At 69.8% G+C, this 55807-nt stretch carries 60 protein-coding genes and 2 pseudogenes (1 of these 62 only partly in view); 35 read left to right on the top strand and 27 right to left on the bottom strand.

Features of this window, described 5'->3' with window-relative positions; all coding sequences use genetic code 11:
- On the bottom strand, nt 1–15 hold the start of the coding sequence (locus tag M878_RS71485) for an alpha/beta hydrolase family protein (protein ID WP_031225452.1). The gene continues 837 nt to the left of window position 1, outside the view; only the first 15 of its 852 coding nucleotides appear in the window; it begins with the start codon at nt 13–15; its stop codon lies off the left edge, out of view.
- A 182-nt stretch (nt 16–197) separates the two neighbouring features.
- Here M878_RS71485 and M878_RS71480 point away from each other — a divergent pair, with 182 nt between their 5' ends.
- The 6 genes from M878_RS71480 to M878_RS71455 all read left to right on the top strand — a co-directional run bounded on the left by M878_RS71480 (nt 198) and on the right by M878_RS71455 (nt 6060).
- On the top strand, nt 198–1007 hold the full coding sequence (locus M878_RS71480) for a response regulator transcription factor (RefSeq protein WP_023549182.1): 810 nt from the start codon (nt 198–200) through the stop codon (nt 1005–1007).
- A gap of 97 nt (nt 1008–1104) precedes the next feature.
- Complete coding sequence (locus M878_RS71475; RefSeq protein WP_078630339.1) at nt 1105–2127, top strand: LacI family DNA-binding transcriptional regulator; 1023 nt, start codon at nt 1105–1107, stop codon at nt 2125–2127.
- A gap of 267 nt (nt 2128–2394) precedes the next feature.
- Nucleotides 2395–3387, top strand: a complete 993-nt coding sequence (locus M878_RS71470; RefSeq protein ID WP_023549178.1) for a S1C family serine protease — start codon at nt 2395–2397, stop codon at nt 3385–3387.
- A 47-nt stretch (nt 3388–3434) separates the two neighbouring features.
- The gene (locus tag M878_RS71465; protein ID WP_023549177.1) at nt 3435–3716 is read left to right on the top strand and encodes a hypothetical protein; all 282 of its coding nucleotides are present in this window, start codon (nt 3435–3437) and stop codon (nt 3714–3716) included.
- Between the two features lie 140 nt (nt 3717–3856).
- Nucleotides 3857–4591, top strand: a complete 735-nt coding sequence (locus tag M878_RS71460) for a response regulator transcription factor (RefSeq protein ID WP_023549175.1) — start codon at nt 3857–3859, stop codon at nt 4589–4591.
- Between the two features lie 50 nt (nt 4592–4641).
- Nucleotides 4642–6060, top strand: coding sequence for a sensor histidine kinase (locus M878_RS71455; RefSeq protein ID WP_078630646.1), 1419 nt, complete (start codon nt 4642–4644; stop codon nt 6058–6060).
- A 17-nt stretch (nt 6061–6077) separates the two neighbouring features.
- Here the strand turns inward: M878_RS71455 and M878_RS71450 are convergent, their stop codons facing one another.
- A complete protein-coding gene (locus tag M878_RS71450; protein WP_023549171.1) occupies nt 6078–6557 on the bottom strand; it encodes a MarR family winged helix-turn-helix transcriptional regulator in 480 nt (159 codons plus the stop codon).
- A gap of 121 nt (nt 6558–6678) precedes the next feature.
- Here M878_RS71450 and M878_RS71445 point away from each other — a divergent pair, with 121 nt between their 5' ends.
- Nucleotides 6679–7545: an NmrA/HSCARG family protein gene (locus M878_RS71445; RefSeq protein WP_023549169.1), complete on the top strand. Its 867-nt coding sequence runs from the start codon at nt 6679–6681 to the stop codon at nt 7543–7545.
- A gap of 15 nt (nt 7546–7560) precedes the next feature.
- Here the strand turns inward: M878_RS71445 and M878_RS71440 are convergent, their stop codons facing one another.
- Genes M878_RS71440 through M878_RS71430 form a run of 3 tightly spaced genes read right to left on the bottom strand, consistent with a single transcriptional unit; the run spans nt 7561 to nt 8767 of the window.
- The gene (locus M878_RS71440) at nt 7561–7746 is read right to left on the bottom strand and encodes a DUF397 domain-containing protein (protein ID WP_023549167.1); all 186 of its coding nucleotides are present in this window, start codon (nt 7744–7746) and stop codon (nt 7561–7563) included.
- On the bottom strand, nt 7743–7946 hold the full coding sequence (locus M878_RS71435) for a DUF397 domain-containing protein (protein WP_023549164.1): 204 nt from the start codon (nt 7944–7946) through the stop codon (nt 7743–7745). The genes M878_RS71440 and M878_RS71435 overlap by 4 nt, the downstream gene beginning before the upstream one ends.
- Nucleotides 7943–8767 carry a helix-turn-helix domain-containing protein gene (locus M878_RS71430; protein WP_023549163.1) on the bottom strand — a complete coding sequence of 275 codons (825 nt, stop codon included), beginning with the start codon at nt 8765–8767 and terminating at the stop codon, nt 7943–7945. Before M878_RS71430 ends, M878_RS71435 begins: the two co-directional genes overlap by 4 nt.
- A 132-nt stretch (nt 8768–8899) precedes the next feature.
- On the opposite strand from M878_RS71430, the gene M878_RS71425 reads away from it, so the two are divergent.
- From M878_RS71425 to M878_RS71400, 6 genes are all read left to right on the top strand, one after another.
- A complete protein-coding gene (locus M878_RS71425) occupies nt 8900–9124 on the top strand; it encodes a hypothetical protein (RefSeq protein WP_023549160.1) in 225 nt (74 codons plus the stop codon).
- Entirely contained in the window at nt 9121–9408 is a 288-nt protein-coding gene (locus M878_RS71420; protein ID WP_023549158.1) for a hypothetical protein, read from the top strand. The genes M878_RS71425 and M878_RS71420 overlap by 4 nt, the downstream gene beginning before the upstream one ends.
- Before the next feature lie 92 nt (nt 9409–9500).
- Nucleotides 9501–9827 (top strand): DUF6247 family protein, encoded by a 327-nt coding sequence (locus tag M878_RS71415; RefSeq protein ID WP_023549156.1) that lies wholly within the window; start codon nt 9501–9503, stop codon nt 9825–9827.
- Nucleotides 9824–10063 (top strand): hypothetical protein, encoded by a 240-nt coding sequence (locus M878_RS71410; protein WP_031225450.1) that lies wholly within the window; start codon nt 9824–9826, stop codon nt 10061–10063. The genes M878_RS71415 and M878_RS71410 overlap by 4 nt, the downstream gene beginning before the upstream one ends.
- Before the next feature lie 64 nt (nt 10064–10127).
- On the top strand, nt 10128–11402 hold the full coding sequence (locus M878_RS71405; RefSeq protein WP_023549153.1) for an ATP-binding protein: 1275 nt from the start codon (nt 10128–10130) through the stop codon (nt 11400–11402).
- Complete coding sequence (locus M878_RS71400) at nt 11399–12529, top strand: tetratricopeptide repeat protein (protein WP_023549151.1); 1131 nt, start codon at nt 11399–11401, stop codon at nt 12527–12529. The genes M878_RS71405 and M878_RS71400 overlap by 4 nt, the downstream gene beginning before the upstream one ends.
- 62 nt (nt 12530–12591) lie before the next feature.
- Here the strand turns inward: M878_RS71400 and M878_RS71395 are convergent.
- Nucleotides 12592–14416: pseudogene (locus M878_RS71395) on the bottom strand (ABC transporter ATP-binding protein).
- 207 nt (nt 14417–14623) lie between these two features.
- Nucleotides 14624–14746: a hypothetical protein gene (locus tag M878_RS000000101065; protein WP_023549143.1), complete on the bottom strand. Its 123-nt coding sequence runs from the start codon at nt 14744–14746 to the stop codon at nt 14624–14626.
- Nucleotides 14747–14948: 202 nt separating this feature from the next.
- Here M878_RS000000101065 and mshD point away from each other — a divergent pair, with 202 nt between their 5' ends.
- The 4 genes from mshD (at nt 14949) to M878_RS71370 (ending at nt 20400) form a co-directional block, all read left to right on the top strand.
- A complete protein-coding gene (gene mshD, locus M878_RS71390; protein ID WP_023549142.1) occupies nt 14949–15875 on the top strand; it encodes a mycothiol synthase in 927 nt (308 codons plus the stop codon).
- Between the two features lie 597 nt (nt 15876–16472).
- On the top strand, nt 16473–18827 hold the full coding sequence (locus tag M878_RS71380; protein ID WP_106962741.1) for an RNA degradosome polyphosphate kinase: 2355 nt from the start codon (nt 16473–16475) through the stop codon (nt 18825–18827).
- The gene (locus M878_RS71375) at nt 18808–19962 is read left to right on the top strand and encodes a CHAD domain-containing protein (RefSeq protein WP_023549136.1); all 1155 of its coding nucleotides are present in this window, start codon (nt 18808–18810) and stop codon (nt 19960–19962) included. Before M878_RS71380 ends, M878_RS71375 begins: the two co-directional genes overlap by 20 nt.
- Before the next feature lie 21 nt (nt 19963–19983).
- Nucleotides 19984–20400, top strand: coding sequence for an NUDIX hydrolase (locus M878_RS71370; RefSeq protein ID WP_023549134.1), 417 nt, complete (start codon nt 19984–19986; stop codon nt 20398–20400).
- 124 nt (nt 20401–20524) lie between these two features.
- Here M878_RS71370 and M878_RS71365 read toward each other — a convergent pair whose 3' ends face one another.
- Nucleotides 20525–22288, bottom strand: a complete 1764-nt coding sequence (locus M878_RS71365) for an outer membrane protein assembly factor BamB family protein (protein WP_023549132.1) — start codon at nt 22286–22288, stop codon at nt 20525–20527.
- A 706-nt stretch (nt 22289–22994) separates the two neighbouring features.
- Here M878_RS71365 and M878_RS71360 point away from each other — a divergent pair.
- Both M878_RS71360 and M878_RS98420 read left to right on the top strand, forming a co-directional pair.
- Complete coding sequence (locus M878_RS71360) at nt 22995–23915, top strand: SCO4651 family lipoprotein (protein ID WP_023549130.1); 921 nt, start codon at nt 22995–22997, stop codon at nt 23913–23915.
- A gap of 101 nt (nt 23916–24016) precedes the next feature.
- Entirely contained in the window at nt 24017–24172 is a 156-nt protein-coding gene (locus M878_RS98420) for a hypothetical protein (RefSeq protein ID WP_023549128.1), read from the top strand.
- 21 nt (nt 24173–24193) lie between these two features.
- On the opposite strand, the gene M878_RS71355 is transcribed toward M878_RS98420, so the two are convergent.
- Complete coding sequence (locus M878_RS71355; RefSeq protein WP_023549126.1) at nt 24194–24538, bottom strand: metal-sensitive transcriptional regulator; 345 nt, start codon at nt 24536–24538, stop codon at nt 24194–24196.
- A gap of 206 nt (nt 24539–24744) precedes the next feature.
- On the opposite strand from M878_RS71355, the gene M878_RS71350 reads away from it, so the two are divergent.
- Nucleotides 24745–25365, top strand: coding sequence for a DUF47 domain-containing protein (locus M878_RS71350; RefSeq protein WP_031225448.1), 621 nt, complete (start codon nt 24745–24747; stop codon nt 25363–25365).
- Nucleotides 25366–25372: 7 nt separating this feature from the next.
- Complete coding sequence (locus tag M878_RS71345) at nt 25373–26371, top strand: inorganic phosphate transporter (RefSeq protein WP_023549122.1); 999 nt, start codon at nt 25373–25375, stop codon at nt 26369–26371.
- Nucleotides 26372–26471: 100 nt separating this feature from the next.
- Here the strand turns inward: M878_RS71345 and M878_RS71340 are convergent, their stop codons facing one another.
- From M878_RS71340 to M878_RS71320, 8 genes are all read right to left on the bottom strand, one after another.
- Nucleotides 26472–26900: a hypothetical protein gene (locus tag M878_RS71340; RefSeq protein ID WP_031225447.1), complete on the bottom strand. Its 429-nt coding sequence runs from the start codon at nt 26898–26900 to the stop codon at nt 26472–26474.
- A gap of 76 nt (nt 26901–26976) precedes the next feature.
- Nucleotides 26977–27303 (bottom strand): glycine-rich domain-containing protein, encoded by a 327-nt coding sequence (locus M878_RS98415; RefSeq protein ID WP_023549118.1) that lies wholly within the window; start codon nt 27301–27303, stop codon nt 26977–26979.
- Between the two features lie 132 nt (nt 27304–27435).
- Complete coding sequence (locus M878_RS94595) at nt 27436–27648, bottom strand: hypothetical protein (RefSeq protein WP_078630338.1); 213 nt, start codon at nt 27646–27648, stop codon at nt 27436–27438.
- Between the two features lie 62 nt (nt 27649–27710).
- On the bottom strand, nt 27711–28562 hold the full coding sequence (locus tag M878_RS48450) for a helix-turn-helix domain-containing protein (protein WP_031225445.1): 852 nt from the start codon (nt 28560–28562) through the stop codon (nt 27711–27713).
- Between the two features lie 6 nt (nt 28563–28568).
- Complete coding sequence (locus M878_RS71330) at nt 28569–29084, bottom strand: DUF6879 family protein (RefSeq protein ID WP_031225444.1); 516 nt, start codon at nt 29082–29084, stop codon at nt 28569–28571.
- Entirely contained in the window at nt 29071–29298 is a 228-nt protein-coding gene (locus tag M878_RS71325) for a hypothetical protein (RefSeq protein WP_023549113.1), read from the bottom strand. The genes M878_RS71330 and M878_RS71325 overlap by 14 nt, the downstream gene beginning before the upstream one ends.
- 88 nt (nt 29299–29386) lie before the next feature.
- Nucleotides 29387–29563, bottom strand: a complete 177-nt coding sequence (locus M878_RS92960) for a DUF397 domain-containing protein (RefSeq protein ID WP_023549111.1) — start codon at nt 29561–29563, stop codon at nt 29387–29389.
- A gap of 10 nt (nt 29564–29573) precedes the next feature.
- Nucleotides 29574–30428, bottom strand: coding sequence for a helix-turn-helix domain-containing protein (locus tag M878_RS71320; RefSeq protein ID WP_023549109.1), 855 nt, complete (start codon nt 30426–30428; stop codon nt 29574–29576).
- A gap of 224 nt (nt 30429–30652) precedes the next feature.
- Here M878_RS71320 and M878_RS71315 point away from each other — a divergent pair, with 224 nt between their 5' ends.
- From M878_RS71315 to M878_RS71305, 3 genes are all read left to right on the top strand, one after another.
- Nucleotides 30653–31123, top strand: coding sequence for an ATP-binding protein (locus M878_RS71315; RefSeq protein WP_023549107.1), 471 nt, complete (start codon nt 30653–30655; stop codon nt 31121–31123).
- Nucleotides 31124–31221: 98 nt separating this feature from the next.
- On the top strand, nt 31222–31479 hold the full coding sequence (locus M878_RS71310) for a hypothetical protein (RefSeq protein WP_031225443.1): 258 nt from the start codon (nt 31222–31224) through the stop codon (nt 31477–31479).
- Nucleotides 31476–31856: a PIN domain-containing protein gene (locus tag M878_RS71305; protein ID WP_023549103.1), complete on the top strand. Its 381-nt coding sequence runs from the start codon at nt 31476–31478 to the stop codon at nt 31854–31856. The genes M878_RS71310 and M878_RS71305 overlap by 4 nt, the downstream gene beginning before the upstream one ends.
- Nucleotides 31857–32006: 150 nt before the next feature.
- Here M878_RS71305 and pstB read toward each other — a convergent pair whose 3' ends face one another.
- From pstB to pstS, 4 genes are all read right to left on the bottom strand, one after another.
- Nucleotides 32007–32783 (bottom strand): phosphate ABC transporter ATP-binding protein PstB, encoded by a 777-nt coding sequence (pstB, locus tag M878_RS71300; protein WP_023549101.1) that lies wholly within the window; start codon nt 32781–32783, stop codon nt 32007–32009.
- A 76-nt stretch (nt 32784–32859) separates the two neighbouring features.
- On the bottom strand, nt 32860–33921 hold the full coding sequence (gene pstA, locus M878_RS71295) for a phosphate ABC transporter permease PstA (protein WP_023549099.1): 1062 nt from the start codon (nt 33919–33921) through the stop codon (nt 32860–32862).
- Nucleotides 33918–34925 (bottom strand): phosphate ABC transporter permease subunit PstC, encoded by a 1008-nt coding sequence (pstC, locus tag M878_RS71290; protein ID WP_023549097.1) that lies wholly within the window; start codon nt 34923–34925, stop codon nt 33918–33920. The genes pstA and pstC overlap by 4 nt, the downstream gene beginning before the upstream one ends.
- A 125-nt stretch (nt 34926–35050) precedes the next feature.
- Entirely contained in the window at nt 35051–36187 is a 1137-nt protein-coding gene (gene pstS, locus M878_RS71285) for a phosphate ABC transporter substrate-binding protein PstS (protein ID WP_023549095.1), read from the bottom strand.
- Nucleotides 36188–36576: 389 nt separating this feature from the next.
- Here pstS and M878_RS71280 point away from each other — a divergent pair, with 389 nt between their 5' ends.
- On the top strand, nt 36577–38133 hold the full coding sequence (locus M878_RS71280; protein ID WP_031225442.1) for an FAD-binding oxidoreductase: 1557 nt from the start codon (nt 36577–36579) through the stop codon (nt 38131–38133).
- Between the two features lie 114 nt (nt 38134–38247).
- Here M878_RS71280 and M878_RS71275 read toward each other — a convergent pair whose 3' ends face one another.
- From M878_RS71275 to M878_RS71255, 5 genes are all read right to left on the bottom strand, one after another.
- Entirely contained in the window at nt 38248–38952 is a 705-nt protein-coding gene (locus tag M878_RS71275; protein WP_023549091.1) for a phosphatase PAP2 family protein, read from the bottom strand.
- A gap of 173 nt (nt 38953–39125) precedes the next feature.
- Nucleotides 39126–40070 carry a bifunctional lytic transglycosylase/C40 family peptidase gene (locus M878_RS71270; protein WP_078630644.1) on the bottom strand — a complete coding sequence of 315 codons (945 nt, stop codon included), beginning with the start codon at nt 40068–40070 and terminating at the stop codon, nt 39126–39128.
- A 113-nt stretch (nt 40071–40183) separates the two neighbouring features.
- Nucleotides 40184–41914: a serine/threonine-protein kinase gene (locus M878_RS71265; protein WP_031225441.1), complete on the bottom strand. Its 1731-nt coding sequence runs from the start codon at nt 41912–41914 to the stop codon at nt 40184–40186.
- A 129-nt stretch (nt 41915–42043) separates the two neighbouring features.
- A complete protein-coding gene (locus tag M878_RS71260) occupies nt 42044–42814 on the bottom strand; it encodes a trypsin-like serine peptidase (protein ID WP_023549085.1) in 771 nt (256 codons plus the stop codon).
- Nucleotides 42815–43117: 303 nt separating this feature from the next.
- Nucleotides 43118–44017, bottom strand: coding sequence for an oxidoreductase (locus tag M878_RS71255; protein WP_031225440.1), 900 nt, complete (start codon nt 44015–44017; stop codon nt 43118–43120).
- Nucleotides 44018–44070: 53 nt separating this feature from the next.
- Between M878_RS71255 and M878_RS71250 the strand changes: the two genes are divergently transcribed.
- The 9 genes and pseudogenes from M878_RS71250 (at nt 44071) to M878_RS71215 (ending at nt 54577) form a co-directional block, all read left to right on the top strand.
- On the top strand, nt 44071–44694 hold the full coding sequence (locus M878_RS71250) for a TetR/AcrR family transcriptional regulator (protein WP_023549081.1): 624 nt from the start codon (nt 44071–44073) through the stop codon (nt 44692–44694).
- Nucleotides 44695–45019: 325 nt separating this feature from the next.
- On the top strand, nt 45020–46387 hold the full coding sequence (locus M878_RS71245) for a S53 family peptidase (protein ID WP_023549079.1): 1368 nt from the start codon (nt 45020–45022) through the stop codon (nt 46385–46387).
- A 203-nt stretch (nt 46388–46590) separates the two neighbouring features.
- Nucleotides 46591–47012 (top strand): annotated as a pseudogene (locus M878_RS000000100065) (peptidase S8); the annotation flags it as partial.
- Nucleotides 47013–47378: 366 nt separating this feature from the next.
- The gene (locus M878_RS71240; protein WP_009189392.1) at nt 47379–47687 is read left to right on the top strand and encodes a hypothetical protein; all 309 of its coding nucleotides are present in this window, start codon (nt 47379–47381) and stop codon (nt 47685–47687) included.
- 121 nt (nt 47688–47808) lie between these two features.
- On the top strand, nt 47809–48645 hold the full coding sequence (locus tag M878_RS71235; RefSeq protein WP_023549077.1) for a DUF8175 domain-containg protein: 837 nt from the start codon (nt 47809–47811) through the stop codon (nt 48643–48645).
- A complete protein-coding gene (locus M878_RS71230; RefSeq protein ID WP_023549075.1) occupies nt 48635–49966 on the top strand; it encodes a hypothetical protein in 1332 nt (443 codons plus the stop codon). The genes M878_RS71235 and M878_RS71230 overlap by 11 nt, the downstream gene beginning before the upstream one ends.
- Nucleotides 49963–51522: an SCO6880 family protein gene (locus tag M878_RS71225; RefSeq protein ID WP_023549073.1), complete on the top strand. Its 1560-nt coding sequence runs from the start codon at nt 49963–49965 to the stop codon at nt 51520–51522. Before M878_RS71230 ends, M878_RS71225 begins: the two co-directional genes overlap by 4 nt.
- A gap of 14 nt (nt 51523–51536) precedes the next feature.
- Nucleotides 51537–52949, top strand: coding sequence for an ATP-binding protein (locus tag M878_RS71220; RefSeq protein WP_023549071.1), 1413 nt, complete (start codon nt 51537–51539; stop codon nt 52947–52949).
- Nucleotides 52950–52993: 44 nt separating this feature from the next.
- Nucleotides 52994–54577 carry a type IV secretory system conjugative DNA transfer family protein gene (locus tag M878_RS71215; RefSeq protein ID WP_023549069.1) on the top strand — a complete coding sequence of 528 codons (1584 nt, stop codon included), beginning with the start codon at nt 52994–52996 and terminating at the stop codon, nt 54575–54577.
- Here M878_RS71215 and M878_RS71210 read toward each other — a convergent pair.
- Nucleotides 54574–55188: a GNAT family N-acetyltransferase gene (locus M878_RS71210; protein WP_023549067.1), complete on the bottom strand. Its 615-nt coding sequence runs from the start codon at nt 55186–55188 to the stop codon at nt 54574–54576. The genes M878_RS71215 and M878_RS71210 overlap by 4 nt on opposite strands.
- Before the next feature lie 52 nt (nt 55189–55240).
- On the opposite strand from M878_RS71210, the gene M878_RS71205 reads away from it, so the two are divergent.
- A complete protein-coding gene (locus tag M878_RS71205) occupies nt 55241–55792 on the top strand; it encodes a cysteine hydrolase family protein (protein ID WP_023549065.1) in 552 nt (183 codons plus the stop codon).
- The last annotated feature ends 15 nt before the right edge of the window (nt 55793–55807 follow it).

Raw genomic sequence — 55807 nt, 5'->3', positions numbered from 1 at the left:
CGGACGGTTCCTCATGTGGGCTATTCTGCTGGGCATGAGGACTCGGGCAGCGCAGCCCCCGGGTCCTTTTGTGCTTTCGGAAGCGTTGTATACGAAGCGGGAAACCTCAGGTGACCGTGGGTGTGTACGGGGCCTTCGGGATCGCAGAGCAGTGCCCGTCCGCACAGCCTCGCAGGGACCGAGGAGGAACCAGACGTATGAGTTCTCTGCTGCTCCTGACCAACGCCCTCCAGCCGTCGACGGAGGTGCTCCCCGCCCTCGGCCTGCTTCTGCACAACGTGCGGGTCGCCCCGGCGGAGGGCCCCGCCCTGGTCGACACCCCGGGCGCCGACGTCATCCTCGTCGACGGCCGCCGCGACCTGCCGCAGGTGCGCAGCCTGTGTCAGCTGCTGCGCTCCACCGGCCCCGGCTGTCCGCTGATCCTCGTCGTCACCGAGGGCGGCCTCGCCGCCGTCACCGCCGACTGGGGCATCGACGACGTGCTCCTCGACACCGCCGGCCCCGCGGAGGTGGAGGCGCGGCTGCGGCTGGCCATGGGCCGGCAGCAGATCGTCAACGACGACTCCCCGATGGAGATCCGCAACGGCGACCTGTCCGTGGACGAGGCGACGTACAGCGCGAAACTCAAGGGGCGGGTCCTCGACCTGACCTTCAAGGAGTTCGAGCTGCTGAAGTACCTCGCCCAGCACCCGGGCCGGGTCTTCACCCGCGCCCAGCTGCTGCAGGAGGTGTGGGGCTACGACTACTTCGGCGGCACCCGGACGGTCGACGTGCACGTACGGCGGCTGCGCGCCAAGCTCGGCCCTGAGCACGAGTCGCTGATCGGCACCGTACGGAACGTCGGTTATCGATTCGTTACGCCCGAGAAGGCCGACCGGTCCGACCGGTCCGGCGACAAGACCGGCCGGTCCGGCGAGGAGGCCAGGGCCAGGGCGGACCGGGCAAAGGCGGAAGATGCGGACGCCTCCGCCGTGCCGAGCGGCGAGGAGATCCACGCAGACGTCTAGCGCATGCATGGAACGGGCTCGGGCGGGGCATTGCTTCCGCACATCCAAGCACTGATACGCCCTGCCCAGAGCGGGTCCATCCGCGTAGACTCCGCGCGTGGCCAAGGTGACTCGGGATGATGTGGCGCGGCTGGCGGGAACTTCGACCGCCGTTGTCAGCTATGTCATCAACAACGGACCCCGGCCGGTCGCCCCGGCCACGCGCGAGCGTGTCCTCGCCGCGATCAAGGAGCTGGGGTACCGCCCCGACCGGGTCGCCCAGGCGATGGCCTCGCGCCGCACCGACCTCATAGGCCTGATCATCCCCGACGCCCGCCAGCCCTTCTTCGGCGAGATGGCGCACGCGGTCGAGCAGGCCGCCTCCGAGCGCGGGAAGATGGTCCTGGTCGGCAACACCGATTACATCGGTGAACGCGAGGTCCACTATCTGCGCGCCTTCCTGGGCATGCGCGTCTCCGGGCTCATCCTCGTCTCGCACGCCCTGAACGATCTGGCCGCCGCCGAGATCGACGCCTGGGACGCCCGGGTGGTCCTGCTGCACGAGCGGCCCGAGGCCATCGACGATGTCGCCGTCGTCACGGACGACCTGGGCGGCGCCCAGCTCGCCGTACGCCATCTGCTGGAGCACGGCTACGAGTACGTCGCCTGTATGGGCGGTACGGCGGAGACACCGGCCGTCGGCGACCCGGTCTCCGACCACGTCGAGGGCTGGAAGCGGGCCATGGCCGAGGCGGGGCTGTCCACCGAGGGCCGGCTGTTCGAGGCGCCGTACAACCGCTACGACGCCTATCGCGTCGCCCTCGACGTCCTCTCCGGGCCGCACCGCCCGCCGGCGGTCTTCTGCTCCACCGACGACCAGGCGATCGGCCTGCTGCGGGCCGCGCGCGAGCTGCGCATCGACGTGCCCGGCGAGCTGGGGGTGGCCGGCTTCGACGACATCAAGGAGGCGGCGCTCGCCGACCCGCCGCTGACCACGGTCGCCTCGGACCGCTCGGCGATGGCCCGGGCGGCGGTCGACCTGGTCCTGGACGACGGGCTGCGGGTCGCGGGGTCGCGCCGGGAGCGGCTGAAGACGTTCCCGTCCCGGCTGGTGGTGCGGACGTCCTGCGGCTGCCAGTAGCTCCGCTGGTCCGGCCGTAGCTCCGCTGGTCCGGCCGTGGCTCCGCTGGTCCGGCCGTGGCTCCGCTGGTCCGGCCCGTCGTGCGGCTTACGGCCGTCGGTGGCCGGTCGCGCGGTTCCCCGCGCCCCTGGGGTGTTTTCGTGAGACTCGTCTGAGAGGCTTCCCTGAGCAGCCCCGGTCCGTCTTTATATCGGGCAAACGAGGTTCTGCCGGGCTTCTCAGCCAGCACTCAGGAAGCTCTCATGGTCACCGGGGAGGCTACTTGTCATGACCGAGAGCCAGGGTGCGTACACCCAGCAGCAGCACAGCTACTCCGCTCCCGCGAACCCCGAGTGGCCGCCCCCGCCGCCGTACCAGCCGGCCACGGATCCCGCTCCCCATAAGCGCGAGCGCAACCGGGGTCCGGTCGCCCTCCTCGCGGCCGTCGCGATCGTCGCGGCGGCGGTCGGCGGCGGCACGGCGTACGCCTTCCAGGAGCTGACCGGCAAGGACACGGTCGCCGCCGCCGGCCCGAGCACCCATGTGGTGCCCTCCAGCAAGAAGGGCGACGTCGCCGCGATCGCGGCCGCGGTCAGCCCGAGCGTGGTCGAGATCCAGGCCACCCTCAGCAACGGCTCGTCCACCGGCTCCGGCGTGATCATCACCTCGGGCGGCGAGATCGTCACCAACAACCACGTCATCTCCGGCGCGCAGTCCATCAAGGTGCGCACCAGCGACGGCAAGAGCTACACCGCCCAGGTCGTCGGCACCGACAGTTCCAAGGACCTCGCGCTGATCAAGCTGCAGGGCGCCTCCGGTCTGAAGCCCGCGTCCCTCGGCAACTCGTCGAGCGTCCAGGTCGGCGACTCGGTCGTCGCGATCGGCTCCCCCGAGGGCCTGACCGGCACCGTCACCAGCGGTATCGTCTCCGCCCTCAACCGGGACGTGACGGTCTCCACCGATGAGAACCAGGGCCAGAACCAGGGCGGCGACGGCAACTGGCCGTTCCAGTTCGGCGGCCGTCACTTCAACGGCGACACGGGTTCGTCGACGACGACGTACAAGGCGATCCAGACCGACGCGTCCCTCAACCCCGGCAACTCCGGCGGCGCGCTGATCGACGCGGGCGGCAACGTCATCGGCATCAACTCCGCGATGTACTCGTCGAGTCAGCAGTCCTCGTCGTCCTCGGACGCGGGCAGCATCGGCCTCGGCTTCGCGATCCCCGTCAACACCGTCAAGTCCGACCTGGCCAAGCTCCGGGCGGGCAACAACAGCTAACGCTCCACCCTCAGCCACCGGGGGGCACGTCCAGCAGGGAGTACGTCATGATCACCAAGGTTTCGCACCAGATCGCCGTCCGCGGCCCCGCCGACATCATCCTGGCCCTCTCGGTCTCCCAGACCCTGCACGCGCCCATCCCGGCACCCCGCGAGCCCGAGCCGTCCTCCCGCGCACCCCGGCCGGCACCCCGCGCGCCCAAGCCGGCGCCCCGCGCACCCGAGCTGGTCGTGACACAGTTCCCCGAGCTGATGGGCCTGCGCACCGGCCCCGTCCGCACGCACCGCCGCAAGGTGCCCCTGAACCGCCTGACCGCGGTCCGGGCCTGACACCGGCGGTGTGCCGGGCCCGAGCCCGACGATGTGCCTCCCGGCCCGCCGATCGTGGCAGGCTGAGAGGCACCCGCCCATCCCACACCACCCGCGCCCCCGCCCATCCCACCCACCCGCACCCCGAGGAATCGCGAGCGATGAGTCCCGCCGAAGGCGACCGTGACCCCCAGCGCATCCTGATCGTCGACGACGAGCCGGCGGTACGCGAGGCGCTCCAGCGCAGCCTCGCGTTCGACGGGTACGACACGGAGGTGGCCGTCGACGGCGCGGACGCTCTGGAGAAGGCCACCGCCTACAAGCCCGACCTGGTCGTCCTGGACATCCAGATGCCCCGCATGGATGGCCTGACGGCGGCCCGCCGCATCCGCGGGGCCGGCGACCACACCCCGATCCTCATGCTCACGGCCCGCGACACGGTCGGCGACCGGGTCACCGGCCTCGACGCGGGCGCCGACGACTACCTGGTCAAGCCCTTCGAGCTGGACGAACTGTTCGCCCGGATCCGCGCACTCCTGCGCCGCAGCTCGTACGCGGCCGCGGTGTCGGCCCAGGCTCAGGAGGACGAGGCACTGACCTTCGCCGACCTGCGCATGGACCTCGCGACCCGCGAGGTCACCCGGGGCGACCGCCAGGTCGAACTGACCCGCACGGAGTTCACCCTGCTGGAGATGTTCATGGCGCACCCGCGCCAGGTCCTCACCCGCGAGCAGATCCTCAAGGCGGTCTGGGGCTTCGACTTCGAGCCGAGCTCGAACTCCCTGGACGTCTACGTCATGTACCTGCGCCGCAAGACCGAGGCCGGCGGCGAGCCGCGGCTCGTGCACACGGTGCGGGGCGTGGGGTACGTCCTGCGACAGGGCGGCGCCGAGTGAGCAGGCTGCTGCGGCGCTACCGCGCGCTGCCGATCCGGGCCCGGCTGGCGATGCTGGTCGCGGCGGCGGTGGCGTTCGCGGTGGCGGCGGTCTCGGTGACCTGCTGGTTCATCGTGCAGGGGAAGCTGTACGACCTGGTCGACAAGGATCTGCAGAATTCCTCGCAGCGTCCCGTGCACGCCGGGCAGGTGATCGACCTGCTGGCCGCATGCCCGCAGAAGCCGACGGAGGCCTCCGGCGGCTGGCCGGCCCGCAACACCATCTACTCGCAGTTGATCAAGGCGGACGGCACGGCCTGTGTCTCGACGGGCTCCCCGGGCGTGGTGCGGACCACCTCGGCCGACCGGGCGATCGTCGGGCGCGACACCAGCCAGGGCGGCATTCTGCGCAACGGCACGGACACCGACGGCAACCCGGTGCGAGTGCTCACCATGCCGCTCGTGGTCGCCACGGACAACGGGCTCCAGTCGTATCCGGGTGCCGCCTGGATGACCGCCGTCCCGCTCGCGAACACCGAGAAGACACTCAACGAGCTCGCGCTCGTCCTTCTCCTCGTCTCCGGGATCGGCGTCATAGGAGCCGGTGCCGCAGGGCTCGCCGTCGCCCGTGCGGGCCTGCGCCCCGTCGACAGACTGACCGAGGCCGTGGAGCACGTGGCCCGGACCGAGGACCTGGCCGTCCGGATCCCGGTGGAGGACGACAGCGACGACGAGATCGCCCGCCTCTCCCGTTCCTTCAACTCGATGACCACCGCCCTGGCCAGCTCCCGCGATCTCCAGCAGCAGCTGATCGCCGACGCCGGCCATGAGCTGCGGACGCCCCTGACGTCGTTGCGGACGAACATCGAACTCCTCACCCGCAGCGAGGAGACGGGCCGGCCGCTCCCGCCGGAGGACCGCAAGGCCCTGCTCGCCTCGGTGAAGGCCCAGATGACCGAACTGGCCTCGCTGATCGGCGACTTGCAGGAGCTGTCCCGCTCGGAGGGGCAGCAGGGCGAGCGCGTCCAGGTGGTGTCGTTCCAGGACACGGTCGAGGCGGCTCTGCGCCGCGCCCGCCTTCGCGGCCCGGAGCTGACGATCACGGCGGACCTGGAGCCCTGGTACGTCCGGGCGGAGCCGACCGCGCTGGAGCGGGCGGTCGTCAACGTCCTCGACAACGCGGTGAAGTTCAGCCCGGGCAGTGGCACGGTCGAGGTGCGACTCACCGAGGGCATCCTGACCGTCCGCGACCACGGCCCCGGCGTCCCCGAGGACGAACTCCCGCACGTCTTCGACCGCTTCTGGCGCTCCCCCAGCGCCCGCGCCCTGCCGGGCTCCGGTCTCGGCCTGTCCATCGTGGCCCGTACGATCCAGCAGGCGGGCGGCGAGATCACCCTGTCCCGCGCGGACGGCGGCGGCACGGTGGCGACGGTACGACTGCCGGGCGCACCGGCACTGCCGCCGGAGACGTTCGAGACACAGGCCGGCTGAGCGGGGGGCCGCGCGGCTCAGTCCGGCTTCGGCAGGGTGCGAAGACGCTGGATCTGGGTGCGGCTCAGGTCGTTCGCGCGGCGCATATGGCGGGTGATCGCCTTCAGTTCGTCCTCGCTGTGCTCGTCGAGCAGCGTCTGCCAGGTGCGGCCCAGCTCGTCCCAGACCGCGGTGACGCGCGCGAGGCGCTCCGGCACCGGGGTGACCAGCACCCGGCGGCGGTCCCGCACGTCCGGCGTACGGGCCACATAGCCGCCGCGTTCGAGCCGGTCCACCAGCCGGGTGGCCGAGCCCGTGGTGAGACCGGTCATGTCGGCGATCTGCCGGACGGTGAGCGGCTCGGGCTCGACGGTCAGCAGGCTCAGGGCCTGAACGTCGGTGGGGTGCAGGCCGAGGTGATCGGCGACAGCCTGGTTGAACAGCACGAACGCCGCGTGGTAGCGGCGCGATTCCGTCGCCAGCTCCTCGTACAGCCGGGCCCGGTGCGGGTCGGTCATGGACTCGCCTCCAAAAATCACTGCGCGACGCAGTGAAACTCGCGCTACCGTCTCTCCTGCGTGCCGCAGTTAATGCGTCACGCAGTCATCATTCATCCTATGCACCCACCGGGGGACACCCATGCTCACCGTCGCCGTCACCGGCGCCACCGGCGCCCAGGGCGGAGCCACCGCCCGTACTCTCCGGGCCGCCGGCCACCGCGTCCGCGCCCTGACGCGCCGCCCCGACTCGGCTGCCGCCGACGCCCTGCGCGCCCTCGGCGCCGAGATCCGCCACGCCGACTTCGACGACCGCGCCTCCCTCGACGCGGCCCTGACCGGAGCGGACGCACTCTTCGCGGTCACGACCCCCTTCGGCACCGACACGGCAACCGAGGTCCGGCAGGGCACAACCCTCATCGACGCTGCCGCGGCCGCCCGCCTCGGGCACGTCGTCCTCACCTCCGCCGCCCACGCCGACCGCGGCACCGGCATCCCGCACTACGACAGCAAGTACGAGATCGAGCGGCACCTGCGCGCATCCGACGTGCCCTGGACGGTGATCGCCCCGGCCGCCTTCATGGACAACTACACCGCCGGCTGGACCCTGGCCGGACTGCGCGAGGGCGCCTTCGGCTGGCCCATGCCCGCGGACCGGCCCTTCGCCCTGATCCCCGCCTCCGACATCGGCGCCTTCGCCGCGCTGGTCTTCGGCCACCGGAAGGAATTCGCGGGCCGCCGTATCGACATCGCCTCCGACACCCGCACCGCGGCCGAGATCGCGGCCGCCCTCACCACCGCCACGGGCGGCCCGATCACCCACCACGAGGTCGCCCTCGACCACGTCCGCACCCACTCCGAGGACTTGGCGGCGATGTTCGCGTACTTCACCACGACGGGCCTCGACGTCGACGTCCCCGCACTGCGCCGCGCCTATCCGGAGGTCAGCTGGACGACCTTCGCCAACTGGGCAGCCGACCAGAACTGGCCCGCGCTGCTGGGGAATTGAGAGGCGACTGGACGCCTACAGCGTCCTCACGAACGCCGACCAGGAGGCGGCCGAGAAGACCAACGGGCGGGACGCGGGGGTCTTGCTGTCCCGGACCGGGACGACGCCGGGGTAGCCGTCGGCGACCTCGACGCAGTCGTTCGCTCCCCCTTCGCTGTAGCTCGACTTGCGCCAGGCGGCGGTGCCCGGGTCGAAGATCACGCCGTCTCCTTCACGCCGCGCACGAAGGCGTCCCAGGACGTCGCCGAGAAGATCAGCGGGTGGGCGGAGGGGACCTTGCTGTCGCGGACAGGGACGACACCGGGGTAGCCGTCGGCGACCTCGACGCAGTTGTTGTCTCCCCCGTCGCTGTAGCTCGACTTGCGCCAGGTGGCGGTGCTGAGGTCGGGGGTCTGCTTCATGATCGGTACTCCTCCAGTACGTCCTTGATGAACGCGAGCGAGTCGGACGGGGACAACGCCATGTCCCGGAGCCGATCGTAGGACAACCGGTGCCGCAGAACCTCGTCCGGTTCATCGATCAACTCGCCATGGCTGTTGCCCTCGACGTAAGCAACACCGCTGCCGTCCTTCTGCCACAGCAGCGTCAGCGACGCCTCCATGTGGTGATGGACTCCGGCGGAGAAGGGCAACACCTGAAGCGTCATGTTCGGCCACTTCGCCACCTCCTCGATATGGCGCAACTGGTCCTCCCAGGTCTGCGGGAGAGCGGCGGGGCGCCGGAACGCATACTCGTCGATGACGATACGGACGCCGGGCGGCGGCTTCTGCCGCAGCAGGTACTGCCGTCCGAGGCGGGCCGCAACCTGCTCCTCGATCCAGTCGTCGCCCTCCAGTGTTGTCTGGGGCCCAGACAACGCCTCCCTCGCGAAGTCCTCGGTCTGCAGAAGTCCGGGCACACCCGGCGCGTACTTCCACATGATCCGCGCCGTCGCCTCCAGCCCCATGAACTCCTTGTACCGATCCCTGAACGCGTCCAGCCGGGCCATCTTCCAGTGACCAACCAGCAGGTCACCGGTGCCGTAATACCCGTCCAGGTCCTCCATGACCGTCACCTTGGACAGCCGCTCACCGGACTCCAAGCGGCTCAAGTAGCTCTTGTCGTACCCGGTTTCCTCAGCCAACTGCCCCAGCGACTTCCCGGCCTTCTCGCGCAGCACCCTCAGCGTCTGTCCCAGCACAGCCCGCCCGGAAACCGGCTTCGCGTCAACGTCCTCGCCCACGTCACCCCTCCCCGTTGCCTGGCGCCCCAGGCAACACCGGACCTCTTCCGCAGCGTACGCCGCAGCTGTGACGATCAGGGCACGAACGGTAATCACCGCTCGTCAACCCCCTGCCGCTCAAGGAGCTTCGACGTGCGCGCACGTACCGCCGGAGTCATCGAATCGCTGCTGCTCCTGCTCATCAGGGCCCTGCTGCCCGCCCGGGGCCGCCGCCGCGCGGGCCTGATCCAACTGCCCGACATGCACCCGCCGTTGACCACACGCCCCGACCCCCCGCACGACGCCGAAGCACACATCTTCTGGTACGACACCCCCCTCGTACGCCCGTACCTCCAGGAAGTGGAGGTGTTCGCGTGAGTGGCGGACTCCGCCTCCTGCCGTGGAGCACCCCGGAGGGCAAACCCTGCTACCTCAGCACCGGCAGCGACCACAGCAGGCTCTCCCTCCTCGCGGACGACGTGGAGGCAACCCAGCTCGACTCGGGGGAACAAGTACTCGCAGGTGCCAAGGCCGTGCTTGCGGACCATGCCGCGGGGGAAGACGCGGTGCGCTTCGCGCTGACCAGGGCCTCGGAATCGCTGACGGAAGTACTTCGCATCGCCTACAGCAGAGGCGCGCGCATCCACCCCCACGACTGTTGATGCGCCGCTTCCACCCGCCCTCGCACTCCCCCAAGGTCTACCGTGGACTCCCAGGCACCCCAACCGCCCCGGCCGGAGAAACGAGCGCGATCATGACCCACGAGGTGGATCCGAACTCCTGCGAGAGAACCCCGGACGCGATCCGTGCGGCTCTGCAGCGGCGCCCCGACTGGCTGCGGGCCTTCGAGCAGGACTGGCTGAGCGCCGCGGCGGATTTCGACCAGCCTGCCCTCGACGCGGTTATCGAGAAGTGGTTCCCCTTCGCCTGTGCCTGCGCCACCCCCGGGTACCTCGACGAGGTGGAGCAGACCCTCAAGCGCATGACGGAAGGCGAAACAGAGGGCATGGTCTTCCACGACGCGGACGGCAACGTCTACGACGCCGACAACCATCACATCGACACGAGCAGGTGCAGGTGAGCGCGTACTCGATCAGGTACGTGGAGCGAGCGGCTCAGCGCAAGGCCGCACTGGCAGGGCCCCAACGGGCATCACTGGAGACCTTGGAGAAGCAGCTCAGTCTCAACCCGTTCGGCCCTCCTGCGATCAGCAACCGTGACAACAGCTGGTCGGCCGCGTTCACCGGCGGCTTCATCACGTACGTCGTATCGAACCGGCACGTCGTGATCAACGTCATCGATCTGGTGGCGCTCTGACCCTGGCTTCCGTCACCGGGCCCAAGCGGAAGTGACCGCATAGCGGCTCCGTAGGCTGGAGTCCATGCCGGAAGACTCTCCTCTGATCCAGAGCCTGCGTACGGCCGTTGCCGCCGCGCCCGCCGATGTGCCGCTCCGACTGCATCTGGCCGAACTCCTCCTGGGCGAGGGGCAGCCCGACGCCGCGGTCGCCGAGGCTGCCGTCGCGTTGCAGCACGCGCCGGGGGACGCACAGGCGCGGCAGCTCATGGCCCGCGCCATGGGCCTGCCCCAGCAGCCGGCCCCCGCCGCACCGGAGGTCCCCGCGGCCTCGCAGCCCGCCCCGGCAGGGCAGCGCCCCGGTTTCGACTGGAAGGCCGCCGAAGAGCAGGTCGGTGATGTCGTACCGCCGCGGTTCGTCGAGGCGGAGGAGCCGATGCGGGCGGACGGGGAAGGCGACCCCGGGGACGCCGAAGCCTGGGACGTGGAGCGGCCCGGGGGGCTGCGGCTCGCCGACGTCGGCGGGATGCAGGAGGTGAAGGACCGGCTGGAGGCCGCCTTCCTCGCGCCCCTGCGCAATCCCGAACTGCAGAAGCTGTACGGGAAGAGCCTGCGGGGCGGGCTGTTGCTGTACGGGCCTCCGGGCTGCGGGAAGACCTTCATCGCGCGGGCCGTCGCCGGGGAACTCGGGGCGTCCTTCCTGTCCGTGTCGGTCAGCGACGTGCTCGACATGTGGACCGGCAACTCCGAGCGCAACATGCACGAGGTCTTCCAGACCGCCCGTCGGCAGGCGCCCTGTGTCCTCTTCCTCGACGAGCTGGACGCCCTCGGCGCCAAGCGCAGCCGCACCCTGCACGGCGGCATGCGCAACACCGTCAATCAGCTGCTGACCGAGCTGGACGGGGTCGACGGGGGCGCCAACGACGGGGTGTTCGTGCTCGCCGCCACCAATGTGCCCTGGGACGTCGACAACGCGCTGCGGCGACCGGGGCGGCTGGACCGGACCCTGCTCGTGCTGCCGCCGGACGCACCCGCCCGTGAGGCGATCCTCCGCTACCACCTGCGGGACCGGCCCATCGAGAACATCGACCTCACCAAGCTCGCCAAGGCCACCGACGGGCTCTCCGGCGCCGATCTGGCCCATGTGTGCGAGGCCGCCGCCGAGCGGGCACTGCTCGACTCCGCCCGGACCGGGACCGTACGGATGATCGGGATGAAGGACCTGCTGGCCGCCGCCAAGGAGGTCGTACCGTCCACCGAGCCGTGGTTCGCCGCCGCCCGGAACGTGGCGATGTTCGCCAACGAGGGCGGCATGTACGACGACCTCGTCGCCTATCTGAAGAGGCGGCGCAAGCTGTGAGCGGCGCCGTGCACCCTGCCGTGGAGCGGGCCGAGATGCTGATCGAGCTGGAGCGCGTCGGCGAGGCCAGGACGGTGCTTGAGAAGCGGCTCGCCGAAGACCCGGACGACATCCGCGCGCTGGTGAAGTACGCCCGGTGTCATCTGGTGGGCGAGAAGGACCCGGCCAAGGCGCTGGAGACGGCCGAGCGGGCGCTCGCGCTCGACCCCGGGGACATCGGCGCGCTCATCATGCGCGCACACGCCCTGCGCTGGGTCGACGGTTTCCGCTTCCCGGAGGCCGAGGGCGTCCTGCGTGAGGTGATCCGCCTCGCTCCCGAGTACTGGTACGGGTACGCACTGCTCGCCGACTGGCTGTGGCGCATCAGGTTCATCAGTGCCGGGCGCGCGGGCGGCGGTCGGGTCCCGGACGGCACCATGGACGCCGCCCTGCGGGAGGCCGGCGAGGTGGCCCGGGAAGCCGTCCGCCTCGGCCCCGAGGAGGTGTACGCGTACGAGGTGGCGTGGCTGATCGCCGACCGGGCGGGCAACCGTACCGTCGCCGACCAGCTCGACCAGGTCATCCTCCGCCTCGACCCGAACCACGCGGGGGCTCTGGCCCGGCGGACCACGAAGGCCGCCGCCGCACCCGGCGTCAAGGCCGCCGAGGCCGCCACCCTCTACGCCGACGCCCTCGCCGCCACCCCGCACTCCAGACCCCTGCAGCAGGGCCTGGACCACGCCTCCTACCGGCTGCTGCGCGGGGTGCGCTGGATCGCCCTGCTCAGTCTGGGGCTCGCCGGTGTGCTGCTCGATCTGTGGACCAAGGACGGGCAGGTCCCGCGTGAGCTGCCGGTCTCCCTCGGCCAGCGGCTGTGGTACTTCGTGCCCGTCGGCGCCCTCTGGGCCGTCGGCGCGCTGCTGCGCTACCGCCGGCTGCGGACCGGCGTCCGCTACAACCTCCGTTCCCTGATCCACCGCCGCCGCTGGCCCCGGATCGTCCTCGGCCAGGCCGCCTGGGCCGTGCTGTGTGCGCTGGTCATCAGCCAGGTGCCGTGGACCGAGCGGACGGTGCCGCGGATCGTCTTCTGGGTGGGGCTGGTGCCGACGCTGGCGACGATCTGGTTCGACCGGAAGAAGACCACCTGAAGACCCAGAAGACGCTGAAAACCCTGCAGCCCGCCAAAACCCTGTAGCCCGCCGGAGCCTCCTCACCACCTGAGGATCAGCGTGTCCTCGCCCTTCGGCGGCGTTGCCGACGCCGCCTCCGGCAGCGGCAACGGCAGCGCCAGTCGCGCGTACGCGCCGCCCCGCGCCAGGAGTTCCTCGTGCGTGCCCGTCTCCACGAGGCGGCCGTGGTCGATGACCAGGACGCGGTCGGCGTCGGGGGCGAGGGACAGATCGTGGGTGATCATGATGGTCGTACGGCCGGACATCAGGCGGCGCAGGGGCTGGACCACCTGGCGGGCGGCGATCGCGTCCAGGCCCGCCGTCGGCTCGTCCAGGACGAGGACCGGGGCCGCGCGCAGCATCGCGCGGGCGATGGCGATGCTCCCCCAGTGCCTTAAGGGCCTGGGGGGACTCCCAGAGCTGGCCGCCGGAGAGGGCGGCGGTGCCGGGGGCGATGGGGGTGTCGTAGCCCTCGGGGAGCGTGCTGATGAACTCGTGCGCCGCCGCGTCCCGCGCCGCCTGCTCGATCTCCGTGTCCGTCGCCCCGGGGCGGCCGCAGGCGATGTTCTCGCGGATCGTGCCGTTGAGGATCAGGGTCTGCTGCGGCAGCAGGGCGATCTGCTCGCGCAGGAAGTGCAGGGGCAGGTCCCTGAGCGGCACGCCGTCCAGGGTGATCACGCCGGCCGAGGGGTCGTAGAAGCGGGAGAGGAGCTTGGCGAGGGTGGACTTGCCTGCGCCGCTCGCGCCCGTGACGATCACCAACTCACCCGGCTGGGCGGTGAGTTCGACGTCCCGGAGCGAGGCGCGCGCGGAGCCCGGGTAGCGGAAGGAGACCTGGTGGAAGCCGACCCGGCCGTGTACGGGCCACGCGGGGACAGGGGTGGCGGGGTCGGTGACGGCGGGCTCGGCGTCCAGGATCTCGCCGATGCGGTGGGCGCCGGCGGTGGCCGCGGTGACGGTCAGGCCGAGCTGGCCGAGGGCGCGGATCGGCGGGTAGAGGTAGCCGAGGAAGGCGGCGAACGCGAGGAGCCGGCCGAAGGTCATCCGGCCGGCGGAGATCTCCCACACGCCCAGGCCGATCACCGCGAGCACGCACAGCGTCTCCACGACCTCGACGAACTGCGCGTACATCTCGCTCAGCCGCGCCCCGCGCACACTGGCCCGCATCCAGGCACGCGCCTCGCGCTCCAGCCGCCGCTCCTCGTCGGCGCGCCGGTTGTAGGCCTGGGTGAGGACGATGTTGCCGAGCGACTCCTCCACCACCGAGGTGATCGCGCCGTCGGCGACCCGCTCGGCGCGCGAGGCCTGCTCGATACGGCCGGAGAAGCGGCGCGCGGCGAGCAGGAACAGCGGCGCGAGGACGAAGGTGGCCAGCGCCAGGTCCCAGCGCAGCCAGAAGGCGGCGGTGGCGTAGAAGACGGCGGAGAAGGCTGCCGATACGGCTCCTACGACGCCCGAGACCACCAGCTGCTCGATGGACTCGACGTCTCCGGTGAGCCGTTCGACCAGGTCGCCCTGGCGGTGGCGCTGGAAGAAGTGCGGGGGCAGGTCCTGGACATGGCGGAAGACGGCCGCGCGCAGGCGCAGCACGAATCTCTCCGCGGTCCAGGTGGCCAGGGAGTTGCCGAGACAGCCGACGAACGCGGCGAGCGCGGCCACGCCGAGCCAGGCACCGGCCGGCCCCCAGAAGGCGGACAGCCGGCCGGTCTTCAGGGCGTGGTCGGTCAGCTGGGCGAACAGCAGGATCGCGGCGGTCTCGGCGAGCGCGGCCACGGCCACGCAGGCGATGACCGCCCAGAGCCACTTGCGGTCCCCGCGGGTCAGCGGCCAGAACCGGCGGAAGGCCTCGCGGGCTTCCCTCAGCATCGGCAATTCCTTTCCACAGCTGTGGACACGACCTCGGACACGGCGGAGGCGGGGCCACCGGTGCGACCACGCAGTAACCGGTGACCCCGCCTCACGACGGCCTTGCTCAGCAGTGCTTCTTGCCGATGGGGGCGAGCTTGCGGAAAGACATGGAATTCCCCTCCCTGATTCCTGTGATTTCTGGGAATTGCCTGTGATTTCCGGGAATTACTTGTGACCCACCGGGCGCTTGCGCTCGTGCTTCTTCGGCTCGTGCTTGCGGTGCTTCGGGGCCGGGGCGGGCTTGCGGACCTTCTTCACCGGGACGATCTTGTGGAAGCTCATGGTCATGCCCTCTCTGTTCGCTTCTCTCTTCGGTGCCGTCCGCGCTTTTCGCTTTCGACACGGAAAACACTACGGCGCCCGAGAGCCGAAAGAAGAGAATTGCGATGAGACCTCAATTAAAGAGCCCTGTGAGGAATTCACAGGGACATTGCGGAACCGAACCGCCATTCACATAGGTTTTACGGGAGGCCTGCCGTACCCTCTACGCATGAGCAGCGACGACACCGTACGAGCCTTCCCCGCCCGCTCCATCGAGACCCACTCCGCGCTCACACCCGACCGGGCCGAGGCCGTGCTGGCCCTGCTCGCCGAGGCCGTCGGGGTCGACGGGCAGCAGCCGGTGTCCGAGCAGGGCCGGCTGCAGCTGCGCGGGGGTGCCCGCGAGGGCGTCTCGCATCTGCTGCTGACCGTCGGCGACGAACTCGTCGGCTACGCCCAGCTGGAGGACACCGACCCGGTGGAGGCGCCGGCCGCCGAACTCGTCGTCCACCCCGCGCACCGCGGGCACGGGCACGGCCGGGCGCTCGGCGCGGCGCTGCTCGCCGCCTCCGGCAAGCGGCTGCGGGTATGGGCGCACGGCGGGCATCCGGCCGCCCGGCATCTCGCCCAGGTGCTCGGCCTGACCCTGTTCCGCGAACTGCGGCAGATGCGGCGCCCGTTGGGCGATCTGAACCTGCCCGACCCGGTGCTGCCGGAGGGCGCGACCGTGCGCACCTTCGTGCCCGGCAAGGACGACACCGCGTGGCTCGCGGTCAACGCGGCCGCCTTCGCCCATCACCCGGAGCAGGGCTCACTGACCCAGCGGGACCTCGACGACCGCAAGGCCGAGCCGTGGTTCGACCCGGCCGGGTTCTTCCTCGCCGAGCGGCGCGGGGAGTTGATCGGCTTCCACTGGACCAAGGTGCACGCCGAGGAGGGCCTCGGCGAGGTCTACGTCCTCGGCGTCCGCCCCGGTGAGCAGGGCGGCGGCCTCGGCAAGTCCCTCACCACGATCGGGCTCCGCCACCTGGCCGACCAGCAACTCCCGACCGCGATGCTCTACGTCGACGCCGACAACCAGGCGGCGGTGTCGGTGTACGAACGACTGGGCTTCACCACGTACGAGACGGACCTGATGTACCGCACGGAGACGTGAGCGGAGCGGCGGATCGAACCGCCCCCACGGGCACCCGCACCCCCAGCAGCTCCGCAGCCCGGCCCGTCGTAACCCCCCGGAAGGGACCACCACGGCCCCGGCAAGGCTGTCGCACAGCTCGCCGGCCAGGCGCTCGTCGCCCGCGACCGGCGCCCAGTCGTCGGCAAGGGGCATCCACTCGAGGAAGGCGCAGTAGCGCGAGGACCCGCGCCGTACGCACATCTGGTCCTTCTCCGGGGTGAGCGGGGCACGGGCTCGGGTCGCGGTCGTGGTCGCCGGGGCCCCGCCGGTCTGTACGACCGCGGTCGGCACGGCCAGGGTCACCGCACCGGCGAACGCCGGCTGCACGGCCAGGGTCCGCCCACCGGACGTGGCGATCACCGGCCGTGTCACGGGGTTGCTGACGCTCGCCAGCTACCTGGTACTGCCCCGTGAAGCCGACTGCACTGCAGTTCCGTAAGGGCGCGGGGCTGTATCGATATGCGGCTCCTGGAATCCGTGACTTTCGCGATGTAGACCTCCGGGAGCCGCCCCGCGCTATCCCGCACGTCATGTCTCCGTAACCATTGATTCAGCCAAGCTTGCGACGCTCGGCCAATGAAGCCCGCCGTGCCAGAGCCTTCGCCGCCCCCCGAGGGGCCCGCGCTGAACGGGGCCGTGACGCTCCCGCCCGCACGTTCCGACGCGCCCGTCACCCCCGTGGCGCGGAAGAATGGACTCATGAGCCAGCAAGACGCCCAGGTACCTGTCCAGCACGCGCAGCCTCCCGTGGGCTCCATCGCCGCACGCCGCCCCCACACGGTGGCCGCCACTGTCTCCGACCTGGAACCCGACATCGACGCGGACCTCGACGGGTACGAGGACGCGCAAGGTGAGGGTACGCCCCTGCCCCAGGGCCGCTTCCTCGACCGGGAGCGCAGCTGGCTCGGCTTCAACGAACGCGTCCTGGAGCTGGCCGAGGACCCGAACACCCCGCTGCTGGAGCGTGCGAACTTCCTCGCGATCTTCGCCAGCAACCTGGACGAGTTCTTCATGGTCCGGGTCGCCGGACTGAAGCGTCGTATCGCCACCGGTGTGGCGACCCGGTCCGCCTCCGGGTTGCAGCCGCGCGAGGTGCTGGAGATGATCTGGGCCCGCTCGCGCGAGCTGATGGCCCGGCACGCCGCCTGCTACCACGAGGACGTCGCCCCCGCACTCGCGGAGGAGGGCATACAGCTGGTCCGCTGGAACGAGCTGGCCGACAAGGAGCAGGCCCGTCTGTTCACCCTGTTCCGGCACCAGATCTTCCCGGTCCTCACCCCGCTGGCCGTCGACCCCGCACACCCCTTCCCGTACATTTCCGGCCTCTCCCTGAACCTGGCCGTCGTCGTACGGAACCCGGTCAGCGGCCACAAGCACTTCGCGCGCGTGAAGGTGCCGCCGCTGCTGTCCCGCTTCCTGGAGAGCAGCCCCGGCCGGTACGTCCCCATCGAGGACGTCATCGCCGCGCACCTGGAGGAGCTGTTCCCGGGCATGGAGGTGCTGGAGCACCACACCTTCCGGCTCACCCGCAACGAGGACCTGGAAGTAGAAGAGGACGACGCCGAGAACCTGCTCCAGGCCCTGGAGAAGGAGCTCATGCGGCGCCGCTTCGGCCCGCCGGTGCGCCTGGAGGTCGAGGAGTCCATCGACCGCGAGGTCCTTGACCTGCTGGTCCGCGAGCTGAAGATCTCCGAGGCCGAGGTGTATCCGCTGCCCGGCCCGCTGGACCTCACCGGCCTGTTCCGCATCGCCGGCCTGGACCGCCCGGAGCTGAAGTACCCGAAGTTCATCGCGGGCACCCACCGCGACCTGGCCGAGGTCGAGTCGGCGTCGGCGCCGGACATCTTCGCCGCGCTGCGCCAGCGGGACGTGCTCCTGCACCACCCGTACGACTCCTTCTCGACGTCCGTGCAGGCCTTCATCGAGCAGGCGGCCGAGGACCCGGACGTCCTCGCGATCAAGCAGACCCTGTACCGGACCTCCGGCGACTCCCCGATAGTCAACGCGCTCATAGACGCCGCCGAGGCCGGCAAGCAGGTCCTCGTCCTGGTCGAGATCAAGGCCCGCTTCGACGAGCACGCCAACATCAAGTGGGCGAAGAAGCTGGAGGAGGCCGGCTGCCATGTCGTCTACGGCCTCGTCGGCCTGAAGACGCACTGCAAGCTGTCCCTGGTGGTCCGCCAGGAGGGCGAGACCCTGCGCCGCTACAGCCATGTCGGCACGGGCAACTACCACCCGAAGACCGCCCGGCTGTACGAGGACCTGGGCCTGCTCACGGCCGACCCGCAGGTCGGCGCGGACCTCTCCGACCTGTTCAACCGCCTGTCCGGCTACTCGCGCCGGGAGACCTACCGCCGCCTGCTGGTGGCCCCCAAGTCCCTGCGGGACGGCCTGGTCGCGCGGATCAACAAGGAGGTCCAGCACCACCACGCGGGCCGCCCCGCCTTTATCCGTATCAAGGTCAACTCGATGGTCGACGAGGCGGTCATCGACGCGCTCTACCGGGCGTCCCAGGCCGGCGTGCCGGTCGACATCTGGGTGCGCGGCATCTGCGCGATCCGCCCGGGTGTCGCGGGCCTGTCGGAGAACATCCGGGTCCGCTCGATCCTCGGCCGCTTCCTCGAACACTCCCGGGTGTTCGCCTTCGGCAACGGCGGCGAGCCCGAGGTGTGGATCGGCAGCGCCGACATGATGCACCGCAACCTCGACCGCCGGATCGAGGCCCTGGTCCGCGTCGTCGACCCGGCGCACCGGGCGGCCCTGAACCGGCTGCTCGACACCGGTATGTCCGACTCGACCTCCTCCTGGCACCTCGGCGCCGACGGCGAGTGGATCCGGCACGCGACCGACGCGGACGGACAGCCCTTGCGCAACGTCCAGGAGATGCTCATAGACGCCCGGAGGCGCCGGCGTGGCACAGCAACACCTTGAACCGACGGACCCCGCGGCGGAGGTGGTGACCGGGGACGCCCTGGCGGCGTACCTGCGCGCCCAGGCCACGGAGTTCCTCCGCGCCCTGCGCCTGCACCGTGAGAACGGCGGTGCCAACGGGAGTGCCGTCGCGCGCGACCGGTCGGGCGCGAGGGAGAACGGCGCGGAGGAGTCTGTCGACGCGGCGCGCGCCCTGCGCCGCTCGGCCCGCCGCATCAGCGGCAGCCTGCACACCTTCCGTCCCCTGCTGGACCCCGACTGGTCCGAGCAGATGCGCCCCGAACTGGCGTGGCTCTCCGGCACGTTGGGCCTGGAGCACGCGTACGAGGCCCGCCTGGAGCGGCTGTTGCTGGCGCTGCACCGGTTGTCGGGGGCGGCGCCGCTGCCGGCCCCCGCCCAGACGGTGGACGCGCTGGTCACGGGCAGCCGTACCGCTGGGGCGGCACGTGGGGGCGCAACGGCACTCGACAACGCCAGTGGCCCGGCCAACCCGCCGTCCGCACCGGAACGCGGCAACCTCACCGTGGGCGCGGCCAAAGCGGGCGCCCTGCTCGAACGCCAGCTGACCCTCGCCCGGACAAGGGCCCACTCCACGGCGCTCCAGGCCCTGGGATCCAGCCGCTTCCACGCCGTCGCCGACAAGGTCGCCGTGCTGGCCAGCGAGGTCCCCCTCACGGCCGCCGCGCCCACCACCGGCCTGCGCCCCCTGGCAGCCGCTGCGGAGGAACGGCTGACAGACGCCATCGCCGGTCTGCCCCTGCTCACCGCGGGCCACCCGTACAACGCGGAGGCCCTGGTCCACGGCCTGTCCCCGGACCCGTCCCCCCACCCCCAGGACGGCCCCTGGCACCAGGTCCGGCTGCTGCTGCGCCTGCACCGGTACGCCCAGGAGGTACTGCACGCGGGCAACTCCCCTGTGGACGTACGACTGCTGGCGGCGGGCCAGGCCCTGAACCGGCACCGGGACGCCTCGGAAGCGGCAGCGGCAGCGGCCCAGGCCGCCCGTACGCCCCGTATCGCACCGGCGACGGCGTACGCGCTCGGCGTGCTCCACGCCGATCAGCGGCACGAGGTGGAGGCGGCCAGGTTCGCCTTCCAGCAGGCGTGGCAGCAGCAGATCCTCGGCGCGTCCTGAGGTCCCGTGAGGAGGCGGTCAATGGTCCGCGCGTCCGGCTGTGTGCTCTGGCGCCGTTCCTCCTCGGGCGGCGTCGAGCTGGCCTTGGTCTTCAGGCCGAAGTGGTCTGACTGGTCCTGGCCCAAAGGGAAGCTGAAGAAGGGCGAGACGGCCCGCGCGGCTGCCGTGCGCGAAGTGCGGGAGGAGACCGGCCACACATGCCGACTCGGACCGGCTCTGCCGAGTGCCCACTACGTCGACAACACGGGCCGGAACAAGGAAGTCACGTACTGGGCCGCGGAGTCGACCGGTGGAGCCTTCGTACCCGGCGACGAAGTGAGCGAGTTGCTGTGGCTGTCGCCGGACAGAGCCCGCGAACGCCTGACCTACGAACGAGACCGGGACCTGATCCCTCCGACGCTCGCGGCCATCGACGCCGACGAGCGCGGGGAGGCCTGACACACCGCAGCGGACGCATGCCTGAGGCTGTCCCGCCATGACGCCCGGGGGCGCCGGCTCAGCCCCGGCCCCGGACGCTTCCGCTGAGTTGCGTCCGGGGCCGGGGCTCGAGCGTGGCGAAGGCTCAGGACCCGTGCTTGTCCGACTCCTCGCAAGGGCCGCACCCACCGGTCCCACCACCGGTCCCACCAGTCCCACCACCGGTCCCACCGGTCCCACGACCGGTCCCACCGGCCGTAGTGGCGGCGGCGGTCGTACCCGCGATGCCGAAGGCCACCAGGTGGCCGTCCCGGGTCCCTACGTAGACCCGGCCGCCGTCCGTGGCGGGGACCACGAACTTGGCCGCCGTGCCGATCGGGAAGGAGCGGCGCAGGTGCATGACGCCGCCCACCGGCACCGCGTCGTAGACCCGCAGCTCGCCGCCGACACCGCCGGCGCCGGAGCCGGACCAGACCGCCCAGACCAGCGCGGAACCGGCGGCCGTACCGTTGGAGGTGACCGCGGGGGACCCGGAGCCGTAGCCGAAGCCCTCGTTGCTGATGCCCACGCTGGTCAGGACCGGAACGCCGGAGCTGTTCACCCGGAACTTCAGCGCGCGCAGCGGCGAATGGCCGTTGCCGGTATCGGTGGACACGGTGTACACGTAGCCTCCGCCACCGCCCCAGACGGCGGGGTGGCCCCAGACGCCCTCGAACGGTCCGGCCACGCTCACCACTTTGTCCGTGCCGTTCGGGCCCTGGCCCATGCCACCCAGGTTGTTCCGGTCCAGCAGGAAGACCCGGCCGTCCTTGCCGACCTGCACCAGCAGGCGCGGGTGCGCGGGGGTGCCGAAGGCGTCGGGCAGCGCGACCGGCCCGCCCGAGCCGAGGTCGGTGTCGTTGGCGTCCAGTGTCTTGTTGTTGGCCGGGCTGAAGAAGTCACGGGCCGAGAGGCTGCCGTTGCTGTTCACGCCGAGCCGGACCACCGACTCGCCGAGGTTGCCGGGCGGCCTGCTGCCCGGGCCGGGGCTCGGCGAGCCCGCGCCGGCGCCGTTGCCGGTGGTGAAGATGATCCGGCCGGAGCCGTCCGAGACCAGCCCGCCGCCGCTCTGCCAGATACCGGCCTCCCGGGTGTCGGAGCCGGCCTCGGCGGACCACAGGGTCAGGCGGCGGGTGCCGATGTTCACCCCCACCACGTTGCCGACGTACGGGCCGACGTCGCAGTAGGAGCCGAAGGCCGCGTACACCGAGCCGTTCAGCAGCAGCAGACCCGGCCGCTGCGCGAAGGTGAAAGGGTTGAACGGGTGGCCGGGACTGTTGGTCGGCGTGCCCTGGATCCGCACCGGCCAGCCCGCGCGCTCGGCGCCGGTGGAGGCGCTCATCGCGTGGAAGTACCAGTGCGGGTGCTGTGCGTCCGCGCCGTCGTTGACCTTGCTGGTGAGGAAGACGGTGTTGGACGACGGGTCGTACACCGGGGTGCCGGTGATCCCGGTGTGCGGCGCGGGGTCGTTGCAGGGGATCGACGAGGTGGGCCAGGCCGGGCCGAGCTGGCGGGTCCAGTGCGTCACTCCGGTGACGGCGTCGATGCCGTAGACGTAGTTGTTCTCGGTGGCGACGACCACGTTCCTGCCGGTGACCAGCGGCTGGGCCAGCACCGCGCCGTTCACCGGGGTGGACCAGCGCCGTCCGAAGCTCGACGAGGACACCCGGGCCGGCGTCAGATTCGGCTCGTTCGCGTCCCACCCCGTGCGCTTGTTGTTCAGGGAGATGGTGGAGTCGATGGCCTGTGCCTGGGAGCCGAGCGCGAGCAGCAGCAGACCCGCCGCAGCGGCGGCCTTCAGGCGCAGCAGCCTCCATCTGCCCTTTCTTGTCCCGGTTCGTCGGTCCGTCGGTGACGTGCTTCGCGTCATGTGATCCGCCCTGGTGTCCGTCCGCGCGGCCGCTCAAGTCCGGCCGACGCCGATTGTCGTGACGGACAGTCATGTGTTCGGGCAACCGGTCGCGGCACGACGACGGATTCATCCTCAGGGAGCAACAGAGACGGGGCGGATACGGGAAGGGGGCGAGGATGCGCCGGCCGACGCGGGCGAGGCGCCGGCGGGATCCTTGCTCAGTGGCGTTCGAGGCCGGGCCGGCCCTTCACTCCGGACGAAGAGGAAACCCCGGACGAAGAGGAAGAGGTGGACCGGATGCTGTGGCTCGCCCCCGCCGCCCGCAGCCGCATGTGACGCGGGCGTCAACCCCCGTGAGCACGCTCAACCCCCGTCAGGGTCCCGCGAGATGCCTCTCCGCGTCCGTACGGGCCTGACTGCGGGCTCTGCGGGCCGGGCCGCGCCAGCCGCAGCTGCAGCCGGCCACGCAGAACCGGCCCTGTTCGGTTGTCGTCGTGCGATGTTCCTGCCCCGACCGGGCAGGCTCCGGCCCGTCCTGCTGTGCCGCGCTGGCTGTCACCCGGACAACGGTACCCACCCGGCACCGGCAGGGCTCACACGGCGCTCGTACGGGGCTCATACGCCTCTCCCCGGCTCCCGGCGCCGCGTGACAACACCTCCTACCCGTCGTTAACCGAACGACAGGGGGCCCGTGACGGACGTACCGGCTGGGGGTAGGCAGGCGATGGATCGGCGGCAGCACAGGAACGCGGGCAGGACGTTCGTCGCGGTCGGCATCATGCTCGGCCTGGGGGCGGGTGCCACGGGGTGTTCCGGCACCGGGGCCGCCGCCGAGGACGTCAAGGGCGGGGGCGACCCGGTCGCCATCCTGCACCGGGCCGCCGACACGCTGGGCGGCGCGGGCACCTCCAAGGCCACCACCTCCATGGAGATGGCCACGGGCGGCACCCGGGTGACCATCCGCGGCCACGGCGTCTACGACTACCGGCACCGGCTCGGCCGGCTCACGGTCGTCCTGCCCGACGACCCGGCGGGCACCGCCGAGCACCAGCCGATCACCGAACTCCTCGCTCCTGGCGCCCTGTTCATGAAGAACCGGGGCGCGGGCGTGCCGGCGAGCAAGTGGGTGCGGGTGGACACCGCCACGCTGTCCGACGGCAACCTGGTCACCGGCGGCGCGACCGATCCGTACGCGGCGGCCGAGGTACTGCGCGGGACGCGGACGGCGACGTATGTCGGCCGGACCGAGGTCGGCGGGACCGCGGTACGGCACTACCGGGGCACGGCGGATCTGAGCGGCGCGGCGCGCCATGCCTCCGCCGAGAACCGGGCGGCACTGGCCGCGGCGGCGAAAGGGTTCGCCACGGCCGAGGTTCCGTTCGACGCCTATCTCGACGACCAGGGCCGTATCCGCAAGCTCAGGCAGCGCTTCAGCTTCGTCAACGGCCGGCAGCAGACCCCCGTGGCGGTCGCCTCGACAACACTGCTGTACGACTTCGGCGCCCCCGCCGACGTACGGCTGCCGCGCCCGGCGGACATCTACGCGGGCCGTATCGCCGAGGACGGCGGCCCGAAGGACGGCGGCGCGAAGGCCGACAGCGCGAAGGCCGACAGCGCGAAGGACGGGCACCGGCCGGGGCACTAGTCCTGGGTGCCACCCCGTAAGTAGCCCGTCCGTGCCATGCGCGGCCTGTAGGGCGCTGCCTACTCTAGGAAGTGGGTGACTGTGGAAAAGAGGTGAGGCGAGTGGCTCCGGTCGGCGGTACGGCGGTGCAGGACCACGTGGCCCTCGCCGAGATCGAGCTGTGCGGAGAGCTGATCATCGCGGCCTCCGAGGCCGAGGACCGGCTCAGCCTGGAGAGCATCGACGAGGTGCTGCGGGTGGCCGAGGAACGGGAATGACGGGATTCCTGACAGACGAGGTCAGGACCGCAGCAGGCGGCCGATCGCCTTCGTCGCCTCGTCCACCTTCGTGTCGATCTCGTCGCCACCCTTGAGAGCCGCGTCGGCCACACAGTGCCGCAGATGCTCCTCCAGCAGCTGCAGCGCGAAGGACTGCAGCGCCTTGGTGGAGGCGGAGACCTGGGTGAGTATGTCGATGCAGTACGTGTCCTCGTCGACCATCCGCTGCAACCCGCGGATCTGCCCCTCGATCCGGCGCAGCCGCTTGAGGTGCTCGTCCTTCTGCTTGTGATACCCGTGCGTGGTGTGCGCGGGCTCACTCGCGGTCTCGGAGGGTGCCGTGGCGCCGGCCTCGGTCGTCGTCATCGCGAGCCTCCATCTCGGTACGAGCCGGTAATAGATACCCCTGGTGGGTATATGGTAACGAACTTTGCGGGGTAAGGAGCCCTTGGTGCGCCCCCGTGCTGATCACTCTGCCCGATGGGCGACACTGGGATGCGGCCCGATAGCCGTGGCCGGATGATGCGCCTAGCATCAGCCTGACCGAAACCGAAGCACCCCGAGGACCCCACGTGCGCTTTCGTCTGACCCCCAGGGAGACGAGCTTCTACGACATGTTCGCCGCATCCGCGGACAACATCGTCACCGGCTCGAAACTCCTGATGGAACTGCTCGGGGCGGACGCACCTGCCCGAGCCGAGATCGCAGAGCGTATGCGGGCCGCGGAACACGCAGGTGACGACGCCACGCATGCGATCTTCCACCAGCTGAACTCCTCGTTCATCACGCCGTTCGACCGCGAGGACATCTACTCCCTCGCATCTTCCCTCGACGACATCATGGACTTCATGGAGGAGGCCGTCGACCTGGTCGTCCTCTACAACATCGAGGAACTGCCGAAGGGTGTCGAGCAGCAGATCGAGGTGCTGGCCCGGGCGGCCGAGCTGACGGCGGAGGCGATGCCGCACCTGCGCACGCTGGACAACCTCACCGAGTACTGGATCGAGGTCAACCGTCTGGAGAACCAGGCGGACCAGATCCACCGCAAGCTGCTGGCCCACCTCTTCAACGGCAAGTACGACGCGATCGAGGTGCTCAAACTCAAGCAGATCGTGGACGTCCTGGAAGAGGCGGCGGACGCGTTCGAGCACGTGGCGAACACGGTGGAGACCATCGCCGTCAAGGAGTCCTGAGGCGTCGATGGACACCTTCGCCCTGATCGTGACCATCGCGGTCGCGCTCTTCTTCACGTATACGAACGGCTTCCACGACTCGGCGAACGCAATCGCCACGTCGGTGTCGACGCGGGCGCTGACCCCGCGGGCGGCTCTCGCCATGGCGGCGGTGATGAACCTCGCCGGTGCCTTCCTGGGCTCGGGCGTCGCCAAGACGGTCAGCGAGGGCTTGATCGCGACCCCCTCCGGCTCCACGGGGATGGGCATCCTCTTCGCCGCCCTGGTAGGCGCCATCGCCTGGAACTTGATCACCTGGTACTTCGGCCTCCCGTCCTCCTCCTCCCACGCCTTGTTCGGCGGCCTGGTGGGGGCGGCCCTGGCGGGCGGTACGGCGGTCCACTGGAACGGCGTGGTGGACAAGGTCATCATCCCGATGTTCCTGTCCCCGGTGGTGGGTCTGGTCGTCGGCTACCTGGTCATGCTGGCCATCATGTGGCTGTTCCGCCGCGCCAACCCGCACAAGGCGAAGCGGGGCTTCCGCATCGCGCAAACGGTTTCGGCCGCCGGAATGGCCCTCGGTCACGGTCTCCAGGACGCGCAGAAGACCATGGGCGTGGTCGTGATGGCACTGGTGATTTCCGGCCATGAGACGTTCGGCGACCCGATCCCGGTCTGGGTGAAGCTGGTCTCGGCGATCATGCTGTCCCTGGGCACCTACGCGGGCGGCTGGCGCATCATGCGCACCCTGGGCCGCAAGATCATCGAACTGGACCCCCCGCAGGGCTTCGCCGCGGAGGCCACCGGCGCCTCGATCATGTTCGGCACGGCGTTCCTCTTCAAGGCGCCGATCTCCACGACCCACGTCATCACCTCGGCCATCATGGGCGTGGGCGCGACCAAGCGCCTCAACGCCGTCCGCTGGGGCGTGGCCAAGAACATCGTCCTGGGCTGGTTCATCACGATGCCGGCAGCGGCCCTGGTCGCTGCCCTGGCCCTGGGCCTCCTCAAGCTGACGGTGTTGTAACCCCCTTTCTTTTCCCTCCGCCCACCCGTCTCGGCAGGCTGAAAGGCGAGCCCGCCCCGGCCATCCCCCATGAGGGATGGCCGGGGCGTCTCATGGGGGCTCAGTCCACGTACTGCGGGTAGTAGGTGTGTTTCGGGGCGATCTGCTCAGCGGCAAGTGCCGGCACCGTGAGATTGCCGGTGACCAGCACGTCCTGGTTGCACCAGGAGCCGCCAAGCTCCACGAGCCATCCCCCGGGCTCCATCACCCAGTCAGCGTCGGAGAGCTTCACGACAACGCCGCTGCCGCAGATGAACGCCCGGGATGCCTGCGAGACGATCCACTCGGCCTTTCTGGTTTCCGTAGCCCCGTCGTTGTGGCACCGCTCCGCCATCCTCCAGAGCAGACGCCACCCGACACCGGGGGTCAGCGGCCCCACGTAGGCGAGCTGCTGGTCATCCACGAGGGTGGTCGCGTAACCGAAGACGGGCCCGAACACGGAGAAGACGGTTACCCGCCCGCGGCCCTTGGTTCCTTCGGCAGTTGCCATGAAACTCCCTGTTTGCACCTAGAGTCCCGGACCGTGAGGGCCGGACACTAGCGGCTGGCACTGACGGTGGCCCGTATCAACAGCAGGGGCCGTCGCCGCAGCATGTCGGCGCGTTGCACTCCGCCGCGGTGCTCCAGAGACGCTCGTCGACCGCGAAGCCCTCGGCCTTGATGCGCCCGACGACATCGACCATGAGGCCCTGCGTGCGGACCTTGCTGTTCGGCCGGTGGTGCAGGAAGTAGCCGAAGTTCTCGGCGCACCAGTCGGCGTAGTCCTCGGTGTGGAGCATGAACGTGTGCCAGCCGGGGTCCACGGCCTTGCTCGGGGCCATGACGTCGCCCGCGTGGGTGCTGCCCATCACATAGCACAGGGTGATGGCCTCGTTCATGATCCGCTCGGCCATGGACCTCTCGTACCCGTACTCCTCGGCACACCGCCAGCCTCGCGAACAGCTTGGGCGACACGAGGTCCCGGCCGTGTCGCAGGGCGACGGCTTGCTTGCGGCTGTCCCTGTACGACTGCATGTCCATCGTCATCAGTGGGCCCCAGAGGCGTGATCGCGGATGTTCGTGGCGTGCTTGGCGGCCTGGGTGATGTTGCCCAGCCCCTTGGCCTCGTTGAGACGCTGCCACTCGGACCGGCAGGTGTCGCAGCCAGCGACAGGAGCGCAGTCCAGGAGCCAGGCGTTGAAGCCGATCGGAAGATCAACGGGACGCGGGGAGGGGAAGGTCTGCCGGTCTCTTGCCACGGTGCCCAGGCTGGAGCGGTGGCGGCTTGGGGGCCACGAGCTTCTACGGACTTGCGCGGCGGTTACCCGAAGGCATCGATGGCGGCGGTGATGAGCGATCTGGCCTGTGCGCCGTACACAGCGATGCCTGACAGCTCCGCGAACACCTTGGTGTATTCGGCGATCTCGCCGGGCTGCGTGACTGTCAGGTGAGCGGAGACAAGTTCCACGTTGACCTGCGCGTCGTCGTACATGGTGAACGACTCGACGGGCCATCCAGCTCCCCGGGGCGTTCCGAGGGGAATGACGCCCAGGCTGACCGAGGGCAGCGAAGCGACGGAGATGAGATGGCCAAGTGCTCCGGCCATGGTGTCGCTGTCGCCGATGACCGTGCGCAGCACCCACTCCTCGACGAGCATCGCGAATCTGTGGTCGCCGGAGTGCAGGATGCGCTGGCGATCCATGCGGACGGCTACGGCCTCGTCGATGTCGTCGGGCACGTCCCGCAGATGCGCCACGGTGCTCAGTACAGCTCGCGTATACGCCGCAGATTGGAGCAGGCCCGGGATCACCCACGGCTGGTAGCCGCGAAAGCGGCGCGTGCGCTCGAACAGAGGCGCTACTGATTGCTGGACGCGCTTCAGGCCCGCCCGCTCCATGCGCCGCCACTGAATGTACGCACCTTCTATGCCGCGCGCTGTGGCAATGAGGTCAGCTGTCTGTTCGTGGGCAGCACAGTGGGCTGTGTACGTGCGGATGTCAGCATCGGACGGCGGTGTGTGCCCGTTCTCAAGGCGCGAGCACTTGGACTCGTGCCAGCCGGCGCGCCGTGCCAGCTCCCGAGCCGTGAGGCCGGCGTCCTTGCGGATCTCGCGCAGACGCCGGCCGAGGGCTTGCCGTGCTTGCTTGACGCTGGATGAGGTCACGCTGAGGATGGTGGATCAGGTTAGCTGGTAGTCCGCGTGCGGCACTGCCAGGGACCAGACGGAGTCGAACGCGCTCGCGCAGAGTTTCACGACCGCCGGATCGTCGGTGAACTCCTCGTCGTCCGGGGCGAGTTCGCCGTCTCCGGCGAAATGGTGGAAGACCACCGAGCTGTCATCGAAGAGCCAGAAGTCGTTGCCCGGCAGGGCGAGCCCGGAAGCACGCCTGCGAGACAGCCAGCGAACTTGCTCGCCCGCCGACACGGTGGGGCCGGTCAGGTGGTGCTCGAACCTGATGTAGTCCGAGACCGGCTCCGACACGATCCGCGCCCTGCGCACCTCGACTCCCTGGGCCACCAGGTCGGCGACCAGCCGCAGCCACGGACGGCGCTCCGGGTCGCTGTCAGCCGAGTCGTTCCTGACACCCTGCTGCCAGGCTACGAACCGGGGATCTGAGCGCATGTATCCGTCGCGCATCTCCAGGTGCACGGCGGCACGGGTGCAGCGCCGAAGCCGCTCCTCAAGCGTCAGCATCGCCACCACTGTTCACCTCCAGGAAGAACTGCACCATGCGTCGGGGGATCTCTACGACGTCTTCGTGAACGGGGAGATCCAACTGCGAGCGCCTGTCCTTATCGGCCACCTTCCAGCCCTGGACCAAGTAGGTGTCCTTCTCGTCGTCCAGGTACACGGTCGGCGACTTGCCTTCCGGACTCTCGGGGTCCTTTCCCAGCTTGCGCAACACCATGCTTGGCCTCCTTCGACCGTGGTGGGCGATCACTGGGGATGAGCTTGCGGGCCAGGAGGCTTCCACCACCACGAACTTGCGCGAACTTCTACGCTTCGGTGGCGAACGGCAGGAAGTGCGCCCAAGCGTGGGGGGTGACCATGAGCTGAGGGCCGGTGCTGTTCTTCGAGTCACGGATGCGGACAGCTGAGGGTGTGGTGGCTATCTCGACACAGTTCGAGCCGTCGGGGCTGTAGGTCGACTTCCGCCAGCGGAGGATCGGCATCGTTACTCCTTCATAGGTCCTGGATGCGGGTGTGGATGAAGTCGCGCGTCTCAGCGGGCTTGAGTGCGCAGGCCTCCATGCGGTTCAGCACCGCCCGGTACTTGTTCAACTGGGCCTCGGCATCGATGAATTCGCAGGCGCCGTGGTGCGAGTCCAACTGGACGGTGTCGAGCTGCGGGACAGGGCCCTCGACGTAGTCGACGGGCTGGCCAGTGGTCGGGAACTGATCCGCGCCGAAAGCGATCACGCGCACGGTGATGTGCGGCAGTTCACTCATTTCGCGCAGGTGCTTGAGCTGGCCACGCGCTACGGCGGAGCCGCCGAAGTTCATGCGGAGTGCAGCTTCATGGATGATCGCCGTGTACGGGGGCGGATCCGTCCGGTGCAGAACGCCCTGCCGCTTCAACCGGTGCGTAAGGCGGTGTTCGATCTCGTACTGGCGCATCGGCGGAGCCGCTGACTGGAAGACAGCACGGGCGTGGTCGGCCGTCTGGAGCAATGCCGGGATATGCATCATGAGGGCCACCCGCAGTGCGGAGGCGTGATGCTCCAGCTCGGCGAGATCGACCAGAGCGATCGGCACGTGCTCGCGGTATTCCTCCCACCAACCGCGGACGCGTCTTCCCGTCATCGTGGCGAGGGCGTCGATCAGCTCTCCGTCTGCGCAGTCGTAGACGTGCGCCATGGAGCGCACCCGATCGGCGCTGATGGGCGTGCGGCCGGTCTCAATCATGCTGACGCGCGCCTGGTTGACGCCCAGCAGTTCGGCCGCGCCGGTGGCGGTGAGCCCTGCCCGCTCACGAAGTTTGCGCAACTCTGCGCCCAGCCGTCGCTGCCGGAGCGTAGGGCTGTTGGTGGGCGGCACAGTGTCTCCTTCCTGGCCGCGACGCGGCGCAACGCTCCCTCACACGAGTGAAGAGTGGACTCATCTCACGTATTCCGTTAGATGCATCTAACCATCTGCTCTACGGTAATCACGTACCGCCCAACTCCCTTCACCCATAAGCCGGAAGCGCACCTCCCAGGCAGAGCCACCGCCGGGCGGAGTGTTGAGCGAGCCCGAAGTCCTTTCTCTCGTCGGAGGTTTCCATGGGCACCGTATCCCTGCCCGACACCTGGGTGTACGCCCTTCGCCTGCCCCACGACCCCCGCGCGGCACGCGTCGCACGTATGACCGTACGGGCGGTGCTGAGCAGTCACGACAGACATGAAATCGTTGATGACGTCGAGCTGTTGACGTCCGAGCTGGTCACCAACGCATGTCGGCACACGAAGGGCCCTGCTTCCCTGCGACTGACCGCCCTGTCCGACGGCCGGTTGCGGGTCGGGGTCTGGGACAGTCATCCCCGCATCCCCGCTCCTTTCGGCAAGCCACCCTGGGACCACGTCCCGCTTGCCCCGGCAGAAGCCGAGCAGGGGCGCGGACTGCACCTCGTACATGAGTACGCCGACTCATGGGGCGGCCTACCCCTCGGGGACAGCCCGCTGGACCGGGGCGCCGGGAAGCTGCTGTGGTTCGAGGTGGGCGGGCGGCGGGCCGGACGGACGGCCGACGCCTGACAGGACCCCCACCCGCCTCCGGGGAATTGGCGTGCGCCACCTCACCCGTAGGGTACGGGTACGTACCCGTACCCACGGCCGCGCAGAGGAGTCCGATGATGGCCGATGCCAACGTCCGTATCCCCGAGGAAGCCCGGGACCGGCTCGCCGCCATAGCGGCAGCCGAAGGGATGTCGCTGCGCGCCTACCTGGCCCGGCTCGCCGAAACCCTGCTCACCCCCGCTGAGCGTGCCGAGCGGGCCGAGCAGGCCCGTGCCGCCTTGAAGGAGTGGACCGGCTACGCGCCCAGTCCTGCGGAGGAACGGGACCTCGACAGCGAGCTGGACCGTCGGCTGGCCCAGGCGGCGGCCCGGTGAGTGACGCGCTGCACATCGTTCTGGACGACACCGCCATGGCCGCAGCCGACCGTGGCAATGCCCTTGCGTCCCGGTTGATCCACCGCGCCCACGTGGAAGCCGGCTGGTATCTGTACGCCCCGGCGTGCGCACTGGTCGAAGCAGACCGGGCCCGTCCCGGTACGGCGGAGCATCTCGCCGCCCTGCCCGCCATCACCGTCCTGGACCTGGACCTGCCCGCCGCACTGGCCGTAGCCCGGCAGAACACGTGGTCGGCGGCACAGTGCCAGTACGCCGCTCAGCCCACCCCGGACCGCCCCGACGGAGCGATCGTCGCCACCACCACCCCGGACCGGTGGATCGGCGAGCCGGTCCGCGTGCTGGACCTCAATCCGTAAGGGCCGGAACCGCTGCTGAAGCCGAATGCAATGGGCCCGCCCCCGGGAGCCAGGGGCGGGCCCTCTTGCGTCCTCGCGGTGGCACCGCCATGCAGCACCGCGAGGGGTTCTATGACACCGGCGTCGGCTCAGCCGAAGCGGCGGCGTCCGTCAGCCGAAGCGGCCGGAGATGTAGTCCTCCGTGGCCTGGACCGACGGGTTGGAGAAGATGCGCTCGGTGTCGTCGATCTCGATCAGGCGGCCCGGCTGGCCGACCGCCGACAGGTTGAAGAACGCCGTACGGTCCGAGACGCGCGCAGCCTGCTGCATGTTGTGCGTCACGATGACGATCGTGAAGCGCTCCTTCAGCTCGCCGATCAGGTCCTCGATGGCGAGCGTGGAGATCGGGTCCAGGGCCGAGCAGGGCTCGTCCATGAGGAGGACCTTCGGCTCGACCGCTATCGCCCGCGCGATGCAGAGGCGCTGCTGCTGGCCGCCCGAGAGGCCGGAGCCCGGCTTGTTCAGGCGGTCCTTGACCTCGTTCCAGAGGTTCGCGCCCTTGAGCGACTTCTCGACGATCTCGTTCAGCTGGCTCTTCTTGTAGTCGCCGTTCAGGCGCAGACCCGCCGCCACGTTGTCGAAGATCGACATCGTGGGGAAGGGGTTCGGGCGCTGGAACACCATGCCGACCTCGCGGCGGACGGACACCGGGTCGACGCCCGGGCCGTACAGGTCCTCGTCGTCCAGCAGCACCTTGCCCTCGACGCGGCCACCGGAGGTGACCTCGTGCATCCGGTTCAGCGTGCGCAGGAACGTCGACTTGCCGCAGCCGGAAGGGCCGATGAACGCCGTCACCGAACGCGGCTCGACGGTCATCGAGATGTCTTCTATCGCCTTGTGGGAGCCGTAGTAGGCGGTCAGTCCGCTTACGTCGATTCGCTTGGCCATGTCGTCTACTTCACTTCCAGAAATTCAAGCTCGGTCGCTGAGGGGGCCCCGCCCGGCGGAGCCGGAAATTGTCGCCTTAGCGACCGGTCTTCGGGGCCTTCCAGCGGGCGATGCCGCGAGCCACCAGGTTGAGGATCATCACGAAGGCGATCAGCGTGAGAGACGCCGCCCAGGCACGGTCGTAGGCCGCCGTAGAGCCCGAGCTGTTCGCGTACTGCTGGTAGATGTACAGCGGCAGCGCCTGCTGGGCACCCGAGAACGGGTTGTTGTTGATGAAGCTGTTGCCCCACACCAGCAGCAGGATCGGAGCCGTCTCGCCCGCGATACGGGCGATCGCCAGCATGATGCCCGTGGTGATGCCGCCGATGGAGGTCGGCAGGACCACCTTCAGGATGGTGCGCCACTTGGGCACGCCGAGCGCCAGGGACGCCTCACGCAGTTCGTTCGGGACGAGCTTGAGCATCTCCTCCGTGGAGCGGACGACGACCGGCATCATCAGGATGGCCAGGGCCAGCGAGCCGGCGAAGCCGAAGGGCTGCATGTCGGACATCAGCATGAGGCTGAGGATGAACAGACCCGCCACGATGGAGGGGATACCGGTCATCACGTCGACGAAGAAGGTGACCGCGCGGGCGAGGCCGCCACGGCCGTACTCCACCAGGTAGATGGCGGTGAGCACGCCGATCGGGGCGCCGATCAGGGTGGCGAGGCCGACCTGCTCCAGGCTGCCGATGATCGCGTGATAGATGCCGCCGCCCGGCTCGGAGTCGGCGACGATGCCCATCGAGTGGGTGAGGAAGTAGGGGTCGAGGACCTTCACACCGCGCTTGACGGTGGTCCAGATCAGCGACACCAGCGGGATCAGCGCGAGCAGGAAGGCCACCCAGACCAGGGCGGTGACGACGCGGTCCTTGGCCTGCCGCTTGCCCTCGACCTTCGCCGCGACGGCGAAGGTTCCGAAGACGAAGAGCAGCACGGCGATCAGGCCCCACTCGATCTTGCTGCTGAGGCCGGCGCCCATACCGATGCCCACGGCGACCACGAGGGAGCCGGCGGCGATCGCCCAGGGCGACCACTTCGGCAGGCTGGCGCTGCGCAGCGTGCTGGGACGCTTGCCGGTGACGGCTGCGGTGCTCATGCGTTGGCCCCCGAGTACTCCTTGCGGCGGGCGATGATCGCGCGGGCCGCGCCGTTGACCAGCAGGGTGATCACGAACAGGATGAGGCCGGAGGCGATGAGCGCGTCACGGCCGTCCTGCGTCGCCTCACCGAACTTGCTGGCGATGTTCTGGGCGAAGGTGCCGCCGCCCGGGTTGAGCAGGCTGGCGTGGATGTCGAAGTCCGGGGAGAGCACGGTGGCGACGGCCATCGTCTCGCCGAGGGCGCGGCCGAGGCCGAGCATGGAGGCGGAGATCACGCCGGAGCGGCCGAAGGGCAGTACGGCCATGCGGATCACCTCCCAGCGCGTGGCGCCGAGGGCGAGGGCGGCCTCCTCGTGCATCTGCGGGACCTGGCGGAAGACCTCGCGGCTCACGTTGGTGATGATCGGCAGGATCATGATCGCGAGCAGGATGCCGACGGTCAGCATCGAGCGGGGCGCGCCGCCGTCCCAGGAGAAGATGCCGGTCCAGCCGAGGTAGTCGTTCAGCCAGCCGAACAGGCCGTTCATGTGCGGTACGAGCACCAGGGCGCCCCACAGGCCGTAGACGATGGACGGCACTGCGGCGAGCAGGTCGATCACGTACGCGACGGGACCGCTCAGCCTGCGCGGGGCGTAGTGGGTGAGGAACAGCGCGATCGCGACGGCGACCGGCACGGCCAGGACCATGGCGATGATCGAGGAGACCACCGTGCCGAAGGCCAGGACGGCGATGCCGAAGGTCGGCGGGATGAGGTTGGTGTTCCACTCGAACGTGGTCAGGAAGTTCCCGTGGTCCTTGCTGATCGCGAGGGACGCACGGTAGGTGAGGAAGACCGCGATCGCGGCCATGATCACCAACAGCAAGATGCCCGAGCCTCGGGAAAGGCCCAGGAAGACACGGTCGCCGGGGCGGGTCTTGGTGTGCGCGGCACCGTGCTTCCCGACGGCGGCGGGCTGGGGGGTGGGGGGAGATGCGTCAGTTGTTTTGGTCGATATGTCCATCAGGGTTCTCCGGTCTGCGGAGCCTCTCACCCGGTGGGGTGGGCGGCTCGTGGCGGCGGTGCACCGGACGGTGCGGCCCGGCCCGCGGGGAGGCCGTGGGAACCGGGCCGCACTCTCGGATCAGGTCAGCTCAGGCCCGCGATGGTGGTGCGGACCTTGCTGATGATCTCTTCGGGCATCGGCGCGTAGCTGATGCCGCTCAGGATCTTCTGGCCGTCCTCGGAGGCGATGTAGTTGAGGAAGGACTTGACGGTGGGCAGGGTGTCGGCCTTGTTGCCCTTGTCGCAGACGATCTCGTAGGTCACCAGGGTGATCGGGTAGGCACCCTCGGCCTTGGTGGTGTAGTTCAGCTTCAGCGACAGGTCCTTGCCGGTGCCCACGATCTTGGCGTCGGCGATGGCCTTGGTGGCGCTGTCGGTGCTGGGGGCGACCGGCTGGGCGGCACCGGTGTTGATGCTCGCGGCCTTGATGCCGTCACCGACGTAGGACAGCTCGAAGTAGCCGATGGCGCCGTTGGTCTGCTTGACCTGCTGGGCCACACCGGAGGACTGGGCGGCGGACTGGCCACCGCTCGCCTGCCAGGTCTTGCCACCCGAGTACTTCCAGTTCTCCGGGGTGGCGGCCTTCAGGTACTTGGTGAAGTTGTCCGTGGTGCCGGAGTCGTCCGAGCGGTGGAAGGCCTGGATCTTCAGGTCGGGAAGCTTCGCCTTCGGGTTCAGCTTCGCGATCGCCGGGTCGTTCCAGTTCTTGATCTTGCCGTCGAAGATCTGGGCGATGGTGGGGGCGTCCAGGACCAGGTTGTCCACGCCGTTCAGGTTGTAACCGAGGGCGATCGGGCCGCCGACCATCGGGAGGTCGATGCCCTGGCCGCCGCCGGCGCAGACCTTCTTGGAGGCGGCGACCTGCTCGGGCTTCAGCGCGGAGTCGGAACCGGCCCACGGGATCTGACCCTGGGTGAACGAGGTCACACCGGCGCCGGAACCGCCGGCCTTGTAGTTGATCCGCACGCCACAGGCCTGGGAGAAGTTCTTCACCCAGGCGTCGATCGCGTTCTTCTGCGCGGAAGAGCCGTCAGACAGCAGCTGCCCCTTGGCGCCGTCACACTTGATCGCGGAGGCGTTCGCCGCGCCGGACGGGTTGCCCGAGGCCTTCGAACCGCCACCGGTGTTGTCGGAGCCGCACGCCGTCAGGGCCAGGGCGCCGGAGACGGCGATCGCACCGAGCGACAGGGCGCGCAGCCGGTTCTTGCGCTGAAGCTTCACTTTCGGGAGTTCCTTCCAGGAGCCGCCGCAGTCGGCGGCGTGCGAAGTATCGAGGGTTGTGAGCGCTCATATGGCCGAGCGCATGAATGGCCGCGCTCCGCACCGTGCACGGCCGAAATTAGGCAGAACAGGTGAAGCCGCCGATGGCCGGAAGTGAACGGCGGGTGAACCCCTGCCGTCGGCCCGGTAAGGTCACGGAATGCTTACGGGGAGAGCACATAGAGGTTCCGACGACAGGGCCAACGGCAGGGTTAAGCGCACACGTATTCGGCGTTCGTTTGCCTGTGTGCGAACTGTTGCGAACCGTGCGAACCAATGTGCCTCTCACCGTCATCTCACCCCCCGTAAGGCCAAGGGGGCCTGGGGAGAGGTGAGGGACGACGATGGGCATGGAACGGCGTACGTTCATCGCGGGGGGCACGGTCGCACTGGCCACGACCGCACTGACCGGGTGCGGCTCGGGCTCGGGCAGGTCCACGACGTCCGCCGCCACGGGCTCATCGTCCCTCACGGCCCTCAAGACCACCAGCGTGAGCGCCGCCGCGAACTGGACGGACCTCGCCCATGACCTCGACGGCACCCTGGTCCGGCCCGGCGACGCGGCCTGGAGGACGGCCCACCAGCTGTACAACACCCGCTTCGACGGCCTGAAGCCCGCCGCGGTGGCCTACGCGGCGCACGCCGACGACATCCGTACCACCCTGGCCTACGCCCAGGCCCACAACATACGGATCTCCATACGCAACGGCGGCCACTCCTACGCGGGCTACTCCTCCGGCGACAACCGCCTCATCCTCGACGTCTCCCGGCTGAACCGCATACGCGTCAGCGGCGGGCAGGCGGTGGTCGGCGCCGGCTCCAAGCTGATCGACGTCTACCGGGCGCTGGCCGCGAAGGGCGTGACCATACCCGCCGGCTCCTGCCCCAGCGTCGGCGTCTCCGGCCTGGTGCTCGGCGGCGGCCACGGCGTCGCGTCCCGCGCCTACGGCCTGACCTGCGACAGCCTCACCCAGGCGACGCTGATCACGGCCGACGGCACGCAGGTGACCGCTGACGCGAAAAATCACTCCGACCTCTTCTGGGCGCTGCGCGGCGCGGGCAACGGCAACTTCGGGGTGGTCACCGAGCTGCAGTTCAAGACCCACGCGGCACCCCAGGCGGTGACGGCGTACATGACATGGCCGTGGGCGAAGGCGGCCGCGGTGCTGAAGGCCTGGCAGGAGTGGGGCCCGAGCCAGCCCGACGAGATCTGGTCCTCCCTGCACCTCTCCTGCTCCCCGGGCGGCACCCCCTCGATCTCCGTGGCCTGCTTCTCCCTCGGCACCTACGGCGAACTGCAGAACGCCGTGGACCGCCTGGCCCACGCGGCCGGCGCCAACGCCTCCTCCGTCACCCTGCGCCGCCGGGGCTACGAGGAGGCGATGGAGATCTACGCCGGCTGCTCCTCCTTCTCGACCGACGCCCAGTGCCACCTGCCCGGCTCCACGCCCGGCCGCTCCCCGCAGGGCCGCCTGGGCCGGGAGACGTACGCGGCTCGCTCGGACTTCTTCGACCGCTCGCTGTCGGCGGCCGGCATCCAGACGGTGCTGAACCAGATCACCTCGGTGCGGGGCGGCGCCGGCAGCATCGCCTTCACGGCCCTGGGCGGTGCGGTCAACCGCGTCGCGCCGACGGCGACGGCCTTCGTCCACCGCCGCTCCCGGATGCTGGCCCAGTACATAGCGTCCTGGGGAGCGGGGGCCTCCGGCGGTTCGGCCCAGTCCTGGCTCACGTCGGCCCACCAGGCGATGGCGCCTTACGCCTCCGGCGCTGCGTACCAGAACTACACGGACCCGACGCTCAAGAACTGGCGGGCGGCGTATTACGGGGAAGCGGCGACCCGCCTGGGCAAGGTGAAGCAGCAGTACGACCCGCAGAGGTTCTTCTCTTACGCACAGGGGTTGTAGGGGGCGCGGGCCCGGCCGCTTTCGGCTGCGGGTGCGTGGGGGCTGATCGCGCGCCCGCGCGGCGGAGCCGCATATCGGTACAGCCCCGCGCCCCTTGGGGAGCCGCAGTACGGGCTACGCCGCCAGGTCCCGCTCCTCCGACTCCACCGGCGTGCGGGCGCCGGGGTGCAACGCGCCTTCGCGCGCCGCGCCCGCCGACCGCTTCCGTACGATCCACCCCACCCGCGGCGCCCTCTCCACCGCCCTCATCAGCGGTGTGAGCAGCGCCATGGCCAGCGGAGACAGCAGCAGCGCGACAGCCGTACCGAGCGCGAACCCGCCGATGACGTCCGTCGGATAGTGCACGCCCATGTACACCCGGCAGAACCCCTCCAGCAGCGCGAGCCCGATCCCCGCGAGGCCGAAGCGGCGGTTGGCGACGAACAGCCCCACTCCGAGCGCCATGGTGATGGTCGCGTGGTCGCTGACGAAGGAGAAGTCGCTCTTGCCGGTGATGAGGACGTCCAGCCCCTGGTGATCGACGAAGGGCCGGGGGCGCTCCACGAAGCCCCGGATCGGAACGTTGACAGCCAAGGCGATGCCGGCCGCAAGCGGCGCCCACACCAGCGCGGCGACGGAGGACGCGGCGTCCTCACCGCCCCGGCGCCGCACGGACCACCAGCACCACAGCACCAGCAGGACCATGGCGAGCAGCAGGCCGTACTCACCGACGAACTCCATGGCCCGGTCGAACCAGTGCGGGGCGTCCTTGGCCAGGCCGTTGATGTCGTAGAGCAGTTCGACGTCGGGGTTCGATCCGGATTCGGCGAGTACAGCCATGGTGCTGTGGCCCCTTCGTCGTCCACCGGACGCACCTCGTGTGCGTACGTCAACAGGAACGCATGAGCCCCATCAATACGTTCCACACTCCACTGAATGATCACCCAGACGTTATCGAAGAGAGACTCATCATCGCAGCTCAGGGGGGTGGTTCACGCAGGGTGCACACCCGCTCAAACCGTCGTGGGGAGCGCTTTCGCGCCATCCGCGGTGACGCGCGTGGCGCCGAAGTAGTCGGAGGTGTCGATGGGATCGAACCGGATGACGGCCCCCGTGCGCGGCGCGTCGATCATGTACCCGCCGCCCACATAGATACCCACGTGATGGATGGCCCGCGAATCGCTGAGGTCGGTGGAGAAGAACACCAGATCACCCGGCAGAAGCTGATCCCGCGAGGGATGCGGGCCGGCGTTGTACTGGTCGTTGGCCACCCGCGGAAGCGTGATCCCCACCTTCGCGTACGAGGCCTGCGTCAAGCCCGAACAGTCGAACCGCCCGCCCTGCTCAGCGGTCCCCTCCCCGCCCCACAGATATTGCGTACCGAGCTTGCTCTGGGCGAACCCGATGGCACCGGCGGCCTGTTGGGTGGGGCTGATCCGGCTGACGGGCGCGGCGAAGCTCTGTGAGAGGCTGCGGATCCGCTTGACGTAGTCCTGCGTCTCGGCGATGGCCGGGACCCCGCCGGCCCTTATGACGCGGTACGCACCGGCGTTGTAGGCGGCGAGCATGTTGTCGGAGACGTTGCCCGGGACGTCCTTCACATACTTCGCCAACTCGCAGTCGTACGAAGCGGCCGACGGAATCGCGTCGTTGGGGTCCCAGACGTCCCGCTTGCCGTCACCGTTGCCGTCGATGCCGTGCGTGGCCCAGGTGCTCGGGATGAACTGCGCGATGCCCTGCGCGTCGGCCGGGCTGACGATGGTCGGGTTCCAGCCACTCTCCTGGTACAACTGGGCGGCGAGCAGCGCCGGGGTGATCGCCGGGCACAGGTTGCCCCACTTCTGCACGAGCGACTGGTAGGCAGCCGGCACGGCCCCCTTGGCAAGCCCCCGGCCTCCCGACGTGACCCCGTTGAGGAGGTTCCCGGCGACGACGTACACCCCGACGACGAGCAGCATGACGAAGCTCAGCCCGAGCCCGACGGCCGCCCCACCAACCACCCATACCTTCCGCACGGTTCAACTTTCCCCCATGCCGGAGCGGTTCAAGACGCTTTCGGCGTGATGTGGCGTCATTTCACAGCGAAGCCACCGCACATGACGCTGCTGTAGTCGTGGGGTGTGCGGATGTGGTGCCACTGGACGGTCCAGTCACCGGGATCGTTGGCGAGCGGGACGGCGGGCCAGGACGTCTTCCCGTTCGGATGCCAGGTACGGAAGTCGTCCGGGTAGGTGAGGTACTTCCAGCCGGACGTGCCACCGCCGTAGAGGTCCACGGGCTTGCTGGTGTACCCCAGGGTCACGTTCTGCGTGAGCACTCCGGGGGCGGGTTTTCCGGTGCTCGAGTCGATCTCGTGCGGCGGCTTCACGCTGACGGTCACGTAGTACGGGGCGTGGGTCCCGGACTCCCCAGGGGTCGAGGCGTAGCCGTTGGTCCCGAACCCGATCTTGACCTTGTGGTCGAAGACCGGGCGCTCCCCGCCCTTGCTGGGGTCGTCGGGGTCGGACAGGGAGGTGAGGAAGCCGGCGGGCGCGCTTTCCTCGGCCGGCAGCTGGCACCGTCCCGTCGACGACTGCCAGAAGGTGCGGTCGATGTCGTCACCCGCGTAGGCGGGCGCGCCGCCCTTGCCGTCGGCCGCCTTGGACGCAGTGGCGTGCGCACTCGCGGAAGCCCGGCCTCCCGCGCCGTCCTTGCCGTCCCCCTGCTGGGTGAGCACCACGGCCGCCGTGGCCGTGCCGGCGCCCACCACGAGCCCCACCGCCACGGCCGCCAGCCACCGCTTGCCCGGGCGGCGGCCCGGCTGGGTCATCTGAGTGGGGGTGTAACCGGGCGGGTAACCCGGCGGGCCGTACGGCGCCGGCCCCACCGTCGGCAGGTCGTGCGGCCCCACCGGCGGAGCCGCTGGCGGCGCCACCGGCTGCCGTACCGGCGGCGTCGGGGTCTGCGGTGCGGCCTCGCCCAGTGCGGCGAGGCCGGCGTAGAACGGGTCCTCCACGAGCGCGGACCGCACCCCGCACCGTGCGATCACCTCGGCGAGCCCCGGCCGGGCGGCGGCCTCCTTGGCCACGCATGCCTCGATCAGGGCGGCCAGCTCCGGTGCGACGCCGGTCAGGTCGACGGGCTCGTGGACCGCGCGGTAGCTGACGCCGTTCGGGTCGCCGTTGCCGAAGGGTGCCCGGCCGGTCGCCGCGTAGGCGAGGGTGGCGCCGAGGGCGAACACGTCGGCCGGGGGACCGACCTCGTTGCGCAGCAGCACCTCGGGGGCGGTGAAGCCGGGTGTGCCGGGCGCGAACCCGGCGTCGGTGAGGGCGGTCTGACCGACGCCGCGGGCGATGCCGAAGTCGATGAGCTGCGGGCCCTGGGCGGCGAGGATGACGTTCTGCGGTTTGAGGTCCCGGTGGGTGACGCCGTGTGCGTGGACCGCGGCGAGGCCCTCGGCGAGCGCGGCGCACAGGGCGCGGCAGGTCTCGGCGGGCAGCGGACCGCGTTCGGCGACGGCCTGGGCGAGGGTGGGTCCGGTGACGTACTCCGTGGCCAGCCAGTAGGGGGCGCTGTCCAACGAGGCGTCAATGAGGTTGGCCGTGTAGGCACTCCGGACCGCCCGCGCCGTCTCCACCTCGCGGCGGAACCGGGCCAGTGCCTCGGGATGGTCGGTGATCTCGTCCCGGATCACCTTGATGGCGACGAGCCGCCCGCCGGGCGACCGCCCGAGATAGACCTGTCCCATCCCACCCGCCCCGAGCCGGGCGAGCAGCGTGTGTGTGCCTATGTACGGCGGGTCCTGAGGCTTGAGCGCATCCACGGACACACCTTGCCACGAAGATCAGTTGACGGTCCGGGATGTCTCACGGATCCAGTGGGCGGTCCGGGGGTCTCAGGGATCTGTCAGAGATCTGTCAGGGATCTCTCTCAGAGGTCTGTCAGAGGTCTGTCAGGGTTCGGCGGTCGCGTCCTTGTACAGCTCGGCCGCCTCTCTCCCCAGGGCCACGCTGTACGACACGTCGTCCGTCGAGCCGCCCTCCTCGTGGCCGCCGAGGACGCCGACGACCTGGCCGTCGCCGTTGATCCAGGGGCTGCCGCTGGTGCCGCTGGTGAAGGCAGGGCAGTTGATGCGCTGCTGGGTGCTGCTGTGCGCGGTCGGCTTGTTGGTGCACCTGATGGGCGCCTCGCGGGAGTCGGGGTAGCCGATGACGGTCACGGCGGTGGCGCCGGTGGCCGTGCCGACCATGAACCGGTTGGCTCCCACCACGTCCTCGATCGGCTTGTCGTCCACGTCGTCGACGGTGGCGAAGGCCAGGTCGCTGTCCTCGTCCTGGTCCTTGGCCCACCCGTCGGGCAGATAGCGCTGCCCCACCTTCCACACCCCGAACGGCGCCTTCCCGTCCCGGTAGCCAGGCACGAACACCAGGTCGGTACCGGTGTCGCTCACGCAGTGCGCGGCGGTGACGATGAGGTCACCCTGGGGGCTGTGCACGACCGAGGCCGTGCAGAAGTGCCCGCCGCGCAGGCTGTCGGCCCGGTCCGCGCCGAACAGCGCGCCGACCCGCGCCGTCTGCCGCGTCGCGACGACGTCGGCGGTGACCCCGAGGGGCCCCGGCCCGTCATCGGCAGTCGCCACGGACGCCGACGTCAGGGCGAGCATCACCACAGCGCCGAGCAACGCGGGACGCGAGGTGACCGTGATGCGTGAGATGCGCTCCATCAGTCCTCACTCTGTCCCACGAAAGTGAGAAACCCGCTCCGACTTCACTGAGATTTTCCTGTGAAACCTCCCTACGGCGGCTGAGCTTGGCCGTCCAGAGGCATGTCGCCAGCAGCGACGTCACCCACCGTACTGGGCACCTTCTTGTCCCGCCTCCGTCTCACCTCCATTTGCACTACGAACACAGATGATTACGTTACGTTACAGCTCTGACAATCGGCCCACAGCGCAGCCTCCCGCGCCCGCCCTTCAGGCGGCAGACTTCAGCTTCAGGCGTCCGACTTCAGCTTCAGACGGTCACCTTCAGACGGTCGGCTTCAGACCCCACGTCACTCCCGTCAGCTCCTCCGACAGCGTCCACAGCCGGCGGGCCGCCTCCGGGTCGCTGGCCGCCGCGCTGCGGCCGACCAGCGTGGGGGCGCCACGCATCTCGCCGAGTCCGGCGGGGCCGACGTAGGACGCGCCGGGGAGGTCCTGGCTCGCGGCATAGAGAGTGGGCAGAGCACCGGCCTTGTCGCTCTGCGCGAAGACCTTGTTGCCGACAGCCATGAAGGCCCTGGCCAGGGGGTTCGCATGGTGGCTCTGGAGGTTGGTGGCCGCGTAACCGGGGTGCGCGGCGAGGGCGCGGACCGGGGATCCGGCCTCGGTGAGGCGGCGCTGCAGCTCCAGGGTGAACAGGAGATTGGCCAGCTTGGACTGGGCGTAGGCGCGGGTCGGGGTGTAGCGGCCCCGCAGGTTCACGTCCTCGAAGTGGATCACTCCGTCGCCTCCGCGGTGCAGCCCGGACGACAGCGTCACCACCCGGTCCGTCACCCGCGGCAGCAGCAGGTTGGTCAGCGCGAAGTGCCCGAGGTGGTTCGTACCGAACTGCATCTCGAAGCCCTGCTTGGTGCGCTGCTCCGGCAGCATCATCACGCCCGCGTTGTTGATCAGCAGGTCCAGGGGGCGGTCCCAGGAGTCCGCGAACTCCCGTACCGAGTCCAGGTCGGCCAGGTCCAGGCGGCGCACCTCGGTGCTGCCGCCCACCCGCGCCGCGGCGGCGCCGCCCCGCGCGAGGTCCCGTACGGCGAACACCACATGCGCCCCGGCTCGGGCCAGCGCCTCGGCGGTCACGAGGCCGAGGCCGCTGTTGGCGCCGGTGATCACGACCGTACGGCCGGAGAAGTCGGGCAGGTGGGTCACGTTCCACTTCGTATCAGCCATGCACCGAATGTAGGCATCGACAACAAAGCTGTCAACGACAACATCCCGATACGATGGTGCGCATGCCGCGCCCGTCCTCCTCACCCCCGAGCCGTCCCTACCACCACGGAGACCTGCGCGCCGCCCTGCTCAAGAGCGCCGAGCGCACCCTGCGGGACAAGGGGGCCGGCGCCCTGTCCCTGCGCGAGCTGGCCCGGGACATCGGCGTGAGCCACGCGGCCCCCGGCCGGCACTTCAAGGACAAGCAGGCCCTGCTCGACGCCCTCGCGCTGGACGGATACGAGCGCCTGAACCGGGCCCTGACCACCGCCACCCTGCACCCCGGCCTCGACTTCGAGGGGCGGATGACCGCGCTGGCGCGCGCCTACCTCGGCTTCGCCGTCGAGAACCCCGAGCTGCTGGAGCTGATGTTCGCGCGCAAGCACGACCCCGACAGCTCCGACCGGCTCGCCGCGGCCGTCGACCAGTCCCTCGGCTCCCTCACCCGGATGGTCGCCGACGCCCAGGAGCGCGGCGAGATCGTGCCGGGCGACCCCGAGCGGATCACCATGGTCGCCGCCGCGAGCCTGCACGGCCTCGCCGCGCTCATCGCCAGCTGCGCGCTGGACGCCGAGGAAGCGATGAACGGCCTGGCCGAACACGTCCACCTGCTGCTGAACGGACTCCGGCCGCGATAACACGCGTCAGCCACGGAGCAGTTGGAGCAGTTGGAGCAGTTGGAGCAGCCAGAGCGGAGCGGTTGGAGCAGTTACGCGCGTAGCCCGCACTCCGCGACCAGGCTGTGCACAGGGTCAAGCGGCAACCAGCACAGAGCCAGCACACGGCCATTGATCAGTAAGCCGTCAACCGTCTTGGGTAAGGCGGGAGTCAGGATTCCGAAAGCCCCTTGTTGTCGCGTACTCAACAAGCGAAGGTCGTCGCGGGCCGCCGCCCCCACCGGTCACCCATCGGTGGAACCCCACACCCGCAGGCCTCTGTCCACCACTTCCAGGAGGCTGTACCTTGCGTACGACCACTCCCGACTTCCCCCACATACGCGGTAGATGGGCCCGGATCGGCTCGGCCGCCTTCGGTGCCGCCGCGCTCGTCGTCGCCGGACTCGGCACCGCCGCCCACGCCAGCGCGGACACCGCCGCCACGAGCCACAAGGTGAGCGCCAAGGCCGTAGCCGCCCAGGTCGCCAAGGCCCATGTGCGGTACGAGAAGGCGTGCGGCGCCACCCCGAAGAAGGGCTACGCCGCCTGCGACGCCCTGCGCGTCACCGGCGGTACCACCGCCTTCATGGAGAAGCAGGCCGCGCTCAAGGGCATCGCGCCCAGGACGGTCAAGCCGAACGCCGCGTCCGACTCCCCCACCGGCTACGGCCCCTCGGACATCCAGTCGGCCTACGGCCTGGCCTCCGCCGCCTCCTCCAACGGCTCGGGCGAGACCGTCGCCATCGTCGACGCCTACGACGACCCGAACGCCGAGGCCGACCTCGCGACCTACCGGTCCTACTACGGCCTGCCGGACTGCACCAGCGACAACGGCTGCTTCACCAAGGTCTCCCAGACCGGCTCCACCACCTCCCTGCCCTCGGCCGACAGCGGCTGGGCCGGTGAGGAGTCCCTCGACCTCGACATGGTCAGCGCGACCTGCCCGAACTGCAACATCCTGCTCGTCGAGGCCAAGTCCGCGAGCGACGCCAACCTGGGCACCGCGGTGAACGAGGCCGTCAAGCTGGGCGCCAAGTTCGTCTCCAACAGCTACGGCGGCTCGGAGTCCTCCTCCGACACGACGTACGACACCTCGTACTACAAGCACCCGGGCGTCGCCATCACCGCGAGCGCCGGCGACGAGGGCTACGGCGCCGAGTACCCGGCCGCCTCGAAGTACGTGACCGCCGTCGGCGGCACCGCCCTGAAGACCTCCTCCAACAGCCGCGGCTGGACCGAGAGCGTCTGGAACACCTCCAGCACCGAGGGCACCGGCTCCGGCTGCTCCGCCTACGACGCCAAGCCCAGCTGGCAGACCGACAGCGGCTGCTCCAAGCGCATGATCGCCGACGTGTCCGCCGTGGCCGACCCCGCCACCGGCGTCTCGGTCTACGACTCCTACGGCTCCGACGGCACCGGCTGGAACACCTACGGCGGCACCAGCGCCTCCTCGCCGATCATCGCCTCGGTCTACGCCCTCGCCGGCACCCCGGGCAGCAGCGACTACCCGGCCCGGTACCCGTACAACGCGGCCGGCACCTCCGCCCTGAACGACGTCACCAGCGGCAGCAACGGCACCTGCTCGACGTCGTACTTCTGCACCGCGCGGTCCGGCTACGACGGCCCGACCGGCTGGGGCACCCCACAGGGCACGTCCGCCTTCGGCGCCAGCTGAGCACCGCCTGATCCGCCCCGTCGGGTCACGGGGAGCCGCCGGTTGAGGGGGACGTGGGGTCCCCTCGGCGGCACGGAAGGAAGACGGGCCACGGCAGCCGGCCGCGGCCCGTCTTCCCTGTCCGACTCCCGTGAGACAGATCCACGGCCGCACCCGGCCACCGGCGCCGCCCCGGCACCGCCTTCGCAGCCACCGCCGCACTCGCCCTCGCCGGCCTGGGCACCGCCGTGAACGGGGCCGTCAAGCTGGGCGCCACGTACGTGCCGAACAGCTACGGCGGCTGAGAGTCGTCGTCGGACACGTCGTACGACTCCTCCTACTTCAACCACCCGGGCGTCGCCATCACCATCAGCGCCGGCGACGGGGGCTACGGCGCCGAGTACCCGGCCGCCTCGAAGTACGTGACGGCGGTGGACGGTACGGCTCTCTCCACGTCCTCCTCCGCCTCCCACGGCTGGACGGAGCCGGTGACGTCTCGGCCGCGGCCGGCGCCTCCGCCCTGAACGACGTCACCAGCGGCAACAACGGCACCCGCTCCCCCAGCTATCTGTGCACCGCCCAATCGGGCTACGACGGCCCGACCGGCTGGAGTACCCCGGAGGGCACGTCGGCCTTCACCGGCTGACCGCACCGCCGCACCGCCGCACCGCACGTCAAGACCCCGGCGACCCACACCGCCGGGGCCTTGGCCGTTTTCCGCGCCCCCGCCATGAGAACATCGTGTCGACGCCTCACCCGACCGGCCGTCAGAAACCGCGCCAGGTCGTAAAGGAGGACAACGACAGAACCACACGACAGGTTCCGGTCGGACCTCGTTGCCCGGCGTGACCTGCCGTGATACATAGAGTGACCGTACGGGCTATTCGTACGAAACCCGCCAGTCAATGACGTCAAGTCGACATACGTTGGCGACGTTGTCGGCGACAATGAGGCCTGACCTCTGCACACCGCAGGGGGCAGACGGAACTACCCACCAGGGGCGGTGACTTACATGCTCTTTGCGGCCGACAAGGGAGACATCAACACCATCATCGGCGGGATCGCCCCGAACTGGGGCCCCTTCGGCAGCCTGGGCAACGAGGCCAAGGTGATGATCGAGGTGGTCATGGCCGTGGCCATCCTCCTGTGCCTCGGCATCGCGGTCTGGGGCGCGGCGAAGCAGCGCATCGGGGCCACGGCCCTGCGCGACACCTTCAGCGCGGAACAGGGCAAGGGCCTCATCATCGCCGGTCTGACCGGGGTCTTCATCATCGGCTCCCTGGGCACCCTGTTCACGATCGTGTACGGCATGGCGGTCTAGCCCCGCCTCCCTCTCCCGGCTGAGGTTGCGTCCCCCTGATGCTGATGTCGAGTCACCACACCGCGCCCACGCGGGAACCAGCACGCCTACCGTCGTATGCCTACGAGGGTGAGGGAGCGGCATGAATCCCGGAGACGAACAGTCCTACCCCGACTACGGCGACAGCACGGGCCACACCCGCACCCGCCTCCCCGAGAACGACCCCTACGGCGGCGCCCCCCGCCGCACACCCCGCCGCGCCTCCTGCCGCAGCCTGGTCACCGTGGTGGGCGTGGTGGTCCTCCTGATCGCAGCAATCGCATTCGCCAACAGAGGCGACCACTCCTCCACCAACGACTCGACCACCAAGGGCTCCCAACCCCAGACCTCCACCACAGCTCCCTCCGGCACCCGCCCTGTGGAAACCAAGACAGGCACCATCCCTTCGGGCTTCGCCCGTACGGAGCAGGGGGCGCAGAGCGCGGCGGCGAATTATGCGGTGGCGTTGGGATCGGCAGACATGTTCAACATCGCGACACGGCACGAGATCGTCAATACGGTCTACGCGCCGGACGTCGCACCCGTTCGGCAATCGGCGATGGACAACGCGTACTCCAGCGCGAAGTTCCTCTCCAACATCGGCCTGACTGAGGACGGTACGGCGCCGAAGGGGCAGACGTTCATCTCCCGGGTCATTCCCGTCGGCACCAAGGTCACCGCGTCGGGAGCGGACACCGCCACGGTCGAGGTCTGGTACACCTCGCTCTTCGGCCTCTCGGGCGATGCCTCCACGAACCCCGTGACCGAGAGCTGGTTCACCACGACGTACCAGCTGACGTGGGCCGACAACGACTGGAAGATCAGAGACTTCCAGCAGAAGGACGGGCCCGTACCCGTGGGCCGCGACCAGAAGGCTTCCACCGCCGAGGACATGACGAAGGCCGTCCAGGAGTACGGAGGGTTCACGTATGCGCGCTAACCACCGCACCCTCAGGATCACGGCGATCCTCGCAGTCATGCAGACGGCCGCGGTACTGCTGGCCACCCGCGCCTTCGCCGCACCCTCGCCGTCCCCATCGCCCACGAAGAGCAGCGACCCCTGTGCGCTGATCCGTGATGCCGCCAAGGAGTTCTGCGAGGAAGACCACGGCTCCAAGGGTTCGTCCGGGTCCACCAATACCCCCCTCAACGACACCCTCGACCCCTTGTCCTCCCTCGCCAAGGGCTGTGCCGAGGCCGCTTCCTGGACCATCGCCAAACTGAGCAAAGCCGTGAAGGAGACTGCCAACGTCGACTTCACCAATCCCAAGTTTCTGCAGCAGTACGCCATCGTCTTCGCCGCGTCCACGATCCTCACGCTCCTGCTGTGGCTCCTGGCCGTGGCCAAGCGAGCCGTACGCGGCGTGCCGCTCACGACCGCCATCTCGGAAGCCGTCGGCTTCCTGTGGCTCACCGTGCTCGCCTCCGCCTTCACCCCCCTGATCCTGTACACCGTCGTATCCGCGACGGACGGAGTGACCGACGTCCTCGCCAAAGCCACCGGCGACCAGGCCGACACGTTCTTCGGCACCTTCTCCGGCGCCCTGAACAAGGGCACCGACATCGGCGGCGGCCCCATCATGCTGATCGTCGTCTCCCTGGTCAGCATCCTCGCCGCCGGCGTCCTCTGGCTGGAGCTGGTCATCCGCGCCGCGCTCCTCTACGTCGGCGCCCTCCTCGGCACCGTCGTCTACGCGGGCCTCGTCGACAAGAACCTGTGGGGGCACGTGCGGCGCTGGGCCGGCATCATGATCGCGGTCATTCTCGTGAAACCCGTGATCGTGATCGTGCTCGGGCTCGCCGGCGCCCTCTCCTCCGGCAACGGCCCCGACTCCTTCTCCGCCGTCGTCTCCGGCCTCGCCATCATCCTGCTCGCCATCTTCGCCAGCGCAATGATCTACCGCTTCGTCCCCGGCTTCGGCGACGAGATCGCGAACGGCCGCAACAACCGCATCATGCAGGGCGCCGAGAGCAAGGCCGCCGCCGTCATCAGCTCCCCCGCCACCCTCGTCGCCCAGGGCATCAAGACCCACAGCTCCCGCGCCGACAGCAACGGAGGTGCGGGAGGCCAGGGCAGCAGCACACCTCGCCCCGCCAACCCCGCCGCCGGCGGAGTCGCCGCCCACAGCAGCCGTACTCCCACCGGGGGCGGCGGAGCCGTCCCCTCCGCCACACCCGCGCCCCGCGCGCCCAGCCCCGCCAGCACCCCGCACGCCGGCAACACCCGCAACATCAACCGCACGGGAGGTGAAGGGCGTTGACGACCGAGTCCCACCTGTCCCATCCGGTCACGCCCCGCCGTACATATCTCATCGGCCGCGCCCGGCCGAACGCGATCGTCGGCCGGAACCGCGAGTCCGGCGAGATCGCGCTGATCATCGCCGGCGCGTTCCTCGGCATGATGTGCGGCCTCCTCGTCCCGGTCCTCAGCATGCGGATCGCGCTGCTGACGGGCTTCCCGCTGCTCGCGCTCGCCGCGGTCTACGTGCCGTACAAGCGCCGCACCTTCTACAAGTGGTTCGAGATCAACCGCAGCTACAAGCGGACCATCAAGGGCGGCAGCGCCGTCTACCGGTCGAGCGTCATGGAGGCCGGGACGCGGCTCGACGGGCGGGAGGTCGAGATCGGCCCGCCGCCCGGGATCGGCCGCATCACCTGGCTCGCCGCGCCCTTCGGACCCGACGAGATCGCCGTACTGCTGCACGCCGACCGCAAGACCGTCACCGCCGCCATCGAGATCGAAGGCCCCGGCGTCGGCCTGCGCGACTCCGAGGACCAGGAGGCCCTGGTCGACCGGTTCGGCACCCTGCTCAAGCATGTCGCCAACGGCGACGGGTTCGTGACCCGGCTGCAGATGCTCGCCCGCACGCTGCCCGCCGACCCCGACGCCCACGCCAAGGACGTCGCCCTGCGCGGCGACGGCCGCTCCCTCGACTGGCTCCAGCGGTCCTACGACCAGCTGCAGTCCATGGTGTCCACCAGCAGCGAGCAGCACCGTGCCTACCTCGTCGCCTGCATGCACTACACCCGCGAACTCGCTGCCGAGGCCCACGCCATGGCCCGCGCCGTCCGCGCCCACGGCAGCAAGGTCGACCGGGACGCCGGGCTCGCCGTCGTCATGGCCCGCGAGCTGACCGACATCTGTTCCCGGCTCCAGGAAGCCGACATCCGGGTACGGCAGCCGCTCGGCCAGGGGCGGCTGGCCTCCCTCATCCACTCCATGTACGACCCCGACCACCCCATCGACCACATCCAGGCCATGACCCAGCGCAACGCCTGGCCGGCCGAGCTGGACGCCATGGAGCCCACCTACCTCCAGGCCAAGACCCGGGAGTCGTACACCCGCGCCCCCTGGTGCCATGCCACCGCCTGGGTGAAGGAGTGGCCCATGACCCCGGTGGGCGTGAACTTCCTCGCGCCCCTCCTCGTCCACACCCCCGACGTCATCCGAACGGTCGCCGTCACGATGGATCTCGAACCCACCGAGGTAGCCATCGAACGCATGCTGACCGAGAAGACCAACGACGAGGCCGAGGCCTCCCGCGCCGCCAAGATGAACCGGACCGTGGACCCCCGGGACGTCGCCGCTCACAACCGCCTCGACCAGCGAGGCGAGGACCTGGCGAGTGGCGCCGCCGGCGTGAACCTCGTCGGCTACATCACCGTCTCCTCCCGCACCCCGGAGGCCCTCGCCCGCGACAAGCGCACGATAAGGGCCTCCGCCGGCAAGTCGTACCTCAAGCTGGAGTGGTGCGACCGAGAGCACCACCGCGCCTTCGTGAACACACTTCCCTTCGCCACCGGCATCCGAAGGTAGGGGCTGATTCACCGATGCGGGATCCGCTGTCCGTCCTCACCGACGCCTTCACCTCCTTCCTGTTCGGGAAGGTCGAGACGACCCGGCTGCCGGTACGCACCTCCACAGGCCAGGCCCAGGCGGTCTACCTGCCCACCGCCGCGCCCGGCCTCGGCGACTCCGGCGTCATCATCGGCCGCGAGGTGTACTCCGGAAAGGGCTACATCTACGACCCCTTCCAGCTCTACGGCCAGCAGCTCCCGGCCCCGCACTGGCTCGTCCTCGGCGAGTCCGGCAACGGCAAGTCGGCCCTGGAGAAGACGTACGTCCTGCGCCAGCTGCGCTTCAAGGACCGCCAGGTCGTCGTCCTGGACGCCCAGGGCGAGGACGGCGTCGGCGAGTGGAATCTGATCGCGGAGGAGCTGGGGATAACTCCCATCCGGCTCGACCCGACCGCGGCCCTGGACCACGGCATCCGCCTCAACCCCCTGGACCCCGCGATCACCACCACCGGCCAGCTCGCGCTGCTTCGCACGATCATCGAGGTCGCGATGGGCCACGGCCTGGACGAACGCTCCGGCTTCGCCCTCAAGGTCGCCCACTCCTACGTCAACGAATCCGTCCTCGACCGCCAGCCGGTCCTCACCGACATCGTGGAGCAGCTACGCCACCCGGAGCCGGAGTCGGCCGAGTCGATGAACGTCGCCATAGACGACGTACGGGCCTGGGGCCTGGACGTCGCCCTGGTCCTGGACCGGCTGGTCGACGGTGACCTGCGAGGCATGTTCGACGGCCCGACCACGGTCGGCATCGACCTCGACGCCCCCCTCATCGTCTTCGACCTCTCCCACATCGACCGCAACTCCATCGCCATGCCCATCCTCATGGCGATCGTCGGCGTATGGCTGGAGCACACCTGGATCCGCCCCGACCGGAAGAAGCGCATCTTCCTGGTCGAGGAGGCCTGGCACATCATCAACAGCCCCTTCGTGGCCCAGCTGTTCCAGCGCCTGCTCAAGTTCGGCCGTCGGCTCGGCCTGTCCTTCGTCGCGGTCGTCCACCACCTGTCCGACGTGGTCGACGGAGCCGCGGCCAAGGAGGCGGCGGCGATCCTGAAGATGGCCTCGACCCGCACCATCTACGCCCAGAAGGCCGATGAGGCACGGGCCACCGGCCGGGTACTGGGTTTGCCGAGGTGGGCGGTGGAAATCATTCCGACGCTGACGCCCGGCATCGCCGTCTGGGACGTCAACGGCAACGTCCAGGTGGTCAAACACCTGGTCACGGAGACGGAACGCCCCCTGGTCTTCACCGACCGCGCGATGACCGAGTCCTCCAGCGACCTCACGGCCGACGACGCCCTGCGCGCCGCCGAGCTGGAGGCCGAGCAGCGGGCGGCGGCCTTCGTGGAACAGCATCTGGGCGACTCCGAATCGACGGTGGCGTAGGGACACAGGCACGGGACACAGGCACAGGCACTGGGGAGGAACGGGTGAGACCGGACGCTCGCGATCGCCGCGAGGACCGCCGGGCGGGCCAGGGCGGCATCCCCGACGGTCTGCTCATCGGCATCCTCGCGTTCCTCATCGGCATGACCGTGCTGGTGTGGACGGCCACAGGCCTCGCGGGCCTCTTCGCCAAGGGCGCCTGGCCCCACGCCGTCACCTTCACCCGCACCCCCCTGGCCATGCGCCACCTGATCGGCGCACCCCACGACATCACCGGCGCCTGGCCCAACACCCCCGCCTCCCAGCTCTCCGGCTGGGGCCTCTTCTGGGGCCTGTTCACCGGCCAGCTGATGGCTCTGTTCGTCCTCACCGTGTTCGTGATCGGAACCGTGGCGAGATGGCGAGCGGGACGGGCACGCCGGGCTACGGCAGCCAGGGGGGCCGTGCGGCGGGCAGCGCCGACCGAGAACGCCGTGCAGCGGGCGACGCCGACCGAGGCTGTCGTGCAGCCGACCGCGCCCATCGAGGCTGTCGTGCAACCGACCGCGCCCATCGAGGCTGTCGTGCAGCCGGCTGTGCCGACCGAGCAGCGGTACGAGGTCCCGCTCCCGCATTACGAGGTCCCACTCCCGCGCACCGAGACGGTGCCCGCACCGACGGTGCCCCTCGGTGAACGGACGGGCGGGAGGGAGCCGAACCGCGCCGAAGGCGCGGTGATCTACAGCCCGCCCGCAGCCCGCCAGACGGCCGCCGCCCAGGCCGTACGCGACGCGGAAGGCCCCATCCTCCTGGTCACCTCGAATCCGGCCCTCTGGGCGGAGACAAAGGACACCAGAGCCAAACTGGGCCCCACCCTCCTCTACGACCCCACCCACCTCTGCGACACCCCGGCCCGCCTCCACTGGTCCCTCACAACGGGCTGCGAGGACAGACAAACCGCACTGAGCAGAGCCACCGCTCTCCTCGCCCCCGTACAACCCACGGCCAAACTCGACCAGGCGGTCGTGGACACGGCGACAACCCTCCTCCGGAGCTACCTTCACGCCGCCGCTCTGGAGAACCGCACCATCCGCCACGTCCACCGCTGGTCCCAGGGCAACCAGATCCAGGACGCCGTACGCGCCCTCCGCACCCATCCCAAGGCCGCCCCCGGCGCCGCCGGCGAACTGGAGGCCGCACTCACCGCGCACCCCGAACGCCGGGACATCGCACAGGAGTTGACCAGCCGAGCCCTGTCCGCCCTCTCCACGGTCAACATCCGCGAAGCCTGCACCCCCAACCGAACTGATGCGCTCGTCTTGGATTCCTTCGTCCACGAAGGGGGCACGCTTTATGTGGTCGGTGAATCCATCGAGGACCCCAAGAGCAATCCCGGCGCCATGCCGCTGCTGACGGCCCTCGTCTCGAGCGTGGTCGAGCGCGGCCGGCGCATGGCCGAACGGTCATCCTCCGGTCGGCTCGACCCACCACTCACCCTGATCCTGGACGACATCGCGGCCGTGGCCCCGCTCCCCCAACTCCCGGACCTGCTCGCCACCGGGACCAACCAGGGCCTGCCGACCCTCGCCCTGCTCCGCTCCCGCGAACAGGCCCGCTCCCGCTGGCCCCACCGGGAACTGCCGGTCTAGGTCGGCCACTCCAGAACGAACTCCCACTCGGTCTCCGCCTGATCCTTGAAGAACGGCACGACCACCCCGCTCGGCACGAACCCCACCTTGCGGTAGGCCCCCTGGGCCCGCGCGTTCTGCTCATGCACCAGCAGCCGCACCCGCTCCGCACCCCGTTCCCTCGCCCACGCCACACCGGCGTCGAACAGGGTCTTGATCAGCCCGTTCCCACGGTGCTCGGGCCGCACGTACACCCCCACGACATGCCCCTGCCGACGCTCGATGGCATACCCGGCCCAGTCCTTCGTCCCGGCCTCCTCGATGAGTACGGTGACCGAGCCGGCCCACATCCCGTCGGGCGCCTCGGCGATGAACTGCCGCGCCGCCGTGGAGCCCTCACCCGACCCGACGGCTCTGTCCTGCCAGAACGCGTCGGCCTTGGCCACGGCATCCTCATAGTTCTCCAGAAAGGCGAGCGGCGCGGCCGGATCCCGCAACGCGTCCAGCCGCAGCTGCTTCACCAGGGGCCAGTCGTCGGGCCGTATGGCACGGATGACGTAATCACCCCTGTCGTCACCCCTGTAATCTCCGCTGTAGTCATCGCTGTAGTCATCGCTGGTCAGGGAGCTCATGGGGTCACCGTAGTGCCGAGCGCTGTCAGCGGCATCCCATATTGTGGACGCCATGACAAATCTGCCACAACGGCCGAACACCGCCCTGCTCGTCATCGACGTACAGAACGGCGTGATGGTGCCGGGCTCGCCGAACCGCGACGAGGTCATCGCCAACATCAACACCCTGATCGGCAAGGCCCGCACGGCGAACGTACCGGTGATCTGGATACAGCACCAGGACGAGGAGCTGATCCCCGGCACCGAGGTCTGGGAGTACGTCCCCGAACTGAAGCGCCTCGACACCGAGCCCCTCGTCGCCAAGTGCTACGGGGACTCCTTCGAGGACACCGACCTGGAGTCCGTGCTGGCGGGGCACGCGGTCGGCCGGCTGATCGTCGCTGGCGCCCAGACCGACTTCTGCGTCCGCTCGACCCTGCACGGTGCCCTGGTCCGGGGCTACGACGCGACGCTGGTCGCCGACGCCCACACGACGGAGAACCTCACCGCGTACGGCGCACCCGCCCCGGAGCAGGTGATCGCCCACACAAACCTCTACTGGAACGGCCAGCACGCACCGGGCCGGCGGGGCGGCACGATGAACACGGCCGAAGTCACCTTCTAAAATCACTTCTAAAAA

Source organism: Streptomyces roseochromogenus subsp. oscitans DS 12.976, assembly GCF_000497445.1.
Taxonomy (GTDB): domain Bacteria; phylum Actinomycetota; class Actinomycetes; order Streptomycetales; family Streptomycetaceae; genus Streptomyces; species Streptomyces oscitans.
This window is presented reverse-complemented; position numbering and strand designations above follow the sequence as displayed.

Bases quoted from the DNA above. Each gene is read 5' to 3' on its own strand.
- M878_RS71480 (WP_023549182.1), top strand. From the start codon at position 198: ATGAGTTCTCTGCTGCTCCTGACCAACGCCCTCCAGCCGTCGACGGAG.
- M878_RS71470 (WP_023549178.1), top strand. From the start codon at position 2,395: ATGACCGAGAGCCAGGGTGCGTACACCCAGCAGCAGCACAGCTACTCC.
- M878_RS71465 (WP_023549177.1), top strand. From the start codon at position 3,435: ATGATCACCAAGGTTTCGCACCAGATCGCCGTCCGCGGCCCCGCCGAC.
- M878_RS71460 (WP_023549175.1), top strand. From the start codon at position 3,857: ATGAGTCCCGCCGAAGGCGACCGTGACCCCCAGCGCATCCTGATCGTC.
- M878_RS71455 (WP_078630646.1), top strand. From the start codon at position 4,642: ATGCTGGTCGCGGCGGCGGTGGCGTTCGCGGTGGCGGCGGTCTCGGTG.
- M878_RS71450 (WP_023549171.1), bottom strand. From the start codon at position 6,557: ATGACCGACCCGCACCGGGCCCGGCTGTACGAGGAGCTGGCGACGGAA.
- M878_RS71445 (WP_023549169.1), top strand. From the start codon at position 6,679: ATGCTCACCGTCGCCGTCACCGGCGCCACCGGCGCCCAGGGCGGAGCC.
- M878_RS71435 (WP_023549164.1), bottom strand. From the start codon at position 7,946: ATGAAGCAGACCCCCGACCTCAGCACCGCCACCTGGCGCAAGTCGAGC.
- M878_RS71415 (WP_023549156.1), top strand. From the start codon at position 9,501: ATGACCCACGAGGTGGATCCGAACTCCTGCGAGAGAACCCCGGACGCG.
- M878_RS71405 (WP_023549153.1), top strand. From the start codon at position 10,128: ATGCCGGAAGACTCTCCTCTGATCCAGAGCCTGCGTACGGCCGTTGCC.
- M878_RS000000101065 (WP_023549143.1), bottom strand. From the start codon at position 14,746: ATGACCATGAGCTTCCACAAGATCGTCCCGGTGAAGAAGGTCCGCAAG.
- mshD (WP_023549142.1), top strand. From the start codon at position 14,949: ATGAGCAGCGACGACACCGTACGAGCCTTCCCCGCCCGCTCCATCGAG.
- M878_RS71380 (WP_106962741.1), top strand. From the start codon at position 16,473: ATGAAGCCCGCCGTGCCAGAGCCTTCGCCGCCCCCCGAGGGGCCCGCG.
- M878_RS71370 (WP_023549134.1), top strand. From the start codon at position 19,984: ATGGTCCGCGCGTCCGGCTGTGTGCTCTGGCGCCGTTCCTCCTCGGGC.
- M878_RS71365 (WP_023549132.1), bottom strand. From the start codon at position 22,288: ATGACGCGAAGCACGTCACCGACGGACCGACGAACCGGGACAAGAAAG.
- M878_RS71360 (WP_023549130.1), top strand. From the start codon at position 22,995: ATGGATCGGCGGCAGCACAGGAACGCGGGCAGGACGTTCGTCGCGGTC.
- M878_RS71355 (WP_023549126.1), bottom strand. From the start codon at position 24,538: ATGACGACGACCGAGGCCGGCGCCACGGCACCCTCCGAGACCGCGAGT.
- M878_RS71345 (WP_023549122.1), top strand. From the start codon at position 25,373: ATGGACACCTTCGCCCTGATCGTGACCATCGCGGTCGCGCTCTTCTTC.
- M878_RS71340 (WP_031225447.1), bottom strand. From the start codon at position 26,900: ATGGCAACTGCCGAAGGAACCAAGGGCCGCGGGCGGGTAACCGTCTTC.
- M878_RS98415 (WP_023549118.1), bottom strand. From the start codon at position 27,303: ATGGCCGAGCGGATCATGAACGAGGCCATCACCCTGTGCTATGTGATG.
- M878_RS71330 (WP_031225444.1), bottom strand. From the start codon at position 29,084: ATGCTGACGCTTGAGGAGCGGCTTCGGCGCTGCACCCGTGCCGCCGTG.
- M878_RS71325 (WP_023549113.1), bottom strand. From the start codon at position 29,298: ATGGTGTTGCGCAAGCTGGGAAAGGACCCCGAGAGTCCGGAAGGCAAG.
- M878_RS92960 (WP_023549111.1), bottom strand. From the start codon at position 29,563: ATGCCGATCCTCCGCTGGCGGAAGTCGACCTACAGCCCCGACGGCTCG.
- M878_RS71315 (WP_023549107.1), top strand. From the start codon at position 30,653: ATGGGCACCGTATCCCTGCCCGACACCTGGGTGTACGCCCTTCGCCTG.
- M878_RS71310 (WP_031225443.1), top strand. From the start codon at position 31,222: ATGGCCGATGCCAACGTCCGTATCCCCGAGGAAGCCCGGGACCGGCTC.
- pstB (WP_023549101.1), bottom strand. From the start codon at position 32,783: ATGGCCAAGCGAATCGACGTAAGCGGACTGACCGCCTACTACGGCTCC.
- pstA (WP_023549099.1), bottom strand. From the start codon at position 33,921: ATGAGCACCGCAGCCGTCACCGGCAAGCGTCCCAGCACGCTGCGCAGC.
- pstC (WP_023549097.1), bottom strand. From the start codon at position 34,925: ATGGACATATCGACCAAAACAACTGACGCATCTCCCCCCACCCCCCAG.
- M878_RS71280 (WP_031225442.1), top strand. From the start codon at position 36,577: ATGGAACGGCGTACGTTCATCGCGGGGGGCACGGTCGCACTGGCCACG.
- M878_RS71275 (WP_023549091.1), bottom strand. From the start codon at position 38,952: ATGGCTGTACTCGCCGAATCCGGATCGAACCCCGACGTCGAACTGCTC.
- M878_RS71270 (WP_078630644.1), bottom strand. From the start codon at position 40,070: ATGCTGCTCGTCGTCGGGGTGTACGTCGTCGCCGGGAACCTCCTCAAC.
- M878_RS71260 (WP_023549085.1), bottom strand. From the start codon at position 42,814: ATGGAGCGCATCTCACGCATCACGGTCACCTCGCGTCCCGCGTTGCTC.
- M878_RS71255 (WP_031225440.1), bottom strand. From the start codon at position 44,017: ATGGCTGATACGAAGTGGAACGTGACCCACCTGCCCGACTTCTCCGGC.
- M878_RS71250 (WP_023549081.1), top strand. From the start codon at position 44,071: ATGGTGCGCATGCCGCGCCCGTCCTCCTCACCCCCGAGCCGTCCCTAC.
- M878_RS71240 (WP_009189392.1), top strand. From the start codon at position 47,379: ATGCTCTTTGCGGCCGACAAGGGAGACATCAACACCATCATCGGCGGG.
- M878_RS71235 (WP_023549077.1), top strand. From the start codon at position 47,809: ATGAATCCCGGAGACGAACAGTCCTACCCCGACTACGGCGACAGCACG.
- M878_RS71230 (WP_023549075.1), top strand. From the start codon at position 48,635: ATGCGCGCTAACCACCGCACCCTCAGGATCACGGCGATCCTCGCAGTC.
- M878_RS71220 (WP_023549071.1), top strand. From the start codon at position 51,537: ATGCGGGATCCGCTGTCCGTCCTCACCGACGCCTTCACCTCCTTCCTG.
- M878_RS71210 (WP_023549067.1), bottom strand. From the start codon at position 55,188: ATGAGCTCCCTGACCAGCGATGACTACAGCGATGACTACAGCGGAGAT.
- M878_RS71205 (WP_023549065.1), top strand. From the start codon at position 55,241: ATGACAAATCTGCCACAACGGCCGAACACCGCCCTGCTCGTCATCGAC.